This window comes from Roseobacter sp. MH60115 (assembly GCF_015644665.1).
Taxonomy (GTDB): domain Bacteria; phylum Pseudomonadota; class Alphaproteobacteria; order Rhodobacterales; family Rhodobacteraceae; genus Roseobacter.
Genome location: NZ_JADOBQ010000001.1, coordinates 396423 through 453489, shown reverse-complemented (window position 1 = coordinate 453489; position 57067 = coordinate 396423). Strand labels below are relative to the sequence as shown.

Here is a 57067-nt window from a genome sequence, read left to right as displayed (position 1 = left end):
CGTGCTTTCAAGAGAGCAGCGCATCCCAGCAGGAAACCCCAGTTTATAAAGCAGCAACGTGATGATGATTGCGATTGTAATGCCATGCGCTCATGTTCTCGCTATGGGTGAAACCCTGCGATGAAGGATGCGTGTATCGACTTTGCGGCCCCCTATGGGATGACGCAGTGGTGCGACGGTCTGCTCACGGTCGACCCAAGCGGCGCCGTGGCGCTGTGCCAAACCGAAGAGCCGAGCGCACCGCCGGTGTCCTTGCCCCAGATCGTCGACGCATTGAACCAGCGCGGCATTTCAGCGCCGATCCTGTTGCGGGTGCAGCCTTTTCTGGACAGATCACTGAAGCGCCTGCATGCGGCCTTTGCGGCGGCCTTTGCAGAGGTGGGATATCAGGGCGTCTACCGCGGTGTTTTTCCGATCAAGGTCAATCAGCAGGCAGAGGTCATCGGACGCTTGGTAGAGGTCGGGCGGAGCTCTCACTATGGGTTGGAAGTTGGTTCGAAACCGGAACTGATGATCGCCCTGGCACAGTCTCTTTCAGACGAAGGATTGCTGATCTGCAATGGCGCCAAGGACGAAGCGTTCATCCGGCTGGCGCTCCTGTCCCGCAAGGCGGGTTTCAACACGATCATCGTGATCGAGAGCCTGCGCGAGTTCGACATCATTCGCCGCGTGTCCACATCCTTAGGCATCCGGCCTCTGCTGGGAGTGCGCGTCAAGCTCACCGAGCGGGTCGGCGGTAAATGGCAGGCCTCTTCCGGAGACAGGTCTGCCTTTGGCCTTGGTGCGCTGGATCTGGTTACGTTGATGGAGGAGCTGAAAGCCACCGCGTTTCTCGATTGCCTGGTGTTGCAACACACGCACCTTGGCTCGCAGGTGCCGGACATCATCGACATCCGCCGGGCCACCGCGGAAGCCTGCCGGTTCTATGCCGAACTGACGGCCATGGGGGCACCGCTGACGCATATCGATCTGGGCGGGGGCTTGGGTGTGGATTACACCGGCGGGCGGTGTTCGGATGGAAATTCGGTCAACTACACGGTGCAGGAGTATTGCACCAACATTGCCGAAACGCTGCGCTACGCGATGGATGCGGCCGGGCTGGCGCACCCCGTTCTGGTCACGGAAAGCGGCAGATATGTCGTGGCGCATTCCTCCATTTTCATCTTCGATGTGTTGGAAACCACCCTATACGACAGCCCGGACAAGCCGACCGCTCTTGCGGATGATCATCATTTGCTGAGCGATTTGCTGGCGGTTGAAGGCTATATCAACGGCACGCGGATGCAGGAGGCCTTCAACGACGCGGTCTATTACCGCGACGAACTGCGCGCCCTCTTCCGGCGTGGCCAGATTGGTCTGGCACAGATGGCCCGGGCGGAGCAGAGCTTTCTGTATCTGAACGCCTGTTTTAAAAAAGCGACCGAATTGGACGGGCCGCGCGGCAGCGTGCACCCACAGGCCGGGCCTTTCGTCGACTACTATCACGGCAATTTTTCATTGTTCCAATCGCTGCCCGATGTCTGGGCGATTGATCAGCTGCACCCGATGATGCCGATCCAGCGGCTCAACGAGCCACCGGACAGGCAAGCGGTTTTCAGTGATATCACCTGCGACAGCGACGGCAAGATCGACCGCTTTGTTCTGGCAGAAGGCATTGGCGATGCCCTGCCCGTACACAGGCTGCGCGACGATGAAACCTATCATATCGGTGTCTTTTTCATCGGCGCCTATCAGGAAACGCTGGGGGATCTGCACAACCTCTTTGGGGATGCCCCTGTCGTGACGATTTCACTGGATGGCGAAGGTGGTTTCACCATCGAACATGAAACCGAGGGCGACAGCATCGCAGAGGTGCTGTCTTACTTCGAATACGACCCGAGCGCCTGCCTTGATGCCTTCCGCCGGACGGTGGAACAGGCGGTTGCAAAAGGGCGGCTCAGCACCGCAGAGCGCCGGATGATGATTGCGGCCTACAAGGACAGCCTTTCGGGCAACACATATTTTAACCCGGCCAGCCCCATCGCCAGCCAGCCCCCCAGATAAGGACGGAACGAGATGGAGAATGTACTGGTTGTAGGCGCGGGCGGCGTCGGCGCGGTGGCGGTCACGAAAATGGCCATGCACCCGGAGATTTTCAAACAGATCACTCTGGCCAGCCGCACAGTGTCCAAATGCGAGGCCATCGCCGCCGATGTCAAAACCCGCACCGGAGTGACAATCGCAACAGCAGCGCTGGATGCCATGGATGTGGCCGCCACGGTGGCGTTGATCCGGCAGACGGGCGCGGAACTCGTGGTCAACCTCGCCCTGCCCTATCAGGATCTGGCCCTGATGGATGCCTGTCTGGAGGCGGGCGCGCACTATCTGGATACCGCCAACTACGAGCCGCCAGATGATGCGCATTTCGAATACAGCTGGCAGTGGGCCTATCAGGAGCGCTTTCGCGAGAAAGGCCTGACCGCCATCCTGGGATCCGGTTTTGACCCAGGCGTAACGTCGATCTTTGCCACCTGGGTGCGCAAGCACAAGCTGGACGGCATCCGCCTGATCGATATTCTCGACTGCAACGGTGGTGACAACGGCAAGCCCTTTGCCACCAACTTCAACCCCGAGATCAACATCCGCGAGGTCACGGCTCCGGTCCGGCATTGGGAAAACGGGTCCTGGATTGAAAGCCCGGCCATGACGCAGAAGGTCGCTTTCGACTTTCCCGCCGTGGGTGAAAAGAACATGTATCTGATGTATCATGAGGAGTTGGAAAGCCTGACCACGCATTTCCCGGAGATCGAGCGTGCACGGTTCTGGATGACCTTTGGGGATGCCTATATCAACCACGTCACCGTCCTGCAGAATGTCGGCATGACCGGCATCGCCCCCGTGACGCATGACGGGGTTGAAATCATCCCCCTGCAGTTCCTGAAAAGCGTGTTGCCGGACCCCAGCGACCTCGGAGCGCTGACCAAGGGCAAGACCTGTATCGGCGACATCATCACCGGGCCGACCGCCGAGGGCGAAAAGACCTATTACATCTACAATATCTGCGACCACGAAACCTGCTTTGCCGAGGTCGGCAGCCAGGCGGTGGCCTATACGACCGGCGTTCCGGCAATGATCGGCGCGGCGCTGGTGATGAAGGGCCTGTGGCGCGCGCCCGGCGTGTGGAACACCGAACAGCTTGATCCCGATGCTTTCATGGAGATGCTGAATACCGATGGCTTGCCTTGGCAGGTCGTGGAACTTGACGGCCACCCGGATCTGTCGGAGGCGCAAGACGCAGCGTGAAGGACATGACCACGGATATCGAAACACTGGCGCGGGCACACTTCTCCCGGTTCGATCTGAACCGGGTGCCCTCGCCGTGTTTTGTCGTGGACGAGGCCGCGTTGGAGCGTAACCTGACGATCCTGCGGGATGTGGCGGACCAATCCGGCGCCCATGTCTTGCTGGCGCTCAAGGCGTTTTCGATGACCGAAATGGCCCCGCTGGTCGGGAAATACCTGGCAGGAGTCAGCGCGTCGGGACGCTACGAGGCGCGGCTGGGGCGTGAACACTTCACCGGCGAGGTTGCAACCTACAGCGCCGGGTTCAAGGCCGCCGATTTACCCGACATCCTCCGCTTGTCCGATCATCTGATCTTCAACACGCCGGGCCAGTACCGGAAATTCCAGCCGCTGATCGACGCTGCCGCGCAGGACGTCAGCATCGGGCTGCGCATCAACCCCGAGCATTCCGAAGGCTGGACAGATAAATATGACCCTGCCGCCCCTTGCTCGCGGCTGGGCACACCGGTTTCACAACTGACCGACAGTGATCTGGTTGGCGTCGACGGGCTGCACATGCATACGCTCTGCGAACAGGGGTTTGCCCCGCTCAAACGCACCTGGGAGGCGGTGGAACCCGCCATCGCCACCTGGCTGCCGAGGATGAAGTGGCTCAATCTGGGCGGCGGGCATCACATCACGCGGGGCGACTATGACCGCGCCGGTTTGATCGCGCTGATCCGCGAAATCCGCGCTCGGTACGACATCGCGGTCTATCTGGAGCCGGGTGAAGCGGTCGCGCTGCACGCGGGCATTCTGGTCGGCGAAATCCTGGATGTGACCGAAAACAGGATGCCGCTGGCGATCACCGATATCTCGGCCACCTGTCACATGCCGGACGTGCTGGAAGGCCCCTACCGACCGGAGCTTCTGGGCGAGACCGAGACCGGCACGCTCCACCGCATCGGGGGGCCGTCCTGTCTGGCGGGTGATGTCATCGGTGACTACGGCTTTGCCCAGCCCCCGGCCCCCGGCGACCGCATCGCCTTCCTGGATCAGGCGCATTACTCGATGGTCAAGACCAATACCTTCAACGGCGTGCCGCTCCCGACCATCGCGCTGTGGCACTCTGAAACGGATGCCCTAAAAATCCTGCGCCGTCCCAGTTATGGCGATTTCGCGGAGCGTCTGGCGTGAACGGCTTTTTACACGGCGAACTTTCCTGCACCGAGCAGGACCCGGAAACGGCCCGGTTCCGCGTCATCCCAGTACCGCTGGAACGTACCGTTTCTTATGGTGGCGGGACGGCGGGTGGGCCAGATGCCATCCTTGCCGCAAGTGTCGAATTGGAGCGTCTGTTCCAGGGAGCGGAACCCTGCCGCAAAGGCATCGTTACCGAACCGCCACTCAACTGCTTTGAAGCACTGCCCGACGTCATGGAGCAGATCGCCACGCGCACGGAGGCTGCCATAAAAGCCGGTGCCGTGCCCGTCGTTCTGGGGGGAGAACATGCGCTGACCTGTGGGGCGGTCCGCGGCGTGGTGCGCGGGCTGGACCGCCCGGTGGGCATCGTGCAGATCGACGCCCATGCCGATCTGCGCAAAGCCTATCAGGGCGACGTTCATTCCCATGCCTCGGTGATGCAAATCCTCGCGGAAGAGGACGGTTTGCCGTTGGCGCAATTCGGTGTACGCGCGCTGTGCCGCGAAGAGGTGGCGCGGCGCGCACGGTGCGAAGTATTCGCCTGTGATGCCGAAGCGCTGGTAACAGGTGCCGTGCAGGCCGTCGATCTGCCGACCGATTTCCCCGAAGACATTTACGTCAGTTTCGATCTGGACGGTCTTGATCCGTCCATCCTGCCCGCAACCGGAACGCCGGTGCCGGGTGGGCTCGGCTACTATCAATCCCTCAACCTGATCCGCCACGCCCTGACGGGGCGGCGTCTTGTCGGGTTCGATGTCGTGGAACTTGCCCCTGAACCGGGCAGCCGTGTGTCCAACTTCACAGCAGCGCAGATCGTCTATGCGCTGATGTCCTTTACACCCTAAGCCAGGCCTCCGCCCAGCTGTTCATGCCGTCATTGACCCGATTGGGCCACGTGACGGGATCGAAAAACCAGCGGCATCTGCCGCAATCGGAGGCTTGTTCAGATGCGATCCCTTGCGAAGCTTCACTTGCCGCAGACAGCGTACCAGCTGCAACGGCTCCTGTCACAACTGGTGCAACGACCTCCCGTCCCGCAAGAGCCGCATAGGCTGCCGCAGACTGCAGGTATCGAAAAACCCAATAAAACAAACCACAGGTCACACGGGATTAGCCCAACGCAGCAGGCTGAAACCGCAACGCTGAAGGCATTTTTGAACGGCTATATGCGCGAGATCGTCAGCGGCCATGTCACCGCACATGCCAACGACAGGCCACGTGTCGTGGAATTCGATCTGCCGCAGTCCTTTGCGCGACTGAAAGTGGACATCATCTACTGGTCCCTTACGGGTCCGCATGATTTTGGCCCGATGTCTCTTTGCAACGCGCAGGACCGGCGCTGGAGAACGGCGGAGGCCGGCGAGGTCATCCCGATGTTGGTGCGCGATTGCTTTGCCCGCAGCGACACGGATGACGGGCAAAAGCAGCATGAACTGCTGCGCCGCATCCTCAACAGCCACGACCAGATCGCAAAATGCTGCACGCGCGCAGGCACCCCGCCACCCGAATTTCTGGCGGCTGAACAATCCCTGATCTTTGGTCACTGGCTGCACCCGACACCCAAGAGCCGTGAGGGCATGACCGATTGGCAGGCGGCGATCTATGCGCCTGAATTGAATGGAACTTTTCAGCTGCGGTATTTTGCCGTAAATCGCGATATCGCGTACAGCGGGGCCGTAGGGCGTCGGGCCGCGCATGATCTCATCAAGGACATCCCTGGGCTTGATGACGCTGGCTTTTGCATCCAGCCCCATGAATTGCTGCTGCCGATGCATCCGTTGCAGGCGGAGGCGCTCTGCCTGCAACCGGCGGTCCGGGATCTGCTGGCTACTGGCAAACTGCGGGATCTCGGGGCAGCTGGCGCGCGGTTCTCAGCGACCTCGTCGGTCCGCACGGTTTATGCGCCGGACTGCCGCTGGATGTTCAAATTCTCCTTGCCTGTCAAAATCACGAATTCTCAGCGGGTCAACCTGCGTCATGAACTGGAAGCCGGGGGCGTTATGGCGCAACTGCTGGCCAAAACCGGATTTCTGGACCGGCACCCGCAGTTTGGCGTGATAAACGACCCGGGGTTCGTTTCTGTCACCCTGCCCGGGCAGCGGGAAAGCGGGTTCGAGGTCATCATTCGCGAGAACTCTTTCAGCAGCGCGGCACAGCCTGTCGTGACAATCGCGGCCCTCACGGCGGATGCGCCTGCAGGCGATATCTCGATGCTGGCGCGGCTGGTCACGGATGTGGCGGGAAGGCAAAACCTCTCGGAGGCCGAGGCCGCAACCCGGTGGTTCGACGCATACCTGGACTGTGCACTCCACCCGGCACTGGCGCTTTACGACGCCTACGGGATCGCGCTGGAAGCGCATCAGCAAAACAGCCTGCTGGACGTCCATCAAGGGGTTCCGACACGATATTACTTCAGGGACAATCAGGGATACTACATCTCGGACAAGAGCGTCGACCGGCTGGCCCAGCTGGAGCCGCGCGTGACCACGTTGAAATCCATCTGTTTTCCGGAAGCCGAAATCACGGACCGCTTTGGATACTACCTGATCGTCAATCAGGTGTTTTCGATCATCAGCCGTCTCGGTCGCGACGGGTTTCTGCCCGAACACCTGCTGCTGGATCGGCTGCGCGCAGCGCTGCGCCGGGCTGCTGGAACCTGTCGTGGTCCGGCGGCGCGGTTTGCCCACCATCTGCTGACCTCGCCCAGGCTGGCCTCCAAGGCCAATCTCCTGACCCGCATCCATGATGTGGACGAGCTGCGCGCAGAAGGTGAGAAAGCCATCTATATCCGGCTTGAAAACCCGATCCTGCAACAGGAAACGGCACAGGTCAGCGGGCAGCGCAATGTTCCAGCCTGAGCCAACAATCGAAGCGGCACAGGGCATCGCGCATCACCGCGTACTGCGTCAGTTCTGCGAAGCATTGCTCTATGAAAACCACCCTGCGTTGGATGTTCAGAAAAGCGCGCCGGGCCAGTTTGCGTGGCGTATCGGAGACCATGCGTTTCGCGCATCAGGCTGGCGCGGCGCATTTGGCCGCGTTCACCTGACGGATGGGACAATCCACCGTATCGCCCCCCGGGGACCTCGCCCGGCAACCTGCGAAGATCTGCTGCTGGCCCTTGATCTGGACACTGGAGTTCGTGAGGCGCTGCGCGAGGATCTCATCCGCACCGCGCATCTGACCGACCTGACCCGCGATCTGGTGCACCGTCACGGGCCGCGGGTGTCCTTGCCTTACAGCCTGCTGGAAACCGCGATTGACGAAGGCCACCCCTATCATCCCTGCTTCAAGGCGCGCAGCGGGTTTTCCGATGCGGATCATCTGTCATACGGGCCGGAGGCGGGTGCGCGATTTAAACTGCAATGGCTCCTGCTGGACGCAGACATCGTTGACCAAAACCTCCCGTCGTCTGACACGTTCTGGCAAAGAGAACTGGGCGCTGCGCATTGGCAAGCGTTGCAGAACAAAGTCGCGGATACCGCATCGAACCGGGCGACGCGCGCCATACTGCCGGTACATCCCTGGCAACTCAAAACCCTGCACACGCAACCGCTCTATCAGGACTGGTGCCGACAAGGCATCGTGAAAGAACTGGGTGCGCTCGGCGATCACTATGTCGCCAGCCAATCCGTGCGCACGCTGATCAACGCGGATGCGCCGGAACGCGCCCATGTGAAGACGGCGATGGCGATGCGGAATACATCCGCGTTGCGCACGATTGAGCCTCACTCCGTCTGCGTGGCACCTGCGGTTTCGAACTGGCTCGCGGCGGTTTTGGACGGCGACCCGCTTTTTGGGCGGGAGTTGAAGCTGACGCTTTTGAAGGAATACGCGGGCGTGATCGCGGGCCGCGCAACCCCACTGGCGGGTTATCTTGCGGCGATCTGGCGCCAGAGTCCGGAAGGGATCGGCCTGGCTGCCGACGCGGTGCTCCCCTTCAACGCGCTGTCCCTGACCGAGGCCGACGGCCGCCCGCTGATCGATCCATGGGTGCGGTCCTTCGGGTTGGAGAAATGGCTGGACCAGCTTCTTCGGATCACCGTTCTACCGGTGTGGCATCTGATGGTTGCGCATGGGATCGGGTTGGAGGCGCACGGCCAAAACCTGTTGCTGACGCATGAGGGCGGATGGCCTACCGGCCTCGTCGCCCGGGATTTTCACGAAAGCCTGGAATACGTACCCGCGCTGCTGTCCCGTCCCGATCTGGTGCCTGATCTGGGCCTGATCGATCCTGTTTACATCGACGCACCGCCGGACATCTATCATGCGATGGCATCCGCCGAAGCGCTGCGTGAACTGGTGGTGGACACCCTTTTTATCTATAATCTGGCGGAGCTTTCAGCGCTGCTTCAACGGCACTATGGCCTGCCCGAGACCCTGTTCTGGCCGCGCGTCCGCCTGCTGATTGATAGCCATGTTGAGCGCCACGAACTGCAAGAACGCCAAGCGCTCTTTGACCCGTTCCGCCCGCATATCTTCACCGAATCCCTGATGACGCAAAAGCTCATGCCCGCCTCTGGGCTGTGCCGTCATCGGGTCCCCAACGCCCTGCAACCCGCCAAAGGAGACACCCATGTTCGTCCTGAATGAAACACGCATTGATCCCGCGGAGGGTCAGGGGAAGCTGCGCGCGCTCTACCGCGACGCCCACGCTCACCGATACGCCCTGCATCTGCAGGACACCGGCGACGTGCTGCGCCACATTCTGTTCTTGCGGGATGCCAATGCCGGTGTGTTTCCGATCCACCCTGACATACCGGCACAGAAAGCGAGGGAGATGGCGCGGGCGGCGGGATGCGACACCATCGTCACCGCCGAGGGTGTAACCTCCCTGGATGTTGCACCGGACAGTCAGCCCAGAGGCGGCGTGCTGGTCCAGATGAGTTCCGGTACCACAGGCGCGCCCAAGGTGATCACCCGGACATGGCAGCAGATCAGTGTCGAGGTGGCCAGCTATGCCGCGTCCTTCAAACAGGCGCAGGCGATGACGCCGGTGATTGCCTGCCCGGTCACGCATTCCTACGGGCTGATCGCGGGCGTGCTCGTGGCGCTACATCGGGGCCATACGCCAGTGATCATCGACACGATCAATCCGAAATTCATCCTGCGCCGCCTGCGCGAGGTGACGCGGCCCCTGCTCTATACCTCGCCGGCGATGCTGCACACCCTGGCCCTTTTGCTGCCCAAGGGCGAAAACCTGCATGCGGCCATGACATCGGGCACGGTACTATCAGAGCCCTGGTTTGACAGCATCCGGGCCAGCACGACACATCTGTTTCAACAATACGGGTGTTCGGAGACCGGGTGCATTGCGATTAACCCGGACTTACGACAAGCCGCCGACATTGGCTATCCGCTACCGCATCTGACGGTCCGCGCCGGAACTGGTGTCGAAGCCCCTGCCCCGATCGCCGTGCAGGTGGACGGTGCTGAGATCGACACCGGCGATCTGGGCTTTGCGAAAGCAGACGGCATGCTGGTATTTGTCGCCCGTCAGGATGACGTGATTGATGTGGCAGGGTTGAACGTCTATCCGCAGGATGTCGAACAGGCGGCCCTCGCGCAACCCGGCGTGTCCGACGCAGTGGCATTTGGCATCGACGACCCGCTCGCTGGCGGGCGTGTCGCGCTGCTCGTCGCCGGACCGCAGGCTGACCCGGCCACTCTGCGCCAACAGCTTCAAACGCAGCTTGCGCCTTACCAACAGCCCACGCTGATCCAGCATGTCGCGACTTTGCCCAGACAGGCGAATGGCAAAATCAACCGGCGGCACATCGCGCGCAGCCTGAAGGGGGAGGTTGACGCATGAATACGCAGAGCATCCTGCAAGCAGTCGAGAGTGTTTTGCGCGACCAGATGGCAAACCAGCATATGGCGGATTTCAGCCCGCAGGCGCGGCTGAACGAAGACCTTCATCTGGATTCCGTTCAGGTACTAAATCTGTTGCTGCATCTGGAAACGCGGCACGGTTTCTATGTGCCGGAAGAAACCCTTGGCAGGGACAGTTTTGAAACGGTGGAGGGGTTAGCCCTTTTCATCACGGGCGAACCAGCCGCCGCAGAGGCACCGGACGACGCAGAGATCGACATCAAGGTGCATTGCTTTGTCAGTTGCCTCAGCGCGGCAATCAAGGCCAGCGACGGCCTCGATCACCGGCCGTTTTACTTTGGCGTTTGGGATACGGACTTCCATGTCGATGACAAAGCGCGGCTGACCTACCACGCGCCGTCGGTGAAACATGACCATTTCCGCCACTGGTTTCGCAGACTCTACGGCGTGAACGTTATCGGCTGGTATGACCCAGCCAGGACCAAGCAGGACAATCTCGACCGGTTTGAGCAGCTTTTGCACGACAAGCGCGAGACCGAGCATCTCATGGTCATGCTGGATCTCTACCACCTGCCGGAGCGTGAGAACAAATTCAATCAGAACCCGTTCCCCCACTACGTGATGATCGACAGGACGGACAACCCGGACATCTGGTTCATGCACGACCCCGACTACCGGTGGGAAGGCCCGTTGGAACGCCGCGCGATCCTGAAGGCGATTGCCCAACCCAGCGTCGCGGGCGGCTATATCTTTGATCGGGCAGAGGCACGCGCCCCGTCGCGTGACACCCTGCAGGACTACTTTCTGACGGTCTTTGACGGCGGGCATAACCTGCTGACGGATGCGGTGCGCGAGATCGTCCGATGTCATGTTGACCCCTCCACCCCGCTGGCGCTGTCGGATCTCGATCATGCGCTGCGCGAACTGCCGGTGATTGCGATCCGCAAATATGCCTACGAGCATGGCTTTGCGTTTTTCTGGCGGGAATTGGGTCTGCCTGAGCAGGATTTCGAGGACTGGTGCGATCAGATCGAGGCGCTGCATCAGGGTTTCAAGGCTCTGCACTACCGGATCGTGAAGCTCTCCGCGACGCAGGACCCCACGCAGACCACTCAGGTTTTTGCCGATCTCGACGCGCTGGATGCACAGGAATTCAGGATCAAAGCGGGCCTGTGGGCCTGGTTCACCGCGTGGCAGGCGGCGGCTGAGATCAAGCAACCCCCTGCCCTCGCCAAGACAGGAACAGTTTAATGCAAATCTCCCTCTGCACCATCAGTTTCCGCCATCACTTGATCGGCCTCCAGCAAATCGCAGACTGGGCAAGCCAGATCGGCTTTCAGGGCATCGAGATATGGGGCGCCCATGCACGCAACCTGCCGCCCGACAGCGGACAGGATGCGGCGTGGCTGGCGGCATATGGCCTCGATGTGCCGATGATCAGCGACTACCTGCCGCTGGATCGCCCAGATCTGATGGGTGAGAAAACCGCGGATGCCCTGCTGCACGCCGCCCGCTGGCAGACCCGCAACATCCGCACCTTCGCGGGAAAGACCGGCAGCGCCGAGACCGGATCGGATCAGCGCGCCCAAATCACCCAAGCCCTGCGAGGCGCGTGCCAACAGGTCCATGAACACGGATGCACACTGCTGATCGAAACGCACCCGGGCACGCTGGCGGATACGCTTGCCTCCACCTGCCAGTTGATCGAAGACGTGGATCACCCGGCATTGGGCATCAACTTTGACGCGCTGCACGTTTGGGAGGGCGGAGACGATCCAGTTGTGGCCCTGCAGGCGCTGGCCCCCAAAATCGGCAACTATCACTTTAAAAACATCGCGCATCGATCCCTTTTGCCGGTTTTTGCACCCGCCAATATCTATGATGCCGCCGGATCACGCGCGGGCATCGTACCGCTCCTGGAAGGGCAAATGGCCTATGGGCCGCTGATCACGGCCATGGCCGACACCCCCGGCTGCCGGGTCTCGCTGGAATGGTTCGGCGGAGATGTGTTCAACGTGCTGGAAACAGATCTCAAGGCGCTTCGGCAAGGGCAGACCGGGGCGGCCAGACCGGACACGGCACAGCCTCCCGTTTCCTCAAACAGAACGCCGTCGCATCATGTTCCACTTCTTTGAATCGCGCGTCGATCCTTTTGCCCACACGCCGGTGGGGCCTCCGCCCGGCACGGTGGGTGGATTTATCAGATCGCAGCTCAGACCTTATAGGCGCTGGCTCCCGTGGCTCGCTCTTGTCGGGCTGATCGCGGCGCTGACGGAAACCGCTTTGATCTTCTATTCAGGGCGTCTGATCGATCTGATGGCGGCCAGCGGCCCACAGGCGTTCTGGGGCAATCACCATGTGGAAATTCTGCTGGCGCTGGGGTTTATCCTGCTGATCCGGCCCGCCGTTGTCACCCTGAACCATCTTTTGTTGGAGCAGACGCTGTCGTCCAATCTGCAGGAACAGGTTCGCTGGCGCGCACATCATCATCTGCTCCATCAATCGGTCGGGTTTTTCCAGAACGATTTCGCCGGTCGGCTGTCAAGCCGCGTCATGCAGATGGGCCCGGCGGTGCAGGACAGTGTCCACATGAGTTTTGAGGCGCTCTGGTACAGTGTGACCTATGTTCTGGGCGCAATCATCATCCTCAGCCAGATCGACCTGCGGCTGGCCGTACCTTTGGCACTCTGGGTGGTCGGATATGCCGTTTTCGTGTGGCATGTGGCCGGTCGGGTCGGCATCGCCTCTGAACGCTGGGCAGAAGCGCGTTCTCGCACAAGCGGTCGGATTGTGGATGCCTATAGCAACATCGAAACGGTCAAGCTCTTCTCCGGCGGTCAGCAGGAGCAGACCTATGCCCTCTCGGCGCTACGCCGCCTACGGTTGCGGTTTCAAAAGTTCCTGCGGATGATGACAGCCTTGGCCTTCGGCCTGAACGCCATCAACGGTGTGCTGATCGCCATTGTTGTGGGCCCCGCCATCTGGCTCTGGACCCATGGCACCGTCTCGCTGGGAGAGGTTGCCGCCGCGGCGGCCCTGACAATCCGGCTGAACGGGATGAGTGCGTGGATCTTGTGGATCACTGTCCGGCTGTTCGAAAACGGAGGCGTCATCCGCGAAGGTCTGCAATCGATAGCAGCCCCACATCACATTACGGACCGCCCGGACGCCGTCACCCTGCCGCGCCGTGGCGCAGAAATCCGGATCGAGAATCTCAGCCACCATTATGGCAAGGACATGGGTGGCCTGTCGCATATCACACTGTCAATCCCGCAGGGGCAGAGGGTCGGCCTGGTGGGGCGGTCAGGTGCGGGAAAATCCACGCTGGTGAACCTGCTGATGCGATTTCACGAGGTTGAAGAGGGTCGCATTCTGATTGACGGCCACCCGATCAATGCGGTCACGCAAGACAGCGTGCGCGCCCAAATCGGGATGGTCAGTCAGGACACCTCGCTGCTGCATCGATCCGTGCGGGACAACATCCTCTATGGGCGTCCCGAGGCAACAGAGGCTGAAGTCATCCGGGCCGCCAAACAGGCCCGGGCGCATGATTTCATCATGGGACTGCAGGATCACGCCGGACGGCTTGGCTACGACACCCGCGTGGGGGAACGGGGCGTGACCCTTTCCGGCGGGCAACGGCAACGGATCGCCCTTGCTCGAGTCATTCTGAAAGACGCGCCTATCCTGATCCTGGATGAGGCGACCTCTGCTCTGGACAGCGCGGTAGAGGCTCAGGTTCAGGAGGCCTTGCAGGATGTGATGATGGGTAAAACCGTCATCGCGATTGCGCACCGCCTGTCAACCATTGCCCGTATGGACCGTATCATCGTGCTGGATCAGGGGCGGATTGTGCAGGACGGGCCACATGCCGCGCTACTGGAGCAAGGCGGGCTTTATGCAGACCTCTGGCGGCGTCAGTCCGGCGGTCTCATTGGCGTGCAGTCGGCGGTTGGGTGACAATAGAGTGCCTGTTCAGGCGACTAACTTGACAAAAATACTTGGTGATTTTATGCGCTATTGCAGCCCTGTTTGATGCAGGCTCCAGCAAGGCTGTCCGGCACATGACCCGCAGCCCAGCCAACAATCCAGTTTACGGCCCGACTTTTTGCGGTCACCTCGCGGCGCTTTCGGCAACCGAAAGGGCGGGCTGACATCGGATCGGCGGGTTTGCGCGCCGCCAGCGGTTCCGTGCGGCTGATCGGAGTTCGTGATGATAGACCGTTTTCTGCCCGCGTTGATATCCCTACCGATTTGCGTCTCTGGCACAGTGATCGCGGCGCAGGAGGCATCCGACGCCGGCCCTGATATCGGCACGGCACCACCAATCCTGTCGGCACCGGAGGAAACATCTGTGGGAGAGGCAGCACCCCTTCCGTCCTTTGATGCGTCCTCGTCGATTGCCCCGTCAGAGGTCGAAGGCCCGACCACATCCGGCATTCTGGATGCGGCACAGGAGGCGCAACGGTTTCTACAGGATGGCGGCCCTGCCATCTGGGCGATTGCTGCGCTTTCCGTGATCACCGTGACGTTGATCTTGTGGAAAATTTGGCGGCTTGCCCTGATTGGCGCGTGGTCGAAAGGCCGGGCTGGCCAGGCCGTGGCTGCCTTTGAGAACGGCGACGCCGAACAAGCGCGGGCCATCGTGCGCGGGCGTCTCGGCGTGCGGTCAAAAGTGGTGGATGCAACAGTCAGCGCAGTGGCTCAGTTGCCGGAGGACAAGGCGCGCGAAACAGCCGCGCGGATTGCCAAAAACGAACTGGCGGGCGCAGGCACCGGCTTGCGCGCACTGGAACTGATCGCCACCATCGCCCCGTTGCTGGGGCTGCTTGGCACCGTGCTGGGTATGATCGCCGCCTTCCAGGCGTTGCAGGAAGCAGGCAACCGTGCCGATCCCGCCCTATTGGCGGGCGGAATATGGGAAGCCTTGTTGACCACCGCCGCCGGCATGGCCGTCGCGATCCCGGCCTCGGCCGCGCTGACCTGGTTCGAAGCCGTGATAGACCGCATCCGCCGCGATCTGGAGGACGGCATCACCCGGATTTTCGTGGCGCACAGCCCGGCGGCCCTGAAACTGGCTGCGGAATAGCCATGGAGTTTGCCATTCCATCGCGACCACGGCGCAAGCCGAGCCTGACCCCGATGATCGATGTTGTCTTCCTCTTGCTGGTGTTTTTCATGTTGGCGTCGCGCTTTGGCGCGGAGGTCATGGTACCCCTGCCCCTTGCCGCGGGAGGCGGCGACTACACCGGCCCGCCGCGGTTGATCGATCTGGGGCCGCAGGATATCCAGCTCAATGGCATTGCCGCAACCGAAGACACTCTGGTGGCAGCCTTGCGTCCGTTGATGCAGGCGCCGACTGATACAATTATCCTGCGTGGCCGTGACGGAGCCACCCTGCAACGGATCGTTCGGGTGACCGAGATGCTGCGTGCGGCGGGTTTCACCGCCGTTGTGCTGGTCAAATAGAGACATATCGTGGACCTCTCCCCTCCCTTGCGCAAACCACGCACTGAATCAATTGTACCGATGATCAATGTCGTATTTCTGCTGCTGATCTTTTTCCTCATGACGTCGCAGATTGCGCCTCCCGATCCCTTCGAGGTGACCGTACCCACGGCGCGAGACGGGTCTGACGCGCAAGCCAAGGTCGTGCTGTACATCGATGGCACCGGCCGGATGCATGTTGATGGCGCCGAGGATGCTGCCGTTCTGCCCCGTTTGCAGGCGCTGAATGCGGCGGAAACCGAACTCCTGTTGCGCGCAGATGCCACGCTTGAGGCTGCGCGTCTGGCCGAAATACTGATGACACTGGCCCAACTCAATCTGACCCGGGTCGAACTGGCCGTGACCCGACAATGAGAGGTCTGGCGGAAGCCGTGGTTTTTCTGGGGGTGGCGCTCTGCCTGCATGCGGTGATTTTCACGCTGAGGCCTTCATCAGGATCTGAGGCGGGCGGTGTCGGCGGGGAGAGCCTGGTGTCGCTTACGGGCGCAACGCAGCAGATTGCTGCCATGGTCGAGACATGGGAGCAGCCTCCGGAAGCGGCGCAGCAACCAGATACGCTCGAAGCGCCGGTACCCGTCCAAGCCGCGCCGCCCAATATGCCAGAGTTTGATCTGGAAGCTGCGCCGGATAGATCAATCCAACTGCCTATGTCAGACCCGACACCTGAGGCCCGACTGCCGGAGGTCGAGACAACCACGCCCCCGCCACCCCCGCCTGCCGCGATGCCCAAAACGGTCCAGCGCCCGCAAAATCGCCCGGAACGCGCAGAACCATCGGGGAGAGCGCAGGTGACCCAAGCCGGCCGGGCCGCCCAGCGGGCCGCCGGCACCGGCGGTGGACGGCAAGCGGGCCAATCCGCTGTCGCTCAGGCCAGCACGCTCTCCGCCGGGCGAGAGGCAGAATTACAGGCGGTCTGGGGGGCGCAGATCCGATCCCGCATTGAACGGAAAAAGAGTTTTCCGTCCGGCGCGTCCGGATCCGGTCGGGTCGTCGTTTTGATCACTGTCTCGCGATCAGGCAGCATGTTGGGCCATCGGATCCACACGTCATCGGGGTCAAGCGCTTTCGACGCTTCCGCCATGCAGGCCGTCGCGCGGGCAACCCGCCTCCCAGCGGCGCCGCCTGAACTCACAGCCCCGCAATACAGTTTCGCGCTGCCTATTACATTCTCAAGATAAACACGGGCACGAAGAAGTGTCCTGGCCGCAGGGAATTGACCGCCGCACGCTGTCGTCAACCCATGGAGCTATTCGCCGCCAAAGTCAGGTTGCATCCAAGAAGCGTGCAGCATCAGCGCGCAGCGCCTGCTTCACGTCTTCACCAATATCATCCCAATGCTGATCGCGCAGAGCCCCCTCCAATGAGTACAGATAAAAACAAAGCGGTGTCCTCGCTTCGGGATGGCGCTCTTTGATCTCACAATAGGCCGTCACGGCGCCAACCCGCTTCAGATCATTTTTTGTGCGAATACCGACCTGATTGAGCCGTTGCGCAACCGTTGTTCCAATATTTCTCAGCTCTCTTACAGCCAGATCCGGGTGATCCATGTTTGCAGTTCCTGCGTTCATCGCCTCACTTTCTATTGCACTTCTATGGACAGAAATTGTCAGCAATGGACGCAAAGGCTTTCATCTAAAGGCCCCTCTCGATTGCCAAACACCAGTCCAATGCATGATCGGTTGATGAGTGCCATGCCCAAGCGGGCCAATGTTTTCAGGCGGCTATCTGTCAAGAGAACGAACGTGACGCATGGCAAGCACATATTGGAGCAGGCCGACTATGGTGATGTAAGCTGGAAGGACAGGGGCCGAGCGTGACACGACAGAGCCTCGCGGCGACGGGACACAGGTCACGAAAGCCCGATCCGTGAGCAGCAGGAAAACAGTACGTCGCTATTTGAGTCCCTAGTACTTGCAATACCCTCGGAAACGACGCGGCATGCAGCCACCGATGGCCATCGTGAGGCGCGAGGCAGTCTATCCTGGAGGCTGAGAGTGCTGTTCCGCTCATGCGCTTGATCAACCAAGCCAGATTTTGCCGATAGACCGGCGATCTGGATTTCCAGTTGAATCCAAAGGCTGAATCCCCAAGAATTCAATCACAGGTAGAAGATCAACTATATCAAAACACCTCATTGATTGATGAAGGTGATCCGTTTTTTTCAGCCAGCTCCCTTTTCAAAATCAACACTGACAGGGTCGGTTTCCAATCGGCTTTGCCCAACCTCAACGACCGTAGAAACTTACGGCTGCCCAACAGGAGTCTCAAAAACATGCCATCTTCAAGCCAGACGACCGACCCATGGCGGATCAACCGTCAGAGGTCGGAGAACCCCTATGTTCAGAGCATCGACTACGAGGCCTGCCTCGATGATCCCGGCGCGCTGGATGACAGTTTGATGGCGAAGATCGCCGCAGAGTGGCTAGCCATCGATGTCACAGAGCGCAGCGACCATCCGGGGCGGCAGGATCGGCGATCTGTGCTCAGGAGATGTAGGCGTCCGTCACCCCGTTCGACCACGAGGTCGGCCAGGGCCATCCCCGCCTCCGCAACGCTGCGTTTTATCCAGGAAGTGTAACACGGCGATCCGTCGGGAAAGGATCGTTGGCGTTCAAAAATCACACGACAGGAAAGCGGAGCATCTTGGCCGGACACGATGTCTGTAGTCTGGGCCGGATCCACGCTCTGCATTGATTGGATGACCCGATTGTCGGGAATCCAATCCTGTCCGAAGTGATCAATTGAGGATTTGAACGTCACTCGGTCTCCCCCGGCGATCTGAACTCGCGACTCCCGCGTCGCTCAAAAAGGACGAACTGAACATGTGCATGATGTGCCAACTGGGGTACGGCCCCGAGAAAGTGACCTCTTTTGAAAAGATTGGTTTTCAAGAGACTGGACTACAAGCAGACTTGGAGGCGGCAATAGCCGTTCCAGAGCCGGAGACTGATCCCGCAGCGCTCGAAGTAGATACCGAGGAACCTACCACGTCGCGCATCCATACTGGATCCGCAAACACTGCCAGCACTCAGGAAACGGCTTCTACGGACTCAAATGACGGGGCGCTTCAAGCGTCCAGTACCGCGCAATTTGAAACCGACGACACCGACGACCCGTGGTGGGTCAACGATCAGACGCCGGACAATCCTTTTGGGAAGAGTGAGGATTACGAAGCCTATCTCGACTATCTCGGCGCGCTGAACCGTAGCCTGACGCCGGAGATTGCAGCGGAGCCCCTCAGGATCAACGTTCAAGAGTTGAGCAACCACCCTGACTATCAGGAAGCGGCAGTTGGTGCGCTCGAGATGTGGGCCTCGGTCACACCGTTCGAGTTCGAAGTCGTCTATGACACACCATATGATGCCGACACGGATTGGATGCAGATTGTCAGCCCCGAAGTGGGCGAGCAATCCGACGGGAGCGCATTTTCAAGCAACCGGTACATCAGCGTCGGTCAGCGGTTTCACGACACGGAACCCAACCTCACAGACATTGGCGGCTATGTTTTCGACACCTTCATTCACGAATTGGGGCACGAGTTCGGCCTCAACCATCCCGGTCTCTACAACTACAGCGGCCCCGGCGGCGTGCAGATCAACCATCTGAACAACGCCACATGGATCTATGACCGTCAGCAATATAGCGTCATGTCCTATTTCGATGGGATCGATGTCGGCGAAGACACCCGCTGGTCCGCAGCGACCCCGCTGATGGCAGACATCGAAGCGGCCATCCGCACCTATTTTTCGACTGTCGATGAGGCTGGCGTGCGGACCTACGAGACGATCAACCTGAATACGGGTGACGATGTCTATGGCTTCAACAGTTCGAAGTATGGCTACGAACTCACCTCGTCCGGGATGCAGCGCGATATCGGCTTTGTGATCCACGACACCGGGGGCACCGATACCATAGACTTTTCCGGTTCTACCGCGGGCACGATCCTGGATATGCGCGCCGGGCAGTTTTCCAGCGTCAACGGCCACAACAACAATGTGTCCATCTTTGCAGGGCACAATGCCGACGAGACCGAATACTACATCGAGAACGGTATCGGCAGCCAACATGACGACATTCTGATCGGGAATGACGGCAACAATGTTCTGGATGGCCGCAGTGGCGGTGACCGTATGGCGGGCGGCGGTGGCGACGACACCTACTTTGTCGACTCGCTGGATGATGTGGTGCGTGAGGAAGAGGATGGCGGCAATGACACCGTCTTCGTGATGTCAAGAGACCTCGACATTGGCAATATCGAGAACGTCGAAAACATAATCTATGTCGACAGTTCTCTTGTCCAACTCGAAGAAGATACCGTTGAGACACCGTCCATGTCTGGCGACAATATGCTGACCAACATCATCGTTGGGGATGGCACCGACGAGACCATCGACGGGGGCGCAGGAGGCAGCACCATCTTCGGGTTGGGCGGCGATGACATCCTCATCGGTGGCACGGACTCGCTTGCAAGCCGCGACATCAACAACACCATCGACATTGCCGACCTCGAAGACCAGACTGAAAGCGATGACGGCAATGACGCGCTCTACGGTGGCGACGGCAATGACACGCTCTTTGGTGGCCAGGGTGACGATCTGCTCGACGGTGGTGACGGCGACGATATGATGAGCGGCCAGGCCGGCGTCGACGTTTTCCGCGGTGGTGCGGGCAACGACACCGTCGACTACAGCCAGGAGAGCCCCTTCCAGCTGCTGGTCAATCTCGAAACGAACGTCGCAAACGGCGGTACCGCATCTGGCGACACGTTCTACAGCATCGAGAGTCTGATCGGATCCAATGATCGGATCGACCGGTTCATCGGAACCTCTGCGGCCAACCACTTCATCGGTCAGGGTGGCGGCGACGTGTTCAACGGTCGCGACGGCAACGACACATTGGATGGCGGCAATGACGGCGACATCCTGTATGGTGAGGGTGGTGACGACCTCATCATTGGTGGCTCTGGCCAGGACTATCTCGATGGCGGCGAAGGTAACGATACGGTTGTTTACACAGACAGCTCCAGCGGCGTGACCGTGGACCTCGTCAACGGCAGGGCCACGGGTGGGGACGCGGATGGGCCTGTGCAAATCGTTGGGCGCGGCACGACAATCGATCACGACATCCTTGTCGATTTCGAGAACGTCATCGGCTCATTCCATGACGACTGGCTGATTGGCGATGACAACGCCAACGTGCTATCCGGCGGCGCGGGCGACGATCTGCTGACCGGCGGCGGCGGGCCCGATCTGTTGAGCGGTGGCGCTGGCAGCGATACAGCGGACTATTCTGACGCGACCAGCGGTGTCAGGCTCAACCTGAGACGCGACATGTCCGAAGGGGACACCTATGTCTCGATTGAAAACCTCACCGGTTCTGGATTTGACGACCTGATAAGAGGTGACGCGGGCGCCAACGTGCTGACCGGTCAGGGCGGTGACGATACTCTGCGCGGCGGCGGCGGGGATGACACGCTGCTTGGGGATTTCGCCTATCAGGGTGATGCCTTGCCAACGCCGGGATTGGGCACGGGATATGCCACGCTTGGACCGGATGCGACGAACAATTCAATCGCAACAGCCTTCGACATTTCGGACAACTTCTCGCTGGAAGAGGACCCCGACATTTTCGATTCCACAACCGTTCTGCACACCACGGTCGAAGCCACCGGGAATGGCCTGGGCGGTTATTACAGTATCGATCTGGCCGCCGGAACGATCCTATCGATCGATGTTGATGGCATCGCCGATCCAAATGTGCATGACAGCTGGATCCGGTTGCTGAACAGCAGCGGCGACATCGTTGCCGAAAATGACGACGGCGGCGGCGACCCCGGTTCGGCCTCCACGCGGGACTCCAGCACGGTCTATGTCGTTGAAGAAACCGGCACCTACTACATCTTGCAAGGCAGCTGGTCACCCGATGCACCGGGCAATGGCTGGGCTGAGACGGTGCCGGAAGGATCGACTTACACACTGAACGTGTCGGTGGATTTCCCGCCAGCACCCACAGAACCAGGCGAAGCTGGCGCCGACAGGCTGAACGGTGGTGAGGGCAGTGATCTGCTGGACGGAGGGCTTGCGGCTGACACGCTTGTTGGCGGGTTGGGCGAGGATTCTTTCCGGTTCTCGACAGCCCTTGGGGATGGCAACGTGGACCGGATCAGGGACTTTGACGTTGGTGAAGACCTGATCCTGCTGGACAACACCATCTTCGATAACCTTGGCGATGATGGTGCGCTTTCGTTTGGCGCATTTCATCAAAGCACGGCAGGGGTAAGCCGAGATAGCGATGATCGCATCCTGTATGACATCGACGATGGGGCGCTGTTCTATGACGACGACGGCTCTGGTGAGGGCGAAGCGATCCAGTTTGCACAGCTGAGCAGAAATCTCGATCTTTCTGCAGAAGACTTCATTGTCGTCTGACGCGACATGGAAGGGGCGCGTTCAGGGCGCCCCTTTGGTCACCGGTCTATCAGCGCGGCGCGCGCGCCGCGCGGGTAAGGCAACAGGAAAGGACGTAGCGACGTGAAACCCCCGGTCAATCGCCGAACCCTTCTCATTGCGGCAGGATCTGCGGTCGTTGCCGTGTTCGCCAGAGCGGTATCGGCGCAGTCACAGGTTGTGCGTGGCGCGGTCACCTACACAAGCGGAGAGGTTATCCCGAAAGGCCAGATCAACATCCAGATCGCGGAGCCATCCATTCAGGATGGCACCCGACAAGGTACGATGGAAACAAAGGTCAACAGCGACGGCAAATCAGAGACGATATCGTTTACCCTGGCATTGCCTGAGCGTCTGAACACATCACACAAAATGGAGGTAGTTGCACACCTCCAGCGCGACGACGGCTGGCTACTTGCGCGTGGCAGTGCGCCGCTGGCCCTTGGTGATCCCGTTTCCATCACGTTGTACACCGCGATGTATTGAAGCGGCCAAAGGCACCCGTTACTCAGCTACCGCGAACGCATAGAACGTGGTCGCGTTTTCCCATCAGCGTTTTCGATGTTGTTTGTCGTCCATGTCCGCTTGACTTGCTCCATGCTGAATTCTTCTCGACTGCAATGAACTTCCGCTTTCCGATTTCCCTTTCAGTGACAGTTTTTCCCCGATAAAAAAGCTCTCCAAGAAACTCCGGACTGTCGCCGATGTTAAACGACCCTTTATTTGGCCGACGAAGTGCCGCGTCAATGCCCGTATCGACTAATGGAGATTTTGGCTGTTTGATATCTCGTTTGCGTTCCTCAGGCATCCAGGCGCTCAGCTTGGTGACCATCGACCGCCGAATGAGGATGTCGATTTACTGGTCCACCGTCTCTCGCTTTAGCTGGGCGGGTTTGATCAGCTCGGATGTGTTGACTTCCCTGCCGAAGATGCCCTTGAGCCCATCGCGCGTGATCAACTAGTGGTAGGCGATGGCCGCCAGCCCGGCGACATCGTACTCATGCAGGTCGAGATGTTGGTCTCCGACATCGGTTGCCGCCCGGATCGCGGGCGCACAACCTAACCACATGCGCGGCATCCAGCCGCCTGCGACTTGCAACACTTCGACGGATCGTTCTCCCAAGTCGGCAGCGATATCCTCAATGAGGAGATCAACCGAGGCACGCGCTGGCACAGGGTACGGCTTCGATCCGATGCATTATCCGCGCCAGCGAAGCTTGGGAGGCTGACCGTTTCACAGATGGCCGCTTGATCACCAAATTCTGCCCACTCTCCAATTCATGACACAATCCGGAAATTAAAGGCACGGCCAAGGACTGATTTTGCTCAGCTTTTTGGGCCAGGCATCCAAAAGTAATCGGCTCTACGACATTTCAATACCTGTGCTGTGTCCTCCCGAAGCCTTGCCACCGGAGCTTTGTCTTTTTCACTGGGGGGTGTCGCGTATGCACCCACTACCGCTCAGTCGGCCCAAGGAACTAGGTCTCGGACGTCAGCAGTCGCGCGACGTCGCGGCTGGGCGGCATCTGCGGTCCGTGAAAGACCTCGACACCGGCGTTTCGGATCCTGAGCATTTCGGACTTGTCGACAGCGTCAGACCCGTCATTCGTTTCCCGCAGGATGACTGCCTTCACCCGATCAGGAAAGGCCTCAATAACATCTGCATAAATCTTGGCGTCCTTCTGTCCGGTATCGCCCATCAGCAGCGTAGGCAACGTGGGGTTGGCCTCCAGGATCGTTTGAATGCTTGCGCCTTTGTGGCTGCCGTGCCCCGCGGTAATGAATTTGTCCTCAGACAGTCCCAGATCGCGCAGGAACATCGGCCCGCGCGTCAGGTCGTTTCGCGCGAAAATTCTTGTGAGGAACGAGTACAGGTTCCACGGCGAAGAGCTGACGTAGTAGACCGGATTGCGCCCTTCCTCCGAAAGATCCCGCAACAGCCGCACCGCATCGGCATACACACGACGGTTGAGAATATTGCCGGTCATTGAGGTCCACAGGTTACGCGTCAAGGAATATGCACCGGTTTCAAGCACCGTGTCGTCAATGTCCGAAATGATCATGAACTTGGCCTCCGGCGACGGAACAAGGACGAAACATTGCGTTTCATCCTCGAACCCTTCGATCCTCACCGGCAGAGGCACCCAGCCCGTCGCCGATTCGCGGGGCAGGCTCAGCGTGAAATACCCTTCCTCGTCACTGGTTGTTTCGGTCTCTCCGGTGCGGACTGTGACGTCGGCCACCTCATCGGTCAGGAAGAGAGAGATCATTTCGCGCAGGTTGGTCAGCCACGAGGCATCGACTGCCGGATTTTGCTTTCGCAGCGATGTTAGCACCCGCCCCCTTGCAACCAATGCGGTGGGCGTCGCGTAGCCCGCATAGGCCTCGATCACGCGGCTTCGTTTTTGTTGCCGTCGAAACCGATCCAATCCGCGCTCAAGCGAAAGCGCAAACTTGTGGAGGGTGGTCTTCATCATATCACCTCTTCAGCAGACCGATAGTGGCTTCGTGAACACCACTGAATCGGACAAAAATCATTCTTTAACAAATTTTTACTGCGCGACCTGAATGTAGTTTTCCCGCGGGGCACCATGTAAAATGGCATGAATTCCATCAGTCAAACCGATCATCTGTATGTCACAGCCTGATTGCGGCCTGCACATCAGCCAACGCATTGTTTTCACCTTGGTTCCCAAGCGCCTGCAAAATTCGAACAAGGGTTTCTCCCCAAATCGTTGTGCTTGTGTCGAAACAGAGCTCGGTTTGGATTTGATTTGGATGCCATAATTGCCGGCGCTATGAGCGGATGGCGATGGTCAGCCCGCACACTTGCCTAAAACCTACCCCCCGGACCTCCTGAACCTTGGGAGGATCACGCGGCTGCTCCGGTTGGTAGGGCTTCCAATTCGCCGACGCGAGAGACTTTACCGACTGCCAGTTGATCTCACCAAGAGGCGGACAATGGACACCCAAAGTGGGTTGCAGGTCGCGTGAACAGTCACTGCGACCATGAGGTTTCGTCGTCGATCATGTATGCCCCAGGGGTGCGGCAAAGAGGCCTGTCATCCTTGAGGTTCAGCCGGATCACGCAAGCCGGGCGCGCGCGGTTGGGAACATTCGGTCCTGTGGGGCGTTAACGCATATCGGTCATTGATAAGGCAATCATGGAAGTCACGACACTCACCACGGCGCTTGTGGACAAGCTCACCGAATATGCCGATGCGCTTGTCGACGTCGGGCCGCGGCTGGTGGTCGCTGTCGTCGTGGTTCTGGCGACATGGGCCGTTACGTCGCTGGCCAAGGGAATTGTGCGGCGGCTCGGCAAGCGGTTCAGGATGCGCCAGAACCTTGTCGATGTGCTCGCGATGATCGCGGGCGTTGGTCTGTGGCTTGTCGGCATACTGCTGGCGCTCACGATTGTCTTTCCATCCATCACGCCCGGCAAGGCGCTGACAACGCTTGGTCTGGGTTCCGTGGCGATTGGTTTCGCCTTCAAGGACACGTTCGAGAATTTTCTGGCGGGCATCCTGATCCTGCTGCGGGAACCGTTCCGCATCGGTGACCACATCGAATGCGACGACGTCGAGGGGCAGGTGGAAGAGATCACGATCCGCGACAGCCATGTCCGCCAGACGGACGGCCAGCGGGTTGTCGTGCCGAACCACATCCTTTTTCAGAACGCCGTCGTCGTCCGAACCGACCGCGATCTGCGCCGCACGACCATCATGTGCGGGGTTGCCTATGGCGAGGATGTCGATGCCGCGCGCAGCATCATTGAAGATGCGGTGATCAGTGTGGATACCGTGCGCGATGATGTGAAGGATGTGGAGGTCTTTGCGCAGGCCTTCGGCGCATCCTCGATCGACTTCGAAGTCACTTGGTGGACCGGGTCCAGACCCATAGATATCCGCCGCTCTCGCGATCAGGTGATCGCGGCGGTCAAACGGGCGCTGGACGACGCAGGCGTGGAAATCCCCTTCCCCTACCGGACACTGACTTTCAAGGAACCACTGAACGTGAAATCCAGCGCGCTCGACAAAGAAGAGGCCCAGTCATCCTGAGAGGCCGGCGCCTGTAGGAGCTACCAGCGCTTTAATGACGAACCAGGAGGAAACACAGAATGTCGATTGGAACAGGAGACAAGGTCAAGTGGGACTGGGGCAATGGAACCGCCACCGGCACCGTCGACAAGACCTATACCCGCTCGGTGACCCGCAAGATCAAGGGCACGGAGGTCACGCGGAACGGGTCAGATGACGACAAAGCGCTCTACATCAAACAGGAGGACGGGGACGCTGTGCTGAAACTCGCCTCCGAGGTGACCAAGTTCTGATCATGCCAGGCATCGTCTACTATCCGGATGACCGTCCGGGCATCACGCGCCAACGATGGGGCCGAGGGTTCAGGTACCTCGCCCCGGACGGCACGGCGATAGATGATGCAGGCGAACGCAAGCGGCTGGCCTCGCTCGCCGTGCCTCCGGCCTATGATGACGTGTGGATGTGCCCCCTGCCCCACGGCCACCTGCTTGCCACGGGACGGGATGCGAAAAACCGCAAACAGTATCGGTATCACCCGGATTGGGCGGCAGAACGGGCCAGGACCAAGTTTGAGTTGCTGCCCGACTTCGGCCGAACCCTGCCGCGCATCCGGCGCCGGGTGCGGCGTGATCTTACCGAAAACGCCGGTGAAAAGACCTTTGCGCTCGCCAGTGCGGTGGCCTTGATCGACCGGGTCGCGATGCGGGTCGGCAGCGACGAATATGCCCGCGAGAACGGAAGCTATGGTGCTTTGACGCTCAGGCAGCGCCATGTCGCGCTGAACGGAACCTGTATCAATCTCAGCTACACTGCGAAAGGCGGGAAGCGCGTCCGCAAGCAGATGGCGGACCGGACCCTGGCGCGCATCCTGAACAAGATCGGCGATTTGCCCGGTGCCACGCTCCTAAGCTGGGTCGATGACGACGGCGGCCCGCAGACACTCAGCTCGCACGCTCTGAACGACTATATCGCGGCCACCTGTGACATGGACGGGATCACCGCCAAGACGTTTCGCACATGGGCAGGGACATTGGCGGCTTTCGAAGTTGCTCAGGCCGGTCCGACCACGATCAAGGAGATGTCACAGGCCGCGGCAAAGAGGTTGCACAATACACCGACGATTGCCCGCAACAGTTATATTCATCCGAAGGTGATCGATTTGGCGCAACATGAGGCGACCCTGCCAGCGCCAACGGAGATTCCCGACCTGCGGGTGAGCGAGCAACATCTGCTCAGCTGGCTTGAAAGCTAGGGGACCCCGGGCAGCAGACGACAGGGCGTGACACTGGCTCAGATACGGTCGTGCCGTCTATGCTTCTATCTGCGCCCCGCCGAACCCAAGCCACAGGAGAAGAGACATGCCCACAGCCGACCTTCCAAAAGATCCGGATTCGAACGATCTGGCGAATGCGAGAACGGCCTGGGCCGAAGATCGCACGGTGCTTGCCAATGAAAGGACCTTTGCGGGATGGATGCGCACCGGGATGGCATGTGTCGCGCTGGCCCTTGGCCTCAAAGCGGTTTTCAATGGCACGGAGTATCCCCTGCTGGCCAAGGCGATCGCCGAGCTCTTTATCCTGTCCGGCATCCTCATCTTCTGGGCGGCGGCAATCAACTGTCGCAAGACCCAGACGCGCATGTCGGAACATGACGTGGAGACGCAATCCTACAAACGTATGACCCTGCTTGCCACGATCCTGACCTTCGCAGCGGCGTGCACCGGCGTCATTTTGTGGTTTCTCTAGCGGTCAGGGACGCCACGTCGTCCCCTGCCCCGGCTTGTGTCGGACCGGAGACCAACGCGCCTGACGCGCCTGTCGGCCTCCGAATGTCGGGGGCTCTGTCAGATAAGTCCAATTCAGGTCCCGACAGACAGCGGACGATGCCCGGACCAGTCGCTCAACGCAAAGCAAAACCTGAACCATCACATCCTGCCGACATCAGCCCGAGATATGCGGGCCAGCATCATCAGGCCGCTTCCGACAATCGCGCCTCCGGGAAAATGTCGATGTTCTGGGACTTTTCCAGATCGGTGGCTTCTGCAATCAGCTTCTCCCGCGCTTTGCAGGCCATGTCCCAGGATGTGTTCGGATCGGCGCAGGGCAGCGCGAACCACACGTCCTTGCCGAGCGCATCCTGCCCGGCGACCCGGACTTTCGCATCATCGAGATCGCCCAGCTCCTCCGGGTCCAGAGACGCGACCACCCGATCAAAGATCGTGCGCAGCTGATCGACATCCGCCTGATGCGCGCATTTAAGCTTGATGATCCGCAGCATCTCGGGCTCTTGCATCGTCCAGTTCTCAAAGGGCGTCGAGATGAACTCGTCAACCGGCACAACCAGACGCGTTCCGTCCCAGTCACGAAGCTGAACATAGGTGAAGTTGATGCGCTCCACATGGCAGAGATAGTCCTTGTAAACGATGCGGTCGCCAATCCTGGCGGATTGGTTCAAGGCGATCTGCATGGAGGCCATGATGTTGCCCAAGACCTGGCGGGCGGCAAAGCCGAGCACAAGGGTGAGTGCCCCCGCGGTGCCCAGCAATGTCAGACCGAGGTTCTGGAACACGTTGGTTTGCGACAAGAAAACGCCGCCGCCGATCAGCACCACGGCAACGACCAGCGCCCGCCGCGCTGCGGCAACGCGGGTTGCGACGGTACGCATGTGGTGGGCCTGATATTTGGTCAGATCGGTTTCATCGAATTCCGTCAACCGGTCGAGGATGACGTCGATACAGTTGACGGCGAACCAGAGACCCGAGGCCATGAGCCCCAGCCAGGCGGCGGGAGTAACAACCGTGGAAATCTGGCCGGAGAACACGAAGAGGTTGGAGCCAATCGCCAGCGCAATCCCGGTGGCGCTGCCAATGGCGGCAGGGCCGCGGGCGGAGCGCAGGATTTCGCGCGTTAGTGTTCTCTTGGCCCGACGTTTGGCGGCGGTCAGGGCGGTCCAGACAAGTCGGCTGCACAAAAAGGCAAGCAGGACCACAAGCGGCAATCCCAGTATCTCCCACCACATCAGGCCAAAGCGCGTGCTTGTTTTCAGCGCCTCGGGCAGTTGCGCCTCGAACCAGGTCGGGCCGTAGAGCGCAAAGAGCGCATCTGTGTTTTGCACCGTCTGACGGGAGAAAACCCAGACCGGATCGCCGCCGTCAGGACGGATCCGGTTGAGACGAATGCTGGCGGGATAGCGCTTGAGGTCGACGGTCCAGAGCAAAAGCGATTTGCGCGGTTGACCGGCCAGCGGCGCGTCTGCGGCTGCGGTGGCATCCATACCATCAGGCCGGTCCGGCAGGGCGTCCCAGCTGATCACGGCTTTGCGGCTGATGACGGTCTCGAGACGTTCCGCAAGACGCGCACCGATCCGGGCCTGATCGCCCTCCGGCACATCGGATAAATCAAGCAGATGGGCGGCATCAGACCAGTTCTGGTGACGGGCGGCATTGAGGAAGCTTTCAAGGGTTGCCCGCGGCGTGTCGCGATCCACGGTGGCGGAGGACGCGGGCAAACCCGGGTTCAGAGTATCCGCGCAATACCAGCGCTCGCGGTCACAGGTCTCCTCTTCCGCAAGGGAGGCCGTTGCAACGAATAAGGCGATCACCGCCGCCACGACGTACGAAATGAAATTCAGCATTCGGACAAAACGCGCTGCGCACCGGTTTGGTTCCACCGGCTGGCAACGGTACACGTGGGTTACGGGCGGCAGCACCGCCAAGTGTGTTCGCCTGGATGGTGCCATGGCACCGAGAATTCTGTCTCTAAAGTGCAAAAAGGCGCCGCATGTGCGACGCCTCTTTACGATTGGACTGTGGTTATACCGGCGGGCGACCCTTGACCGCACGTGCGATCATTGCGACCACGAACAGGACGAGGAACAGCACAAACAGAATTTGCGCGATACCTGCGGATGCCCCGGCAATCCCGCCAAAGCCCAGAACTGCTGCCACGAGAGCAACAATCAAAAACGTCAAAGCCCATCCAAGCATGACATAACTCCTTTTGTCGATTTAACTTGCGATATTGAGTTAGAAACACCCTGCGCTTCCGGAAGGTTCCGAGGTTTTTCACTCATTTTTGCAGCTTGCGGTGTTGTTCCATGCTCTTGCCGGGTGAAACCATCCCTGGAGCCGCCCGTCGCGGAGCGGAGCTGCATGACATCGCACTGCCCGCCACCCAACCGGCGGGGTCCGCCGGGTGGCCACACATGGAACCACTGGACCTTGAGCGAGGTTACCCCTGTGCGCGCTATCGGCTTACGTCGATACGAACGCCGGATCATTGAATGAAGAGCGGGTGGGGGCCCTCACCCACGGCACCGAGCGCAGAGAGCTACGAACAAAGTGCAGCACACAGGGAGATTTACAATGTCTATCAAGCGAATGATCACGAAACTGGCCTTGGCCTTTGCCGCGAAAAAGGGCGTCGAGGTGTTTCGATCAATGGGCGGTCTGTCCGGTCTGAAATCATCCCTGCAGGGTCTGGGCGAACAGACACGGCAGCCGGGCGGCATGCAAGGCCGCATCGGGGGCGCGACCGATGCACGGACCGGCGGGCTGGGCAGTATTCTCGACAGTCTCGGCATGGCGGGAGCAACCGGCCCGCGCGAAGCCGGCGCGTCGGGACAGATCAGCCCTGCGAACCAGTCGCTGGGCGCTCTCTTCGGTGGTTTGGCAAGTGCGCTCGGCCACCGCTCGGAGGCGGAAACCCCGGCGCGCGAATTCGAAGATCAATTCAATCTGCAGGACGTCGAAGCAGATCAGGATGCCAGGCCGATCCTGCGGGCGATGGTTCAGGTCGCGCGCGCAGACGGTGCGATTGACACGGAGGAACAGCAGACATTGTTGGACATTCTGGATGACGCCTCCCCCGAGGAACGGGCCATTCTGCAGACGGCTTTGCGCGAACCGATCGACCCGCAGGCTGTCGCCGCAGCCACGCCACAGCATGCCCGCAAGGAGACCTATTCGGCCGCGCTGCTGGTCGGGGATCTCGATAATGAGAGCGAGCGGCACTATCTGTCATCCTTTGCGACAGCTCTGGGTCTGTCTTCCCATGAAACGGCTGAATTACATCGCGCGATGGGCAAGGTGGAGCCTGTCGCCTGAAGGCATTTGTCCTGCACCACCCATGAATGCGCGGCGTACCACGCCGCGCATTTTTCATGTCCTACTAGCGGGTTCAGACGAACGCCTGACGATAACGCTTCTCGTCTGGACCATCGATCTTAAGTGATGCGTTCGGTCCTCCTCACGCCCCTGACTGTCGGCGCACCCTGCCCGCGCAACATTCCCTGACACTAGGCCACGCCGCCACCCTTCCAACTGATGCGCGAGACCGCGCCGGTGCTCCGCGCGCCCTTCAATCTATCTTGATACGCCGCAAATCCGCGCCGGTACCCTGAGCCTGGAACATACAAGGAGGGTGGCCCGCATGCACAGTGTTTTTTACCTCATCGGCCTGGTCGTGGTCGTACTCGCGATTCTCAATTTCATCACTTAACCCGCAGGAGGCTCAGATGGCGACGCGCAGTCCCTCATCTCAGACGACGTCAGCAACACAAACGCAACCGGACCAGACCGACACGGTTCAAAAAGCAAAAAAACAGGCCAAGGCGCTCGCCGAGACCGTCTCGGAGGAGGCAGGTACCTACGCCAAAGACGCACAGCAAACGGCGATCTCCCATGCGGAGGCGGCAAAAGACAACGTGGCCGCAGAAGGCAACAACATCGCCAGTGCGCTGCGCACCGCGGCGCAGGAAATGCGCAGCGGGTCGCCTCAGGAACGCACGCTGGGGCAGATCGCCGATGGTATTGCCGATATGTCGGACGCCATCCGCGACAAGGACCTCGGTCAGATCGTCTCAGACCTGAATGATATCTCACGCCGCAATCCGGCGGTCTTTCTCGGCGCGGCAGCCCTTGTCGGCTTTGCCGCAGTACGCTTTGCCAAGGCATCCAAGACCGGTTCGGAAGACCCTGGATACGATGCCGCGCGGTCACACGCGTCGCGTGGGACCACGTCGGTCGGCACGTCATCCGCCGACCCTGGCGCTTCGGCGGCCAATATCGACAAGGGAGGTCTTCTATGAACACGCATTCCGACAAATCAACAACCGGGCTTTTGAACGACGCGATGAGCCGCGTCAGTTCCCTGGTGCGCAACGAGGTCGATCTGGCGCGCGCCGAGATCAATGAAAACATCGCAAACGCCGGTGTCGCCATCGGACTGCTGGCCGGCGCCGTGATCATTGCGCTGACGGCGCTGAATGTGCTGGTGGCAGCAGTTGTCGCAGGGCTCACGGAAGCAGGGCTGCATGGCGGCTGGGCTGCGCTCATCGTGGGCGTGGCGCTTGCTGCTGTCGCCTATGGCATGGCGCACAAGGGCATGACCGATCTTAAACTCAGCAACTTGGCCCCCACCCGGACAGCCAAGAATGTCCAACGCGATGCGGCGGCCGTCAAGGAGGCATACAATGACGACTAAAACCCGAAGCCCCGAAGAAATCGAACGTCAGATCGAGCGCGAACGCGCCGGATTGACGGACACGCTGGAGGATCTGCAGGACAGGTTTTCGGTTGAGGCCGTCACCCGCAAGGTGACCGACCACCTGCGGGAAAACGGAGGCGATATCGGCAGATCGATCTCGCAATCGGTCAAGGACAACCCAATGGCAATCGCGCTGACCGGCGTCGGGCTCGCGTGGCTGATTTTTGGCAGCGGAACTGGCAGCACCGCCGCCCCGGCACGGCGTTGGGAGCGTCGCGAACGGCACTATGGATATGACGACCAGTGGGAACGCGGCGACGTCAGACCGCGTCATATTCCCAGCGGGGAGACCGAGCGCCATGCGCATGATCCGTCCTGGGCGCGGACGATGCCTTACACGGACAGGGATGGCGATGGCGCTCAGTCAGATGCGCAGTCCGGGCATAGTTTGAAAGACAATGTCGCCGATGCCGCGAAATCCACGACCCAAGCGGCATCCTCAAAGCTGCAGGCGGCGCGCGACAGTGTTGGAGGCGCCGTCGGCCAGTTGTCTGACACGGCATCGGACCTGCGGGCCCGTCTAGCGGAGGGCACGGAAGGCTTCAGCGATCAGGCGCGGGATCGTATCATCGCCGCCCGCCAACGGGCCGTCGAGGCGCGGGACGCCGCTGTGCGTCAGGCCCGACGGGGCCGCGACCGGGCGGTTGACCTTTTTGAAGAGCAGCCGTTGATTGCCGGGGCGCTTGCCCTGGCTGCCGGGGCCGCCGTCGCGGCAGCCCTGCCGCGCAGTCGCGTCGAAGATGACTACCTCGGTGAACGCAGCGACGCGGCCATGGCCGAAGCCCAGCGGGTGTTCCGTGAGGAGAAGGAAAAACTCCGCAAGGTGGCGCAGGCAGCAGGTGAAGAGGCCAGAGAAGCAGCCAGCGACATCAAGGCGGAGGCGGATCAGAACGCATCGGGAGAGACCGCCGCGACAACCGCCAAGCAGAAGGCGAAGACGGCGATCAAGCGCGTCGCCGACGCCGCAGAGGCCGAGGCCAAATCTCAGGATCTCGGCACACCCAAGTCGTAAGGTGTTGCCCGGGACAACGCTGCCCCTCAAGAGGCTTGCGTCACGATCATGTCGGCGGGCGTTGACGTCCGCCGCAGTGCCTGCTCGGGTCTGATCCGATCTATTGATCTTCTGGCGCTAGCGTAGCAGCGCCTCGGTGGAAAGCCTGTCCATAATCCGGGCATCGGCGGGAAAGCCACTGCGATCCGCATAATCCCCCGGAAAAGCCACACAATCGATCCCCGCGCCGCGCGCGGCCTTCATGCTGACCGGCGTGTCTTCGATGGCAATACAATCCGACGCGGCAAGGGCAAGCACGTCAAGCGCGTACCGGTAGATGTCCGGTGCCGGTTTGCTCTGATCGACCATGGTTGCGTCGCCAACGAAATCGAAATCCTCCGCAGAGAGATCCCCCGCCAGAGCCGCAAACACCGCATCGACGTTCTGCCGCGACGTGGTTGTGACAAACCCCAGCCTGATGCCCTGTTCCTTGGCGGCAGTGACCACACCCGACACGCCCGGTCGCAGGGAGAGACCGCGCGCGGTGATGGCCGCGTCGAAAATCTCTGTCTTGCGCGCGTGAAGCCTCTCTGCATCGACATCGATACCGCGCTCGCGCGCATAGTCTTCGATCCGCCGCCGCCCGCCCGACTTCGCAAGGCGCGCCTTGTAGCTCTCGCGGTCCCAGTTCCACTCAAGACCTGCTTCGGCAAAAGCCTGGTTGAACGCCTGGCGCTGCAGTTCCGATGTCTCGACAAGGGTTCCGATGGATCCAAAAAGTACTGCTTTGAGGGGCAATTTCACATCTCCAATGGTGGTACCGGCAAAGGACCGCGTACCGGTTTGCGTTGTGGGTCCGATCTAGCAACGATCAGCACGGTCACCATCAATCTAGTGCAACGTCAGCCGGGAACGATTGCTCCAGTCTGACAGTTGAAGACATGTCGGCGCGGCGGACGGCACCGGCGCGATGGCAATCCAGTTTCACGCCAGCAGGAGACCCGAATGACCCACCTGACCTTACCCTCCGTGAGAGAAATCCCGACACACAGCGACACGGTCTATGCCTTTGATGTGACCGGCCATGTGTCGGACGACGATGCAGAGGCACTTGCCAAATACATGAACGATGCCTTCGACCGGCACGACAAGGTCAACATGTTGATCCGGATGAGCGGCTATACCGGCAGCGACAAGGATGCGCTCTTCGACGGGGATGTGCTGGAATCGCGTTGGCGGGCCTTGTTCAAGGTCGACAAATATGCCGTGGTCGGCGCACCGGACGGCGCCAGCCGAATGATCTCCATCATGGACAAGATCCTGCCGGTTGACGCCAAGACTTTCGAGACATCGCAAGAAGATGAGGCCTGGCGTTTTGTCGGCACCGCCGCAGCCGACGACGACATCGCGCAGGGCTGATCCGCCCGACGGATAGAACTCCCCCCATAAAAAATGCGCTCCCCGAAGACCGGGGGAGCGCATCGTTACTCGTTACCAGGGATATGACAGATCCATGCTGTCGGAAGGCGCTCTATCAGCCCTCGTATTCTGGCTGGCTTTCCAGATTTTCCTTGGTGGCGTCGATGTAGACACGCACGTCGCCGCCTTCGGCTGGCCGCAGGATCTTGAGTTCATCCATCGCGACCGCAATGCGATGCTCGCCAATCCCGAGGAAACCACCGATATCCAGAACCGCTTGTTGCAGCTTTCCGTTGTCATCAACGATCAGCTGGTCGATCTCGCCGATGTCCTCATCCTTGGCCCCATAGAGCCGCGCGCCGGTGAGATCCTCGGTGGTCAGCTGATCCGGGGTTGCGACCTCATAGCCATCGCGTTCGACAGCCGGGGGCGCCAGTATCGGGCGGTCGGCTGACGTCACGGTATCGTTGGCCATGGCGACATCGTCCTGCCGCTCATACGCGGGCGCGTCGGTCAGAGCCTCCTTGTTGGTCTTGACCACGAGGAAGAAATCACCCGGATCGTCGTTTTCGTTCACGATCTTGATGCTGCTCATGTCGACAGCGACATCTTTTTCCCCGATGCCGATGAAACCGCCAACACCCAGGATCACCGCCTTGACCTGCCCGTCACGGCTCAGGATCACATCGTTGATCTCACCGATGTCGTCCCAGTTCTGTTCGGCATCGTCCTGCATGACGCTGTCAGCGGTCAGCGCATCGTAATCCGCTTCGGCGGAGTAGATGCGCATGCCGATCAGGTTGGATGCATAGATATCTCCGGTTTGTTCGGATTGATACGTCATCATCGCGCCTGAGTGCGCATCGGCGAACGCCGATGTCGTCAGCATCAAACCCATCGCGGTTGAGATGAGAAGTCTTTTCATGAAGCAGGTCTCCTTCTGAGATCGACAAAAATGCCCGCAGTATGGCGGAGCCACAGGGCGCGGGCCTTCGGTTTTGCAGACAGGGATACGGTGGCAGCACGCCATTCGCCTTCTGTCTGTCGCCTGATCGTATCCAAGGCAGAGAAGGCCGATCTCAATCTATATTGAAACCGCCATGATCTTTACGTGCGCAGCATGAAAATCTGAACCGGGGCATCGTGAAACGGACCCAATTCATGGCGATCCTCTGACTTTGCGCCCTATTGGTGCTAAGCTCAGAGGAAACAGATTTGTCCGCTTCTGTGCGGACTTACGAAAGCGTGCCGTCCCCGGTTACACCAACTGCGGGAGCCGGCTTGGTGGGCTCACAAAGAGGAGGGTGACATGTCGACCCAGAGTAAAAGCTGCCTTGTGGAAAAGCTGTCCTACTACGTGGATCTGGACGACATTGCGGAAAAGCATCTCGCGGCGCTGGAGGAGCACGAGCGCAATTACTACCGGCATCAGGAGGTTTACAGCGAGGGAGACGAACTGCAGTACCTTCACGTCGTCAAGGAGGGCTGGTTCTATTCCTACACCGACATGCCCGATGGTCGGCGACAGATCATCCGGGTTCTTCATCCCGGCGACATCATCGGCTTTCCCGACATCTCGTTCGAGGAGGCGACCTGCAATGTCCGGGCTTCCGAAGATGGCTGCCTGTGCCCCTTTCCCAAGAGCAAGCTCGACGTCATTTTCCGGGAATCGCCCAAGCTGACCGCGCTGATGTTCTCCATCGCCAACCGCGATCATGCCTGCGTCATCGACACGCTGCGCGCCATGGGGCGCATGGATGCCCGCGAACGGCTGTCTTATTTCTTTCTCGACATCATTGCCCGGCTTCGGGTGACCAACAAGGCCATGAGCAACACGATCCGGATGCCGATGAACCAGCATGAAATCGGCGATGCCCTTGGCCTGACACATACCTATGTCAGCAAAACAATCCGGGAAATGGAAGACGCGGGCCTGATTTCCCGGAACGGGGCTACGCTGACGCTGGGCTATGAAGACAAGCTGCGCGACATGGTCGATTTTTCGGACCGGTACGCGACGCTCGACACCTCGTGGTTCCCCTCCTGAACGCCGCACGTCGGGCGCGATCCGCGCCGTCTTCAAGATAGATTGATGCAGCCCTGCCCCGAGAGGGGCTTACTCGTTGGTGATGGGTGCGACCATTTCCGGTCACCATATGAAGGAGCGGCTTATGGACGTCTATTCGGCTGAAGATCTTCTGTCCCGCCGTCTCGGCGACATCCACTCCAGCGCATGCTTTCTGGCGCAGCACATCCCTTTTATGGTCTCGGCTGCTGAAAGCGACGGCTTGCGCAAGCTCCTTAACCTCTATCTCGATGTCGTGCGGGACAACGCCGACCGCACCGAAGAAGCCATGAGGGTCGTTGCCGACCAGTTGAGTGGACGAGACCCGACCGCCGTGCCCGCCATGGTCGATGATCTTTTCGACCTGATCGACCGGATAGACGAACCCGCCCTTGTGGATGTGGCGATTTTGCTCTCCAGCAACGAGATCGGATCTTTCGAGGCCCAGCGGCTGCAGCTGCTTTCCAATTTTGCCGAAACACTGGGGCGTACCGATGCCAGGAACGCTCTCCGGACAAGCAGTGAGTGCCTGGCCTCCATCTGCGTGCAGCTGAACGACATGATCACCGAAAACGGGGAAGACCAGCGCCTTCAGTGAGACCGATCCTCCGGACCTCCCCTGTCACGGCAGGGCCGCCCGCGCAGCCACCGCCCGCCCGGGGCATTTGAAAACCATGAGAACCGAAACCTGAACAGAAAGGAGACATCATGAGTATGAACAGCCTGAAAGAGGTCTATGTCGATCAGTTACAAGACATCTATAGCGCGAACAAACAGGCCGCCGAGATGACAGAGGCGCTCGCCGATGCGGCGACGCATGAAGATCTGCGCAGCCTGCTGCAAAAGGGTGTGGAAGGCATTCGCGACGGCATGGAACAGGTTGCGGCACTTGTGCGGCGTCACGACGCGGATCCGAACGGTGAACACTGCAAGGGCATGGAAGGTCTTGTCAAAGAGGCCAAGGCACATGCGATCGAGGAGGATTTTGGCGACAACGACGCGCGTGATGCGATGATCATCACACAGTATCAGCGCATGGTCCATTACGCGATTGCCGGCTACGGGTGTCTCGCCGCCTTTGCCGGGCGCCTTGATCTGCCGGAGGATAAAGCCGTGTTGCAGACCTGTCTCGACGCCTGCTACAGCGGCGATCGGGAAATGACCGAACTGGCAAGTTCCGAGATCAACAAGGCGGCTGTGTAGCGCGTCCGATTGCAGGCAAAAGCACCGCTCCGGGATCGGGGCGGCGCTCTCAGTTGACAGTTTCACTCACCCTGCGCGGGGCAATGCGGTTGTTCCAGGCAGGCCGCGAGGCTGATCTGGTTTGCCTATGCGAACCCCTTGCTTTAGCCCGAGGGGTGAGCGCTTTCCGTAAATGCGATCGGGAAACTTACGGTGCCTGGGGATAACATGTGCAGGTCTTGCCCATATCTTGATCAAAGGCCGCACCGTCTGACATCTAGACCTCGCCGGTCTCCTTCAGATAGGCCGCGAGGTCTCATGCGTTGCATGTCCCATCCTCCTCGCGACCAGCCCGCCAATAGGTGACAAATCCCCGCTCACGGACCCCAAGATCCCACCGCCCGCTCCGACAGAGGGGGCATGCAACCGCCCGTCGCCTGACCGTGTTCAACCAAGGCAATTGACGGAAAGCCGTCAGGATATCCTTCCTGAATGATACGACGCCATGCGCGCGACTGCCGCCGCGGACGCATTCTGAGATCCTCAGCGGATATGCCCTCATGTGTCATAGGCCATTCCGCCTGCCAAAGGGCGGGCGATTGCGGATCGCTGACGACACCTTTGATCGGAGCAGCGGCGCGGCGTTCACATCAACGTTCGTCCGAACGGCAGCGGCCAATTCATTGGTCAGCGCCGTTCTGACCTCGCTGCGGGTTTGCTTACGCGCACCCTCTTCAAGACAATATGTGAGCGTGCGCCTACGACCTCTCAACCCTTCAGCCGGATCGGCGATGTCGGCGTCAATGCACGCCTGACCGGTGCCGCGCAGGATCAGGTGACTGCACGGCTGTCTTCGGGGGTGATCGAGCAATGCCCGATGGCGATCTGCTGCTGCATGCGTCAACCAAGTGATGAGCGTCCCGAACCGCTAGCGTTCGGGGCTCAGATCGAAGAGATTGTGCTACGTTTGATCCAGGTTTTGCGCTGGGAATAACGAGTTCAACTCGCGTTGAATGGACATCCATAAGAAACCTCGCACCGGAACAATGCATCTTCGCAAGAGCGTCTTGCAGGCGTTTGGGTTCTCAAGGCTGCCGGGCATATCTATTCCGTTCCCACGCGCTTGGACACCCGCGTTTCGAGCGCGCAGGTTCCATTTGGGCAATGCGATGAACAGAGCTTTGCATGCCCTTCCCTAAATGCGCTCGGCCAGATTGAGAGGTAATTTGTATGTACGGCATGGTTAACGAAGGCATTCGCACTTTCATACTGAAGCATCACGACGAAGAGGCTTGGCAGGCCGTTTGCAAAAAAGCTTCCGTGAGCGACCACCAGTTCGACAGCATGACCAGTTATGACGACGCCATAACCTATCGTCTCGCGGGCGCGATTTCGGAACACACCGGCCTTTCCGTCGACAAGGTGATGACCGAGTTCGGATCGTACTGGGTCGACTACGCCGGAGCTTCGGAGTTTGGCAATTTGATGAAGCTTGCGGGAGACAGTTTCCTTGAGCGGTTGAATGGGCTTGACGCCATGCACGCCCGCATTCAGCGTTCCATGCCAAATCTGAAGCCACCCTCCTTCAAAACGGAGGAGGTCGGAGACAGAATGTACCGTTTACACTACTTTTCTCACCGGAAAGGGCTGGATTCCATGGTTCTGGGGCTGCTGCACGGCCTCGCTGACGAAACGGGCGCGAAAATACAGGTCAAGCAGGTGGCCGAGAAATCTGACACGACCGATCACAGCATATTTGAGATTATTCTACTGAGCTAGTGGACCACAGGATCTGCTCTTAACTTACTTAAGACGCGAGCCTTAGGCGCAGACCGACGCGCGACAAGGCTGTCCGGGATCGTTGATCGCCGCATCAGCCCTGCTGGCGCAGCCACTCCATCACAGCCGGGCGCACCGACATTTCACCGCGGTGGCGCGCGTCCGCGATGACCTTGCGCACCTCTTCCAGATTGCTGCGGCGGAGCAGGTTCTTCACCGGACCGATTGAGGCCGGGCGCATCGACAGGCTGCGCAATCCAATCGCTGCGAGACACATGGCCTCAACCGGGCGTCCGGCGTCCTCGCCGCAAAATGACAGCGGCGTGCCCGTCTTGGCACAGCGTTCGACGATGCCTTCAAGGAAACTCAGGAAAGAAACGTTCAACGTGTCATAGCGCCGCCGCACGCGTTCGTTCTCGCGGTCTGCCGCAAAGAAGAACTGTTTCAAATCATTGCCACCGATAGAGAGAAAATCCACCTCCTCAAAAAACTTCACCGGTGCAAAAGCAAGACTGGGTGTTTCCAGCATGGCCCCGATCTCGACGGTTTCCGGCAACACATGGCCGAGACGTTCCTCGGCAGCCAGCGTCTTTTCCATGAGCCTGCGAGCGGCACGGTACTCTTCGAATTGCGCAACGAAGGGGAACATCACGGTCAGCGGACGCCCGTTAGCGGCCCGGATCAGGGCCTGCAGCTGCATCCGCATGATACCCGGTTTGTCGAGCCCCACCCGAATGGCCCGCCAGCCCAGGGCCGGATTGGGCTCGTCATTGGGTTTCATATAGGGCAGAACCTTGTCCGACCCGATGTCGAGCGTGCGGAAAATCACCCGCTTGCCCTGCGCCGCGTCCAGCACCCGTGCGTAAAGAGCGACCAGTTCGGAACGGCGCGGCATCTGGTTGCGCACCAGAAACTGCAGTTCGGTGCGGAAAAGCCCAACACCTTCGGCGCCTGAGTTTGGCAGGGACGGCAGATCTGCCATCAGACCTGCGTTCATGTGCAGCGACAGGACAGCACCGTCCTTGGTTTCCGCAGGCTTGTCGCGGATAGAGGCATAGCGCTCCTGGGCTGCGGCCAGCATCGCGATTTTGTCGCGGAAGGCGCTGACCACGGTGTCATCAGGCCGCAAGTGCACGACGCCCTGCTCCCCATCCACCATGATGTGATCGCCATTCAGCGCCTCGGTCGTGACCCGGTTGGCATGCACCACGAGCGGGATGGCCAGGGCGCGCGCGACAATGGCCGCGTGGCTGCCCACCGATCCTTCTTCGAGCACGATGCCTTTGAGGCTCCGTCCATATTCCAGCAGTTCCGCCGGGCCGATGTTGCGCGCGATCAGAATTGGATCGCTGGGCATTTCGGCCCCGGTATCCGCCCCCTGCCCGGTCAGTATCCGCAGCAACCGGTTGCTGAGGTCATCCAGATCGCTGAGACGTTCGCGCAGGTAATTGTCGGTCACCTGCCCCATGCGGGCGCGGGCCAGCGACTGTTCCTTCTCGACCGCAGCTTCGGCGGAGAGGCCGTTGGAGATATCTTCCTCCATCCGCCGCATCCAGCCTTTGGAGTTGGCGAACATCCGGTAGGCTTCCAGCACCTGCTGCTGATCCTTGTCCTGACTGCCCGCGATCTCCAGCATCTTGTCGACACCAACACGCAATTGCTCGACCGCTTCTTTCAGGCGCTCCAACTCGCGCACGGGATCGTCCGCAATCGGGTTGGTCACCACCACGCGCGGTTCATGCAGCCAGACATGTCCTTCGGCCGCGCCCTCCTGACCAACGGTCCCGCGGAACATCGCCGGTTGCGAGTGGCGCGCAGACATCGCCGCATTGTCGCCGATGAAAGCGCCAAGTTCGGTCATCTCGGCCAGCACCATGGCCACGACCTCCAGCGCATAGACCTCATCCGCCAGAAACTCGCGCGCCGTTCTGGATTGCACCACCAGAACGCCCAGCGCCTCCCCCAGCCGCTGTACCGGCACGCCGAGGAAACTGGAGAATACCTCCTCTCCGGTTTCCGGCATAAAGCGGAACCCCCGGGCCTGAGGCGCATCAGCCGTATTCACCACTTGGCGCCGCCGCGCCACCTGGCCCACAAGGCCCTCGCCCAGTTTCATGCGGGTTTTGTGCACCGCGTCCTGATTGAGCCCCTCCGTGGCGCAGAGCTCCAGCGTATCCTCATCGCGGAACAGATAGATGGAGCACACCTCGCACCCCATACTGTCGGCAATCAGATGGGTGATCTTGTCGAGCCGGGCCTGTCCTTCGACATCGCCCGCCATCGCATCGCGCAGCCGCCCCAGCAGCTTGCGCGATCCGGTTTCCAGACGTTCTGCCACGCGTGCGATCCTCCCACGTCTTCGAGCACCCGTCCGCAGTCAACGCGGATCAGGCGGCTTTTTCCAGCTCGAAGGCATCATGCAGCGCCTGAACGGCGAGTTCCATGTATTTCCTGTCGATCAGCACCGAAATCTTGATCTCCGACGTCGTAATGACCTTGATGTTGATGCCTTCGGCACTCAGCACCTGGAACATTTTCGCGGCAACGCCGGTGTGGGACCGCATGCCGATCCCCACGACGGAAACCTTGGCCACATCCGTGTCGGCGATGACTTCATGAAAGTTGATCACGCCATCGGCTTTGGCGTCCGCCACGGCTTTCTCCGCCCGCGCGACCTGATCGGTCGGGCAGGACCAGGTCATATCCGTGCGCCCTTCCTCGGAGATGTTCTGAACGATCATGTCGACATTCACGCCGCCGTCACTCAGGGCCGTGAAGATACTGGCCGCGATGCCCGGGCGGTCGGCCACGCTGACAAGGGTCATCTTTGCTTCATCGCGTGAAAAGGCCACGCCCGCCACCACATTGCTTTCCATGATATCCTCCTCGTCGCAGACCAGCGTCCCCGCGTTATCCGATTGTTCTTCAAAACTGCTGAGCACGCGCAGCCGTACCTTGTAGCGCATCGCGAGTTCCACAGACCTCGTCTGCAGGACCTTAGCCCCCAGCGACGCGAGTTCCAGCATCTCTTCAAAGGCGATCTTTTCCAGTTTGCGCGCCTTGGGGCTGACCCGCGGGTCGGTGGTGTAGACACCATCCACATCCGTATAGATGTCACAGCGCTCCGCCTCGAAAGCCGCAGCGAAGGCCACGGCTGTCGTATCGGACCCGCCCCGTCCAAGCGTGGTGATCCGCCCCTCGGGGCTCACCCCCTGAAACCCGGCGACAATGGCGACCTTCATGCCCTCGTCGAACTTCGCCATGATATTGTCCGGGGGAATTTCCTCGATACGCGCGGCGGAATGGGCAGAGGTGGTTTTCACCGGCACCTGCCAGCCCTGCCAGCTGCGGGCAGGCACGTCCATTTCCTGCAGGGTCAGCGCCATCAACCCGGCGGTCACGTTTTCGCCGGAAGACACCACCGCATCATATTCGCGCGCATCATAGAGCGGCGATGTCTCGTTCACCCAGCCCACAAGCTCATTGGTCTTGCCCGACATGGCCGACACGATGACGATCACATCGTAGCCCTTGGCCACTTCGACGCCAACGCGCTTGGCCGCGCGCCGGATACGGTCCAGCGTGGCCACGGAGGTGCCACCGAATTTCATCACCAGAACAGGCATGATGCGCCCCTTGCATTAATCGCGGCGGGTTTACGCTGTGGCGCAGGGAACCACAAGCCGTTCAGGGGCTTATTGCACGCAATCGTGTCGCGGGATTTCAGAAGGCGTGGGGACGCCCATCCCAGGTTTCAAAGACACCGGTGCGGGTCACGTCAAGCGCGTCGAAACGGGCAACCAACCCGTTCACGGCTTCATCGACGGTGATTTCCGCTGCAGATGTGCCCATGTCGGTCTGCACCCAGCCCGGGTGATAGATACCCACCGCAATGCCTTCGGGCATCAGGTCACTGGCCAGATTGCGCCCCAGGTTCAGGGCTGCCGCCTTGGAGGATCTGTAGATGTAGCTGCCGCCCGGCGCGCGTTCTGACGATGCCATTTGCGACGAGATGATCGCGATCCGCCCCGCCGTTGACAGACGCAGATTTGGCAGCAGCGACTGTACCGTCAGAAAGACACCGGTCACGTTGACGGCAAAGGTCTGCGCCCATTGTTCGAGCGGGTAGCCATCCTCCAGCATCTGACCCTTGTCCAGATAGACACCGGCGTTACAGACCAACAGGTCGACCGCCTGCCCGTCCAGACGGGCGGCAAGGGCTGCATGGCTTGCCGGATCGGTGACCTCCAACGGGTGCTCTCCGTCCCGCGCCGTGCCGATCACCTGCTCACCGCGCGCGCGATAGGCGGCAGCCAGCCCCGCGCCAATCCCGCGGTTCGCACCGGTGATGACAATGGTCATGATTTCAATTGGCCTTTCGGTTGGGCAAAAACGGCAGCGGTGCCACCGGGATACCATCCTCTATCAGCTTTTTGGCCTCGGCGCCGTTCGCCTCGCCATAGATCGCCCGTTCCGGCGTGGCGCCCAGGTACATCGACCGCGCCTCTTCCGCAAAACGCGGCCCAACGTAATCCGCGTTATCTTCAACATGCCGTCGCAGTTCGGTCAGCGCCTTTTCCTGCTCCGTCTTCGACGTGCGCAAAGGCTTTTCTGGTGCATCCTCTGCCGAGAGCGCAACACGCGGGGCCATCACCGCCTTGTCCACGGTCTCCGATCCGCACACGGCGCAGGCCACATGTCCTGCCGCCTGCAGCTTGTCAAAGGCCGACGCCGACTGAAACCAGCTGTCGAAATCATGCCCCTGATCACATTTCAGCGCATATTGAATCATGGCGCGCAGAATACTCCAAAGCCGTTACCAAGTCTTTATGACATGGGGCAGAGACCACCTGTCGTCAAGAAGATCTGGCCGAGGCACGTGGATCGAAGTCGCGCAGAATGCGCGCCAGTTCGGGTTCGTCCACAAGGCGCGCCGCTTTCTTACGCGACATCCACGCGCGCTCCCGCTGGCCGGCTTCGGGGTAGTCATCGGCCAGCGTTTCGACCTCCACGGCATAGACCATGGCCAGGCAGGGCAGCGCGCCCAGATCCTCTGCATCCTTGCTGTAGGAAAAGATGCCTAGACAGCGCCCGTCGGATGCCCCGCGGACCCCGGCCTCTTCCCAGGCCTCCTGCACGGCGGAGCCTGCGGGGGTGAGGCCATCCATGGGCCACCCCTTTGGCACGATCCAGCGTTTCGAGCCGCGTGAGGTGATCATCAGCACGCGGATCTTGCCTTTCTGAACCCGGTAGCACAATGCTGCAAACTGCGTCCGCACGTCCCGCTTGCCTGCGCCTGACAGCGATATTGGCAGTTGTTTTATCATAGTGAGATCACAAGAACTCTGGAAAAACCGGCGCGGAATGCGTCGCTGAATATCTTCAAATATGCCCGAGGATGGGCGGTTTGCCAACAAATCAAGGCCTGCGCGGCAAAACAGATCGGGCCCTGTGACAATCTTGAATCAGCGCAAATCCCGCGAGGCCATGCGCACGCGCAATCTGGCCACCAATTCCTCAATGGGCACATCCGCGTCTATCGACAGTTTTCGCAGACCGAAATGGACATGGGCCATTTCCTGGTAGTAGGTCGTATAGGCGTAATTTGTCGCGGCCCCGGCCACCGCCCCCAATACCGGCACGGTCTGCGCGGCCAGCTTCTGGCCCAGAACCGTGGCCAGCCTTGGGGCCACACGCGAGATGATACCTTGCAACGCAGGACCGGTCAGCGTCACCCGCGCAGAGAGAAACCCAAGATCGGCACCGTCATCCTCTGCCAAGGGTCCGGCAGCGGCAAACACCTCGATGCAGTCGAATTGCACGCTTTCCGACGATGGATCGAACCCGTGTTCGACGGCGACCCCTTGAATGATCCGCAGCAGAAGGGTTGTGGTCACCGGCAGTTCTGCGAGCGCCGTGGGCAGCCCCCCGACCCCGCCGGCCGCCCCCATGGCCGTGCCCACCACGGTGTTGAGCCAGCCTTTCTGATCCGGCACCACATCGCGGCTGCTGTGCGCCACCTTCATGGCCTGCTCCAGCGCCCGGCGCGTTGCCTCCTGCAGCCCGGACTGGGCCGCGTTGGGCAATCGGTCCAGCAACCCTTCGGCACGCCCGCCGATGATGTTCAATAGATCGACCGCCCCGCCGCTGGCACGTTTGTAGCGCCGCGCCAGCGCATCCAACTGCGCGTCCACATCCACCGGTACGATCTGTGAAATATCATCCATAAAATCTCTCCTCTTTCACAAATGGGGAGAGATGTGCCGTTTTCAATCGGGCCCCGAACCGTCGGACGGGTACCGCTGGACCGTTCCGGCGATGCCCTTCCACGCGCCGGGCACCAGGGGTTGTCCCAACACACGGTCCGGATTGGTGGGGGGCGGCATGACAACACCGCTCAGCTTTTCAAAGCCGAACCGCGCGTAGTAAGGCGCGTCGCCAACCAACATCACCCGCGCCCAACCGTCGCGCGCCGCAAGCGCCAGAGAGCTGCGGATCAACTCACCGGCCAGTCCCTCGCCCTGCCGCGTGGGGTGCACGGCGATCGGACCCAGCAAAAGAGACACCGCCCCTCCGGCCAGAACGGGCCAGTAGCGGATTGCGCCTGCCAGGATACCATCCACATCCCGCGCAACCTGATTGAGGCCTGCCACGGGGGCCACGTCATCGCGCAACCGGTAGGACGACAGCGCCTCGCGTCCGGGCGCAAAACACAGATCGAAAAGCGCTTCGACCTCATGCACATCCTGCGCGGTTTCTACTTTCAGTTCGTACACGGCAGGCGCGTTGCCCCGGCTTGGGTTTCAGGTAGCCCGCCCGTAGCACATGCGTTACACCGGCTGCAAACGATCAGGAGTTTCCGATGTTCTACCGCCCCGCCGATGGCCATGGTCTGCCGCATAACCCCTTCAACGCCATCGTCAGCCCGCGCCCTATTGGCTGGATTTCAACGCGCGATGTGCAGGGGCGCAACAATCTGGCCCCCTACTCCTTTTTCAACGCCGTGGCCTATGTGCCGCCCCAGGTGATGTTCGCCTCCACCAGCAGCAAACCCGACCGGGGCGACACCAAGGATTCCGTGGCGAATATCCGCGAAACCGGCACCTTCTGCGTGAACATCGTCGAATACGGGATGCGTGATGTGATGAATGCCTCCTCCGCCCCGCTGGCAAAGGATCAGGATGAATTCGACGCGGCAGGCATCACCCCGACGGAATGTACCGAGATCGACTGCGCCCGCGTGACCGGTGCGCCTGCCGCGCTCGAATGCCGGATGACCCAGATCATCAAGGTCGAGGGTGAGACCAACTTCGTGGTTTTTGGTGAGGTGGTGGGCGTTCATATCCGCAACGACACCATCGTGGACGGGCGTTTCGACGTCACCAGTTTCCAGCCGCTCAGCCGTCTGGGTTATCACGACTACGCCCGCGTGACGGAGCTTTTTGAGCTGGTGCGCCCCGGCATGTAGGCGCCTGACGCAGTAACAGCAACGCCTTCTCCATCTTGTGCTATGGTGCAACCCATAGATGCATGGCGGCCTGTCCTTCGACCGCCGGTGCAAGAAGTGAGAGGTATTATGACCAATTTCAATCATTCGATTATTCGCGCAGCCGTCTGGAACCTCGCCGGTTACTCCTTGCCAGGGCGTCCCGTGGGGATCTCCGCCCGTTCCAAGAAGGCAGAGAAACAGGCAGAGGGTCTGGCCTTGCTGGATGCCGAATTTGTCACCCTGGTAGAGGTATCACCGGCCAGTTACATCGAAACGCTGGTTCAGAAGCTGAAGACCTACGGCGTCGAGTACAACCACACCCTCCTGCCACAGAAGAGCGGTAACATTCACATCGGGTTTCTGCACAAGCCCGGCATAGAGGTCACCAATCCACGTTTCATCGAAGGCTCGGAAGGCGACTATACAGGCGGGCGCCAGGCTTTTGCCGTCGATATCAAGATCGCCAAGCTCAAAGCCATTGTCATCGGCGTGCATCTGAAATCCGGGCGCAACAAGCCGCAGCAGAAAGTGCGCGACACTCAATGCAAGGTGATCGGTGACTATATCTCACAGATCCACCAGACGCCGGGGTTGAAGCGACGCGCGATCTTCCTGATGGGGGATTTCAACATGATCCCCGGGCAGGACGTGTCGAACTTCCACTTCCTCGGCGGGGATGATGTGATGGACTTCGTGTCCTCCTGGGATCTGCAGGACCGGTTCTCACATATCCTCGAAAAAGGACGCGCCAACCTGCTGGACGGGTTTGCCGTCAGCCGCAATTTCTCCACGGATTACATCAAAGGCAGTTTGCGGCTTTTCCCGATGCACTGGACCATGAACTTGGGGCGCGAAGCCTTCCGCAAAAGCGTCTCCGACCATCTGCCCTTCGTGGCAAACTTCAAAATCTACTGACCCCGTCGCTCCGCAGGAGCAACGATGCAGACAAGTGGGTTTGCAAAGCAAACCTGCGGTCTGCCCGCCCGCGTCTGCCCACCGATGCCCAAGCGGGACGGTGGGCGGGGCGCCTTGGCCGCAGGCCAACAGCGCCGTCAAACGTCAGTGTCCGCCCAACATCCCGGTCCGCACCGAATAGTCCACCGCCAGCGCGTAGTCGGGGTCGTCGTCGCTGTCGACCATCAACTGCCCGGCCTTCTGCAAAAGCTTGTGACAATCCCGGCTCAGATGACGCAGCATCAAGGTCTTGCCCGCTGCTTCATATTTCGCGGCCAAAGCCTCAATGGCCTGCAGCGCCGACTGATCGACCACGCGGCTCTCGGCAAAGTCCACGATCACCGTATCCGGATCATTCGCCACGTCAAAAAGCTCCATGAACCCGTCCGATGACCCAAAGAACAGCGGCCCATTGATCTCATAGACCTTAGCGCCCTTCTCAGTATGCGACTCCCGCGTGGTAGCATAGATACGCCGCGCGTTGTTCCAGGCGTAGGCCAGCGCGCTCACGATCACGCCCACGACAACGGCGACCGCAAGGTCTTCCATCACCGTGACAACCGTCACGAGCAGGATCACGAAAGCATCCGTAAAGGGTACCTTGCGCAGGATCGTCAGGCTGTTCCAGGCAAAGGTCCCGATCACCACCATGAACATCACACCGACCAGGGCCGCCAGTGGAATAAGCTCGATGATGGACGAGCCCACAAGAATGAACAGCAGCAAAAAGACCGCCGCCGCAATCCCCGCAACCCGCGTCCGCCCGCCCGATTTCACGTTGATCATCGACTGACCGATCATCGCACAACCGCCCATGCCGCCAAAGAACCCGGTGACCGTATTGGCCACGCCCTGTGCGATACACTCCTGGCTCGCCCCGCCGCGCTGGTTGGTCATGTCGCCCACAAGGTTCAGCGTCAGCAGGCTCTCGATCAACCCGATGGCCGCCAGGATTACCGCATAGGGCAGGATGATCTCGAAGGTTTCCCAGTTGAGCGGCACCATCGGGATATGCAGGCTCGGCAGGCCACCCTGGATGGAGGCCAGATCGCCCACCCGCGGCACCTCCAGTCCAAAGCCGATCACCACGGCGGCAACAATGCCGATGCCCGCCAGCGGCGCCGGGATTGCCCGCGTGATCCGCGGCATGACCCAGATGATCGCCATGGTCGCCGCCACCAGCGTCAGCATCAGGAACAGCGGCTGACCGCTCAGCCATTCACCGCCCCCCATGCCGTGGCCGGTGTTCTCCATGGTGCCCGGCACCTTGAACTGGCTCATCTGCGCCAGGAAAATAACAATGGCCAAGCCGTTCACAAAGCCCAGCATCACCGGATGCGGCACCAGCCGGATGAACTTGCCCCACTGCATCACGCCCGCAAAGACCTGCAAAAGCCCCATCAGGACAACGGTCGCAAAGAGATATTCGACCCCGTGTTCAGCCACCAGCGCCACCATCACCACGGCCAGCGCGCCGGTCGCCCCCGAAATCATGCCCGGACGACCCCCAATCAACGCCGTGATCAGGCCCACCAGAAACGCCGCATAAAGCCCCACCAGCGGATGCACCCCCGCGACAAAGGCAAAGGCCACCGCTTCGGGCACCAGCGCCAGCGCCACGGTCAGACCGGAGAGCAACTCGATCCGCAGCCGGGCGGGCGAAAACCCATCCTCCGGCATCCAGCGCAGGTCGGTCACGTCCAAATTCTTTGTAAAGCTGCTGAACGTCGTTCGCGCCATGCTCAATATCCTAAATCGTATCTTGTGAAAAACCGAACCGAGCCGGTAGATTTGCGCGCTCCCTAGACGCTTTCGATCCAAATGGAAACCCCACCGACCTGCGCGGTTATGGTAAATATTTCATGAACGCCCGCGTGTCAGCCCTTCACAAACCCCGATGCGCCGCTACTCTGCCCGCAATTAATGCGATTTTAGCACCTGAGCCTTTCATGCCCCTCATCCGCACCCGCGCCGACATTGACGACCTGCTCGATGGCCCTACTCCCGCCGAAGAAAAGCTCCTCGGTGCCTGTCTGGCCGGGAAGCCCTGTTATCTGGGCGATGCGGTTCCCGCAAAAGGCACGCCGAACCCGCAGGTCCACATCCGTGCCAATGTCCTGCGCTATCTCATCACCGGTGGTTGCAAAACGCATCCCATCGCCGATTGGGGCATCGTGCTCTACGGCGCCCATGTCACCGGCGCCTTGGACCTGAACTTCGCAAAAGCACAGGGCGTCACCGGGCTCATCCAGTGCCGTTTTGACAACCCAATTGCGGCGCTTCAGGCGAAATTGCAACTTCTCAATCTGGACGGCAGCGCGTTTCCAGCGCTCAACGCCCAAGGCGCAAAGCTAAAGGGCGACATTTTCCTGCGCAAAGTCACCGCCGAGACAACTGTCCGTGTAACCGGCGCCACCATCGGCGGGCAGCTTGAGTGCGACGACGCCATATTCAACGCAACCTTCGGTGACGCCTTCAACGCCCAAGGCGCGCAGGTAACGGGGAGCGTCTTCCTGCGCAGCATAACCGCAGAGGCAACCGTCAGGGTCAACAGCGCCACCATCGGCGGGCAGCTTGACTGCGACGGCGCCACATTCAACGCGACCTCGGAACACGCGCTCTACGCCCAAGGCGCGCAGGTGATGGAGGGTTTCCTCTTTCGCGGTGTCAGAACAGGCCAGGGCGTGATCGATTTAAACGCGGCACAGGTGGGCACCCTGGCGGATGATCCGCACAGTTGGCCACCAAAAGACCAACTCATTCTGGACGGATTTATCTATTCGCGCATGGAGAATGCAGAGTTTCCGCGGCTCTCTGACCGGCTCGACTGGCTCGCCAAGGGCAGCACCTGGGGCCATGAGTTCTACCCCCAGCCCTATACCCAGCTGGCCAAGGTCTACCGCGAGATGGGGCAGGACGGCGATGCGCGCGATATCCTCGCCGAGCGGGAGCGGCGTTTGCTGCGGCACCGCTTTTTCAGTGCAGTTAATCTCAATAACGGGACACCAGAAGACGGTGTGCCCCTCCGGCAGATCAATTTCCACGTCATCCTGTGGTCCTTTCTGGCACGCATGGTGGTGGGATATGGCTATCACCCGTTTCGCAGCGTGATGATCCTGTTTGCCTTGATCGCGCTCAGCGCCGTTTTTGCCGACCGGGCGTGGCAGACAGGCGGCATCACCCCGAATTCCGCGCATGTTCTGGTGTCACCGGGGTGGCTTGCGCATCACGCTGTTGAGGGGGCGCCCGCCCATGTCTGGATCGGTGAAGTCATACCGACCGGATGGTCCCCCGACCCGGAGACACCGGAGCAGAAATGGCCCGACGTGGCGCCGGGCCGCGACTGGGAGACGTTCAATGCGCTGGCCTATGGTGCGGACATTGCCATTCCGATCATCGCGTTCGGCCAGACCGATGCCTGGGCGCCATCGGTCTCGCGCGGGGCTTGGGGAACGTTTCTGTGGTGGTGGCGTTGGGTCGCGCCACCACGGGCTGGATTGTAACAGGTCTTGCGGCCGCCGCCGTGACCGGCATCATCCGGCGGGACTGACGCACGTGCTGCTCACGAAAAATCAACCTGCCCACCCCATTGATCTCACCGCCTATTCCCGCCACGATCCAAGCCGGACACAGAACGGAGCATACCATGACCGCACCCAAGATCGCCGTGATTGGCGGCTCTGGCATCTACGACATCGATGGGCTGGAGGATGCCAGCTGGACCCGCGTGGAAACCCCCTGGGGTACCCCGTCGGACGCGATTCTCACGGGCAGGCTGGACGGGACCGAGATGGCCTTCCTCCCCCGCCACGGGCGTGGCCATGTGCACAGCCCGACAACCGTGCCCTACCGCGCGAACATCGACGCGCTGAAACGGTTGGGCTGCACGGATGTGATTTCAATCTCGGCCTGTGGCTCGTTCCGAGAAGAGATGGCGCCGGGTGACTTTGTCCTTGTCGATCAATTCATTGACCGCACGTTCGCGCGTGAGAAATCCTTCTTCGGCACGGGCTGCGTGGCCCATGTCTCCGTCGCCCACCCGACCTGTCCGCGCCTGACGGATGCCTGCGACATCGCCGCGAAAGACGCGGGCATTACGGTGCACAAAGGTGGCACCTACCTCGCCATGGAGGGGCCGCAATTCTCGACACTTGCCGAATCCAAGATGTATCGCGAGAGCTGGGGCGCGGATGTGATTGGCATGACCAATATGCCCGAGGCGAAACTCGCCCGTGAGGCCGAGCTTTGCTATGCCTCTGTCGCGATGATCACCGACTACGACAGCTGGCACCCCGATCACGGCGAGGTGGACGTGACCCAGATCATCGCCACGCTGATGGGCAACGCGGACAAGGGCCGCGAGTTGGTGCGCCGCCTGCCCGCATTGCTCAGGTCCGAGCGCGCGCCCTGCCCACACGGATGCGACCGCGCATTGGAATACGCGATTTTGACCGCGCCCGAGGTCCGCGATCCGGCCCTGATGGCGAAACTGGATGCGGTTGCCGGTCGCCTTTTGTGATCCGGTGGCTCTGTGCAGTACTGCTCTGGCTTGGTGCCTCTGCGGGGGCGCAAGACTACATTTCCGTGCCGGATGCACCGCTGAGTGATGACGCCTTTTACAATCTGGTCAGCTGTGCCGCCGCCCCTGGCGGTCCATGTGCCAAAAGCCGCGTGCGGTGGCCGGAAGAAAAAGCCAGTGACCTCAGCCTGGGCATCATCGCCATCCATCAAAATTACCCGCGCCTTCTGCGCACGCCGATCCGCCGCGCGCTTTTCCAAGCAATCACCGAAGTCAACGCCGCCAGCACCGGGCTGCACCTGCGCCGGGCCGCCCCGGACGAGACACCGGACATCGCGATCTATCTGGTGGATCAGAAGATCGGCAGCACAATCCGGAGCTTTCCGGAGCCCGAGTTGAACGGCAACGAAATGCCCGCCGCGATGTTCTGGGTCTGGTGGAACGGCAAGAATGAGATCCAGCGGGCCGTCATCCTCTTTGCCCGCGATGCAAGGTGGGAGGAAGTGCAGTCCATCATGCTCGAAGAGGTCGTCCAGTCCACCGGCTTGATGACTGACATCGCCAGCCCTTGGTACACATCTCGTTCCATTTTCGCAGAATTCTCCGACAACACTGTCACCCGGCTGCAACCGCAAGACATCATGGCGCTGCGCCGACACTACCCACCTCAATGACGCCCCCCCGACCATGACGCTTGACGTGGCGTGGCTCAAACCACTTTAACTGGCGGGGTGTCATCGCGAAAACCAAGGAAACACAATGCCTCTTGATCTCTGGCTGACATTTGTCGCCGCCTCCACCGCCTTGCTGCTGATCCCCGGCCCGACCGTCCTGCTGGTTCTGAGCTACGCCCTGTCCAAAGGCCGCTCGGTCGCCGTCGCCTCTGCGGCAGGTGTTGCCATGGGCGATCTGATCGCCATGAGCGCTTCGCTCGCGGGACTGGGGGCGCTGGTCCTGGCCTCGGCCACGCTCTTCACCCTGCTGAAATGGGTCGGGGCTGTGTATCTGGTCTGGCTCGGGATCAAGCTGATCCGCTCCGCCCCCAGCGCGGGCCTGGCGCCGGCCACCCTCGAGATCAACGCAAAGGGTGTTTTTGGCCACACCGCCGCCGTCACCGCGCTCAACCCGAAATCCATCGCCTTCTTCATCGCCTTCGTCCCGCAGTTCCTACGCCCGGAGGCCCCATTACTCCCGCAGTTTGCGCTCCTGATTACCACTTTCGTAACGCTCGCCGCGGTAAACGCACTGGCCTATGCGCTGCTGGCAGACCGGCTGCGCCGCGTCATCGGTCGCCCCTCGGTTCTGACCTGGATCACCCGTGCGGGCGGCACAACACTGATCGGCATGGGCGTGCTGACCGCCACGCTCCGTCGCGCAGCCTGAGGAAGAGCACCATGAAAACGGTACAGGACTACATTCGCACCATCGTCGACTTCCCGCACGAAGGGATCATGTTTCGTGACGTCACCACGCTCTTTGCCGACCCGCGCGGCTTTCGCATGGCCATCGACCAGATGCTGCACCCCTACGCGGGGCTTGAGATCGACAAGGTCGTCGGCTTGGAAGCGCGCGGTTTCATCCTCGGCGGGGCCATCGCGCACCAGCTGTCGGTCGGCTTCGTGCCGATCCGCAAAAAGGGCAAACTGCCCGGCACCACGATCAGTCAGGATTACAAACTGGAATACGGCGAGGCGATTGTCGAAATCCACGACGACGCGATCACGGCAGGGGAGAAAGTGCTCGTAGTCGATGACCTGCTGGCGACCGGCGGCACCGCAGAGGCCGGGATCAAGCTGCTGGAGCGGTTGGGTGGCGAAATCGTCTCCTGCGCCTTCATCATCGACCTGCCGGAACTCGGGGGGCGCAAGAAGCTTGAAGCCATGGGCATGGATGTCCATGCCCTCTGTGCGTTCGACGGCCTCTAAGCCCGCGCCAAAAACCAAATCCTGGAAGAATTTGAAAAACATCGTGCGGCGCGGCAGCGCCTCACTTCTTGAGGACCGCGCCGGGGTTCATGATGCCCAAAGGATCGAGCGCGGCCTTGATCGCCCGCATCGCAGAGAGTTTGGCCGGGTCGCCATAACGCTCCAGATCCTCCACTTTCAGTCGCCCAATGCCATGCTCGGCGCTGACCGACCCGCCAAGCCGATGCGCAAGATCGTGCACGACCCGCTGCAATTCGGCGCGCTGATTGGCATGATCCGACGCCTTCTGCCCCGGCAGGGGAAAGATGTTGTAGTGCAGGTTGCCGTCTCCCACGTGGCCAAAGCAGTTGATGCGGAAGGTGCCTACCCCTCCGATCACCTCCCTGCCTTCGGCAATGAATTCCGGAATGGCGCCGAGGGGGACCGACACATCGCTGGATATGATCGCCCCTACGCGCTTGTTGGCCTCCGGGATGTGTTCGCGTACGGACCAGAACGCGTCCGACTGCTGCGCGCTCTGCGCAATCACCCCGTCCAGAGCCACCCCCTCTGACGCGGCCACCTCGAACAGATCCGCCAACGCCGCCTGAGGGTCCAGACCGGCGACCACCCCCACCTCAATCAGTACCGACCACTCGGGCCGCGCAGCAAAAGGCTGGCGCACCTCGGGCAGGGTTTCCGCCAGAAACGCCAGGCCCTGACCGTTGATCAATTCAAAGCCACTCACCAATTCGCCCAATTGCGATCGGGCCAGTGCCAGAAGGGACAAAGCCGCCGCCGGTGACGGCACGACAAAGATGGCCGTTCCCATAGCCGCCGGGCGTGGGCTCAGCTTCAACGCTGCCGCCGTAATCACACCCAGCGTGCCTTCCGACCCGATCAACAGGTTGCGCAGATCGTAGCCGGTGTTGTCCTTGCGCAACCGCTTCAACCCGTGCCAGATTTGCCCGTCGGGCAGCACCGCTTCCAACCCCAGACAGAGATCGCGGGCATTCCCATAGCGCAGCACCGCGGTGCCCCCGGCATTGGTCGCAAGGTTTCCGCCGATCCGCGCCGATCCTTCGGAAGCAAGCGACAGCGGAAACAGCCGCCCCGCCTCTTCCGCCGCAGCCTGCACATCGGCCAGCACCGCACCGGCATCGCAGATCAGCACGTTTTCCTCCGGATAAACCGCGCGAATTTCCGTCATCCGCTCCAAGGACAGAATAAGCGGCAACGGCCCGTCCGGCGATATCTGCCCGCCCACAAGCCCGGTGCCCCCCGCATAGGCCACAATGCCCACACGCGCATCGGCAGCCAACCGCACAATCGCCGCCACCTCTTGGGTTGAGCGCGGCAGGGCAACAAGCGTTTCGCGCCCATGGTAGCGACCCCTTGGCTCCTCCAGATGCCGCGGCTCGGTTGTTTTGATCACTCCGTCCGGCAACTGCTGGCGCAGGCGTGTCTCGAAGGCGGAATCGGCAGAGTTCAAATCCATGCCCCTTGATCCCCCGCGCAAGATCGCGATGCAAGGGGGCTCAGGGTGTGCTGAGAAGGGCCGGACGTAAAACCATCACCGTGGGCCGCCCCGGCAACCGGTCCAGCGAGATGTCAAGCGCGGGGCCACCAACCTCCACCACCGCAAATTCATCCGACATGCCGGTCAGGAATTCGTCCAGCGCATACAGCGAAAACCAATGCATCGGGATCACCACAGAAGACTTCAGCCGCTTCAGCACCCGGATCATCGTGGGCAGATCCAGCGTATACCCACCGTCCACCGGCGCCATCACCACATCCAGCCGCCCGAGGGCCGCATATTGCGCCGCATCCGGTTCGTGATGCAGATGCCCCAGATGCCCAACACATAAGCCGGCCAGTTCAAAGACGAAGATCGAATTGCCCTTCTCCTCGACCCCGGAAAACTGCGA

General features: G+C 60.6%; 54 protein-coding genes and 1 pseudogene (1 of these 55 running past the window's edge). 37 read left to right on the top strand and 18 right to left on the bottom strand.

The window, feature by feature from the left end; all coding sequences use genetic code 11:
- Positions 1 to 120 precede the first annotated feature (120 nt).
- The 14 genes from speA to ISX84_RS02050 all read left to right on the top strand — a co-directional run bounded on the left by speA (position 121) and on the right by ISX84_RS02050 (position 16981).
- Entirely contained in the window at positions 121 to 2043 is a 1923-nt protein-coding gene (gene speA, locus ISX84_RS02115; RefSeq protein WP_195818667.1) for a biosynthetic arginine decarboxylase, read from the top strand.
- Positions 2044 to 2055: 12 nt separating this feature from the next.
- Complete coding sequence (locus tag ISX84_RS02110; protein ID WP_195818666.1) at positions 2056 to 3282, top strand: saccharopine dehydrogenase family protein; 1227 nt, start codon at positions 2056 to 2058, stop codon at positions 3280 to 3282.
- A 5-nt stretch (positions 3283 to 3287) separates the two neighbouring features.
- On the top strand, positions 3288 to 4457 hold the full coding sequence (locus ISX84_RS02105) for a carboxynorspermidine decarboxylase (protein WP_195819340.1): 1170 nt from the start codon (positions 3288 to 3290) through the stop codon (positions 4455 to 4457).
- Entirely contained in the window at positions 4454 to 5308 is an 855-nt protein-coding gene (gene speB, locus ISX84_RS02100; RefSeq protein ID WP_195818665.1) for an agmatinase, read from the top strand. The genes ISX84_RS02105 and speB overlap by 4 nt, the downstream gene beginning before the upstream one ends.
- 309 nt (positions 5309 to 5617) lie before the next feature.
- Positions 5618 to 7321 (top strand): IucA/IucC family protein, encoded by a 1704-nt coding sequence (locus tag ISX84_RS02095; protein WP_195818664.1) that lies wholly within the window; start codon positions 5618 to 5620, stop codon positions 7319 to 7321.
- The gene (locus ISX84_RS02090) at positions 7308 to 9056 is read left to right on the top strand and encodes an IucA/IucC family protein (protein ID WP_195818663.1); all 1749 of its coding nucleotides are present in this window, start codon (positions 7308 to 7310) and stop codon (positions 9054 to 9056) included. Before ISX84_RS02095 ends, ISX84_RS02090 begins: the two co-directional genes overlap by 14 nt.
- Positions 9040 to 10275 carry an AMP-binding protein gene (locus ISX84_RS02085; protein WP_195818662.1) on the top strand — a complete coding sequence of 412 codons (1236 nt, stop codon included), beginning with the start codon at positions 9040 to 9042 and terminating at the stop codon, positions 10273 to 10275. Before ISX84_RS02090 ends, ISX84_RS02085 begins: the two co-directional genes overlap by 17 nt.
- A complete protein-coding gene (locus ISX84_RS02080) occupies positions 10272 to 11546 on the top strand; it encodes a DUF6005 family protein (RefSeq protein ID WP_195818661.1) in 1275 nt (424 codons plus the stop codon). Before ISX84_RS02085 ends, ISX84_RS02080 begins: the two co-directional genes overlap by 4 nt.
- Complete coding sequence (locus tag ISX84_RS02075) at positions 11546 to 12430, top strand: sugar phosphate isomerase/epimerase family protein (RefSeq protein ID WP_195818660.1); 885 nt, start codon at positions 11546 to 11548, stop codon at positions 12428 to 12430. Before ISX84_RS02080 ends, ISX84_RS02075 begins: the two co-directional genes overlap by 1 nt.
- Positions 12414 to 14255, top strand: coding sequence for an ABC transporter ATP-binding protein (locus ISX84_RS02070; protein ID WP_195818659.1), 1842 nt, complete (start codon positions 12414 to 12416; stop codon positions 14253 to 14255). The genes ISX84_RS02075 and ISX84_RS02070 overlap by 17 nt, the downstream gene beginning before the upstream one ends.
- 253 nt (positions 14256 to 14508) lie before the next feature.
- Complete coding sequence (locus tag ISX84_RS02065; RefSeq protein WP_195818658.1) at positions 14509 to 15384, top strand: MotA/TolQ/ExbB proton channel family protein; 876 nt, start codon at positions 14509 to 14511, stop codon at positions 15382 to 15384.
- Between the two features lie 2 nt (positions 15385 to 15386).
- The gene (locus ISX84_RS02060; RefSeq protein ID WP_195818657.1) at positions 15387 to 15764 is read left to right on the top strand and encodes an ExbD/TolR family protein; all 378 of its coding nucleotides are present in this window, start codon (positions 15387 to 15389) and stop codon (positions 15762 to 15764) included.
- A 9-nt stretch (positions 15765 to 15773) separates the two neighbouring features.
- Positions 15774 to 16157 (top strand): ExbD/TolR family protein, encoded by a 384-nt coding sequence (locus ISX84_RS02055; RefSeq protein ID WP_195818656.1) that lies wholly within the window; start codon positions 15774 to 15776, stop codon positions 16155 to 16157.
- Positions 16154 to 16981, top strand: coding sequence for an energy transducer TonB (locus tag ISX84_RS02050; RefSeq protein ID WP_195818655.1), 828 nt, complete (start codon positions 16154 to 16156; stop codon positions 16979 to 16981). The genes ISX84_RS02055 and ISX84_RS02050 overlap by 4 nt, the downstream gene beginning before the upstream one ends.
- Positions 16982 to 17065: 84 nt before the next feature.
- Here the strand turns inward: ISX84_RS02050 and ISX84_RS02045 are convergent, their stop codons facing one another.
- Positions 17066 to 17350 carry a TfoX/Sxy family protein gene (locus ISX84_RS02045; RefSeq protein ID WP_195818654.1) on the bottom strand — a complete coding sequence of 95 codons (285 nt, stop codon included), beginning with the start codon at positions 17348 to 17350 and terminating at the stop codon, positions 17066 to 17068.
- A 725-nt stretch (positions 17351 to 18075) separates the two neighbouring features.
- On the opposite strand from ISX84_RS02045, the gene ISX84_RS02040 reads away from it, so the two are divergent.
- The 3 genes from ISX84_RS02040 (at position 18076) to ISX84_RS02030 (ending at position 22735) form a co-directional block, all read left to right on the top strand.
- The gene (locus tag ISX84_RS02040) at positions 18076 to 18381 is read left to right on the top strand and encodes a hypothetical protein (RefSeq protein ID WP_195818653.1); all 306 of its coding nucleotides are present in this window, start codon (positions 18076 to 18078) and stop codon (positions 18379 to 18381) included.
- A 334-nt stretch (positions 18382 to 18715) separates the two neighbouring features.
- On the top strand, positions 18716 to 22231 hold the full coding sequence (locus ISX84_RS23425) for a M10 family metallopeptidase C-terminal domain-containing protein (RefSeq protein WP_326838685.1): 3516 nt from the start codon (positions 18716 to 18718) through the stop codon (positions 22229 to 22231).
- A gap of 102 nt (positions 22232 to 22333) precedes the next feature.
- Positions 22334 to 22735 (top strand): hypothetical protein, encoded by a 402-nt coding sequence (locus ISX84_RS02030; protein ID WP_195818652.1) that lies wholly within the window; start codon positions 22334 to 22336, stop codon positions 22733 to 22735.
- 22 nt (positions 22736 to 22757) lie between these two features.
- Here ISX84_RS02030 and ISX84_RS02025 read toward each other — a convergent pair whose 3' ends face one another.
- The 3 genes and pseudogenes from ISX84_RS02025 to ISX84_RS02015 all read right to left on the bottom strand — a co-directional run bounded on the left by ISX84_RS02025 (position 22758) and on the right by ISX84_RS02015 (position 24723).
- Positions 22758 to 23057, bottom strand: a complete 300-nt coding sequence (locus ISX84_RS02025) for a hypothetical protein (RefSeq protein ID WP_195818651.1) — start codon at positions 23055 to 23057, stop codon at positions 22758 to 22760.
- 153 nt (positions 23058 to 23210) lie between these two features.
- Positions 23211 to 23474, bottom strand: a pseudogene (locus ISX84_RS02020) (SMC-Scp complex subunit ScpB); the annotation flags it as partial.
- Positions 23475 to 23727: 253 nt separating this feature from the next.
- Positions 23728 to 24723, bottom strand: coding sequence for an App1 family protein (locus ISX84_RS02015; RefSeq protein WP_195818650.1), 996 nt, complete (start codon positions 24721 to 24723; stop codon positions 23728 to 23730).
- Positions 24724 to 25413: 690 nt separating this feature from the next.
- Here ISX84_RS02015 and ISX84_RS02010 point away from each other — a divergent pair.
- The 4 genes from ISX84_RS02010 to ISX84_RS01995 all read left to right on the top strand — a co-directional run bounded on the left by ISX84_RS02010 (position 25414) and on the right by ISX84_RS01995 (position 28034).
- The gene (locus ISX84_RS02010) at positions 25414 to 26310 is read left to right on the top strand and encodes a mechanosensitive ion channel family protein (protein ID WP_195818649.1); all 897 of its coding nucleotides are present in this window, start codon (positions 25414 to 25416) and stop codon (positions 26308 to 26310) included.
- Between the two features lie 59 nt (positions 26311 to 26369).
- Positions 26370 to 26582, top strand: coding sequence for a DUF2945 domain-containing protein (locus tag ISX84_RS02005; RefSeq protein ID WP_195818648.1), 213 nt, complete (start codon positions 26370 to 26372; stop codon positions 26580 to 26582).
- Between the two features lie 2 nt (positions 26583 to 26584).
- The gene (locus tag ISX84_RS02000) at positions 26585 to 27541 is read left to right on the top strand and encodes a DNA topoisomerase IB (protein ID WP_195818647.1); all 957 of its coding nucleotides are present in this window, start codon (positions 26585 to 26587) and stop codon (positions 27539 to 27541) included.
- Positions 27542 to 27647: 106 nt separating this feature from the next.
- The gene (locus tag ISX84_RS01995) at positions 27648 to 28034 is read left to right on the top strand and encodes a YidH family protein (protein ID WP_195818646.1); all 387 of its coding nucleotides are present in this window, start codon (positions 27648 to 27650) and stop codon (positions 28032 to 28034) included.
- 223 nt (positions 28035 to 28257) lie between these two features.
- Here ISX84_RS01995 and ISX84_RS01990 read toward each other — a convergent pair whose 3' ends face one another.
- A complete protein-coding gene (locus ISX84_RS01990) occupies positions 28258 to 29922 on the bottom strand; it encodes a mechanosensitive ion channel family protein (protein ID WP_195818645.1) in 1665 nt (554 codons plus the stop codon).
- A 178-nt stretch (positions 29923 to 30100) separates the two neighbouring features.
- Positions 30101 to 30274, bottom strand: coding sequence for a DUF1328 domain-containing protein (locus ISX84_RS01985; RefSeq protein WP_195818644.1), 174 nt, complete (start codon positions 30272 to 30274; stop codon positions 30101 to 30103).
- Between the two features lie 378 nt (positions 30275 to 30652).
- Between ISX84_RS01985 and ISX84_RS01980 the strand changes: the two genes are divergently transcribed.
- From ISX84_RS01980 to ISX84_RS01965, 4 genes are all read left to right on the top strand, one after another.
- Complete coding sequence (locus tag ISX84_RS01980) at positions 30653 to 31393, top strand: DUF533 domain-containing protein (RefSeq protein WP_195818643.1); 741 nt, start codon at positions 30653 to 30655, stop codon at positions 31391 to 31393.
- A 410-nt stretch (positions 31394 to 31803) separates the two neighbouring features.
- Complete coding sequence (locus ISX84_RS01975) at positions 31804 to 32376, top strand: hypothetical protein (RefSeq protein ID WP_195818642.1); 573 nt, start codon at positions 31804 to 31806, stop codon at positions 32374 to 32376.
- Positions 32373 to 32771: a phage holin family protein gene (locus ISX84_RS01970; protein ID WP_195818641.1), complete on the top strand. Its 399-nt coding sequence runs from the start codon at positions 32373 to 32375 to the stop codon at positions 32769 to 32771. The genes ISX84_RS01975 and ISX84_RS01970 overlap by 4 nt, the downstream gene beginning before the upstream one ends.
- Complete coding sequence (locus ISX84_RS01965; protein ID WP_195818640.1) at positions 32761 to 33846, top strand: DUF3618 domain-containing protein; 1086 nt, start codon at positions 32761 to 32763, stop codon at positions 33844 to 33846. Before ISX84_RS01970 ends, ISX84_RS01965 begins: the two co-directional genes overlap by 11 nt.
- A 117-nt stretch (positions 33847 to 33963) precedes the next feature.
- Here the strand turns inward: ISX84_RS01965 and ISX84_RS01960 are convergent, their stop codons facing one another.
- Positions 33964 to 34623: an HAD family hydrolase gene (locus ISX84_RS01960; protein WP_195818639.1), complete on the bottom strand. Its 660-nt coding sequence runs from the start codon at positions 34621 to 34623 to the stop codon at positions 33964 to 33966.
- Positions 34624 to 34830: 207 nt separating this feature from the next.
- On the opposite strand from ISX84_RS01960, the gene ISX84_RS01955 reads away from it, so the two are divergent.
- Positions 34831 to 35244 carry an STAS/SEC14 domain-containing protein gene (locus ISX84_RS01955; protein WP_195818638.1) on the top strand — a complete coding sequence of 138 codons (414 nt, stop codon included), beginning with the start codon at positions 34831 to 34833 and terminating at the stop codon, positions 35242 to 35244.
- 115 nt (positions 35245 to 35359) lie between these two features.
- Here the strand turns inward: ISX84_RS01955 and ISX84_RS01950 are convergent, their stop codons facing one another.
- Positions 35360 to 36169 (bottom strand): PRC-barrel domain-containing protein, encoded by an 810-nt coding sequence (locus ISX84_RS01950; RefSeq protein ID WP_195818637.1) that lies wholly within the window; start codon positions 36167 to 36169, stop codon positions 35360 to 35362.
- Between the two features lie 384 nt (positions 36170 to 36553).
- Between ISX84_RS01950 and ISX84_RS01945 the strand changes: the two genes are divergently transcribed.
- The 4 genes from ISX84_RS01945 (at position 36554) to ISX84_RS01930 (ending at position 40270) form a co-directional block, all read left to right on the top strand.
- Entirely contained in the window at positions 36554 to 37291 is a 738-nt protein-coding gene (locus ISX84_RS01945; RefSeq protein WP_195818636.1) for a Crp/Fnr family transcriptional regulator, read from the top strand.
- 124 nt (positions 37292 to 37415) lie between these two features.
- Positions 37416 to 37907, top strand: a complete 492-nt coding sequence (locus ISX84_RS01940; protein WP_195818635.1) for a DUF892 family protein — start codon at positions 37416 to 37418, stop codon at positions 37905 to 37907.
- Between the two features lie 110 nt (positions 37908 to 38017).
- Complete coding sequence (locus ISX84_RS01935) at positions 38018 to 38512, top strand: ferritin-like domain-containing protein (protein ID WP_195818634.1); 495 nt, start codon at positions 38018 to 38020, stop codon at positions 38510 to 38512.
- Between the two features lie 1209 nt (positions 38513 to 39721).
- Positions 39722 to 40270 (top strand): heme NO-binding domain-containing protein, encoded by a 549-nt coding sequence (locus tag ISX84_RS01930; RefSeq protein WP_195818633.1) that lies wholly within the window; start codon positions 39722 to 39724, stop codon positions 40268 to 40270.
- 94 nt (positions 40271 to 40364) lie between these two features.
- Here ISX84_RS01930 and ptsP read toward each other — a convergent pair whose 3' ends face one another.
- From ptsP to ISX84_RS01895, 7 genes are all read right to left on the bottom strand, one after another.
- Complete coding sequence (gene ptsP / locus ISX84_RS01925; RefSeq protein WP_229884109.1) at positions 40365 to 42551, bottom strand: phosphoenolpyruvate--protein phosphotransferase; 2187 nt, start codon at positions 42549 to 42551, stop codon at positions 40365 to 40367.
- A gap of 106 nt (positions 42552 to 42657) precedes the next feature.
- The gene (locus ISX84_RS01920) at positions 42658 to 43896 is read right to left on the bottom strand and encodes an aspartate kinase (protein ID WP_195818631.1); all 1239 of its coding nucleotides are present in this window, start codon (positions 43894 to 43896) and stop codon (positions 42658 to 42660) included.
- Between the two features lie 97 nt (positions 43897 to 43993).
- Complete coding sequence (locus ISX84_RS01915; RefSeq protein WP_195818630.1) at positions 43994 to 44632, bottom strand: SDR family oxidoreductase; 639 nt, start codon at positions 44630 to 44632, stop codon at positions 43994 to 43996.
- Positions 44633 to 44636: 4 nt separating this feature from the next.
- Positions 44637 to 45062 carry a DUF1178 family protein gene (locus tag ISX84_RS01910; protein ID WP_195818629.1) on the bottom strand — a complete coding sequence of 142 codons (426 nt, stop codon included), beginning with the start codon at positions 45060 to 45062 and terminating at the stop codon, positions 44637 to 44639.
- A gap of 64 nt (positions 45063 to 45126) precedes the next feature.
- Positions 45127 to 45597 (bottom strand): NUDIX hydrolase, encoded by a 471-nt coding sequence (locus ISX84_RS01905; RefSeq protein WP_195818628.1) that lies wholly within the window; start codon positions 45595 to 45597, stop codon positions 45127 to 45129.
- Between the two features lie 138 nt (positions 45598 to 45735).
- Positions 45736 to 46497: an EcsC family protein gene (locus ISX84_RS01900; protein WP_195818627.1), complete on the bottom strand. Its 762-nt coding sequence runs from the start codon at positions 46495 to 46497 to the stop codon at positions 45736 to 45738.
- A 42-nt stretch (positions 46498 to 46539) separates the two neighbouring features.
- Entirely contained in the window at positions 46540 to 47046 is a 507-nt protein-coding gene (locus ISX84_RS01895) for a GNAT family N-acetyltransferase (protein WP_195818626.1), read from the bottom strand.
- Positions 47047 to 47132: 86 nt separating this feature from the next.
- Here ISX84_RS01895 and ISX84_RS01890 point away from each other — a divergent pair, with 86 nt between their 5' ends.
- Both ISX84_RS01890 and ISX84_RS01885 read left to right on the top strand, forming a co-directional pair.
- Positions 47133 to 47738 (top strand): flavin reductase family protein, encoded by a 606-nt coding sequence (locus ISX84_RS01890; protein ID WP_195818625.1) that lies wholly within the window; start codon positions 47133 to 47135, stop codon positions 47736 to 47738.
- A gap of 108 nt (positions 47739 to 47846) precedes the next feature.
- Complete coding sequence (locus tag ISX84_RS01885; protein WP_195818624.1) at positions 47847 to 48674, top strand: endonuclease/exonuclease/phosphatase family protein; 828 nt, start codon at positions 47847 to 47849, stop codon at positions 48672 to 48674.
- Between the two features lie 144 nt (positions 48675 to 48818).
- Here ISX84_RS01885 and ISX84_RS01880 read toward each other — a convergent pair whose 3' ends face one another.
- Complete coding sequence (locus ISX84_RS01880) at positions 48819 to 50453, bottom strand: SulP family inorganic anion transporter (RefSeq protein ID WP_195818623.1); 1635 nt, start codon at positions 50451 to 50453, stop codon at positions 48819 to 48821.
- A gap of 209 nt (positions 50454 to 50662) precedes the next feature.
- Between ISX84_RS01880 and ISX84_RS01875 the strand changes: the two genes are divergently transcribed.
- From ISX84_RS01875 to ISX84_RS01855, 5 genes are all read left to right on the top strand, one after another.
- Positions 50663 to 52216, top strand: coding sequence for a hypothetical protein (locus ISX84_RS01875; protein WP_195818622.1), 1554 nt, complete (start codon positions 50663 to 50665; stop codon positions 52214 to 52216).
- A gap of 143 nt (positions 52217 to 52359) precedes the next feature.
- A complete protein-coding gene (locus tag ISX84_RS01870; protein WP_195818621.1) occupies positions 52360 to 53232 on the top strand; it encodes an S-methyl-5'-thioadenosine phosphorylase in 873 nt (290 codons plus the stop codon).
- Positions 53229 to 53906 carry a DUF2927 domain-containing protein gene (locus tag ISX84_RS01865; RefSeq protein WP_195818620.1) on the top strand — a complete coding sequence of 226 codons (678 nt, stop codon included), beginning with the start codon at positions 53229 to 53231 and terminating at the stop codon, positions 53904 to 53906. The genes ISX84_RS01870 and ISX84_RS01865 overlap by 4 nt, the downstream gene beginning before the upstream one ends.
- Positions 53907 to 53991: 85 nt before the next feature.
- Positions 53992 to 54615, top strand: coding sequence for a LysE family translocator (locus tag ISX84_RS01860; RefSeq protein WP_195818619.1), 624 nt, complete (start codon positions 53992 to 53994; stop codon positions 54613 to 54615).
- A gap of 11 nt (positions 54616 to 54626) precedes the next feature.
- The gene (locus tag ISX84_RS01855; RefSeq protein ID WP_195818618.1) at positions 54627 to 55157 is read left to right on the top strand and encodes an adenine phosphoribosyltransferase; all 531 of its coding nucleotides are present in this window, start codon (positions 54627 to 54629) and stop codon (positions 55155 to 55157) included.
- A gap of 61 nt (positions 55158 to 55218) precedes the next feature.
- Here the strand turns inward: ISX84_RS01855 and ISX84_RS01850 are convergent, their stop codons facing one another.
- Both ISX84_RS01850 and ISX84_RS01845 read right to left on the bottom strand, forming a co-directional pair.
- Positions 55219 to 56634, bottom strand: a complete 1416-nt coding sequence (locus ISX84_RS01850; protein WP_195818617.1) for an FAD-binding oxidoreductase — start codon at positions 56632 to 56634, stop codon at positions 55219 to 55221.
- A 40-nt stretch (positions 56635 to 56674) separates the two neighbouring features.
- On the bottom strand, positions 56675 to 57067 hold the 3' portion of the coding sequence (locus ISX84_RS01845; RefSeq protein ID WP_195818616.1) for an MBL fold metallo-hydrolase. It continues 420 nt past the right edge of the window; 393 of the gene's 813 nt are visible here — the last part of the coding sequence; its start codon lies beyond the right edge, outside the window — the gene reads right to left on this strand; the stop codon is at positions 56675 to 56677.

What these genes read in the sequence shown, in the direction of transcription:
- ISX84_RS02050 (WP_195818655.1), top strand. Translation starts at nt 16,154, where the DNA reads ATGAGAGGTCTGGCGGAAGCCGTGGTTTTTCTGGGGGTGGCGCTCTGC.
- ISX84_RS01860 (WP_195818619.1), top strand. Translation starts at nt 53,992, where the DNA reads ATGCCTCTTGATCTCTGGCTGACATTTGTCGCCGCCTCCACCGCCTTG.
- ISX84_RS01885 (WP_195818624.1), top strand. Translation starts at nt 47,847, where the DNA reads ATGACCAATTTCAATCATTCGATTATTCGCGCAGCCGTCTGGAACCTC.
- ISX84_RS02090 (WP_195818663.1), top strand. Translation starts at nt 7,308, where the DNA reads ATGTTCCAGCCTGAGCCAACAATCGAAGCGGCACAGGGCATCGCGCAT.
- ISX84_RS01975 (WP_195818642.1), top strand. Translation starts at nt 31,804, where the DNA reads ATGGCGACGCGCAGTCCCTCATCTCAGACGACGTCAGCAACACAAACG.
- ISX84_RS01890 (WP_195818625.1), top strand. Translation starts at nt 47,133, where the DNA reads ATGTTCTACCGCCCCGCCGATGGCCATGGTCTGCCGCATAACCCCTTC.
- ISX84_RS01905 (WP_195818628.1), bottom strand. Translation starts at nt 45,597, where the DNA reads ATGATAAAACAACTGCCAATATCGCTGTCAGGCGCAGGCAAGCGGGAC.
- ISX84_RS02075 (WP_195818660.1), top strand. Translation starts at nt 11,546, where the DNA reads ATGCAAATCTCCCTCTGCACCATCAGTTTCCGCCATCACTTGATCGGC.
- ISX84_RS01915 (WP_195818630.1), bottom strand. Translation starts at nt 44,632, where the DNA reads ATGACCATTGTCATCACCGGTGCGAACCGCGGGATTGGCGCGGGGCTG.
- ISX84_RS01980 (WP_195818643.1), top strand. Translation starts at nt 30,653, where the DNA reads ATGTCTATCAAGCGAATGATCACGAAACTGGCCTTGGCCTTTGCCGCG.
- ISX84_RS01875 (WP_195818622.1), top strand. Translation starts at nt 50,663, where the DNA reads ATGCCCCTCATCCGCACCCGCGCCGACATTGACGACCTGCTCGATGGC.
- ISX84_RS01940 (WP_195818635.1), top strand. Translation starts at nt 37,416, where the DNA reads ATGGACGTCTATTCGGCTGAAGATCTTCTGTCCCGCCGTCTCGGCGAC.
- ISX84_RS01900 (WP_195818627.1), bottom strand. Translation starts at nt 46,497, where the DNA reads ATGGATGATATTTCACAGATCGTACCGGTGGATGTGGACGCGCAGTTG.
- ISX84_RS01950 (WP_195818637.1), bottom strand. Translation starts at nt 36,169, where the DNA reads ATGAAAAGACTTCTCATCTCAACCGCGATGGGTTTGATGCTGACGACA.
- ISX84_RS01990 (WP_195818645.1), bottom strand. Translation starts at nt 29,922, where the DNA reads ATGCTGAATTTCATTTCGTACGTCGTGGCGGCGGTGATCGCCTTATTC.
- ISX84_RS01970 (WP_195818641.1), top strand. Translation starts at nt 32,373, where the DNA reads ATGAACACGCATTCCGACAAATCAACAACCGGGCTTTTGAACGACGCG.
- ISX84_RS01965 (WP_195818640.1), top strand. Translation starts at nt 32,761, where the DNA reads ATGACGACTAAAACCCGAAGCCCCGAAGAAATCGAACGTCAGATCGAG.
- ISX84_RS01920 (WP_195818631.1), bottom strand. Translation starts at nt 43,896, where the DNA reads ATGCCTGTTCTGGTGATGAAATTCGGTGGCACCTCCGTGGCCACGCTG.
- ISX84_RS01910 (WP_195818629.1), bottom strand. Translation starts at nt 45,062, where the DNA reads ATGATTCAATATGCGCTGAAATGTGATCAGGGGCATGATTTCGACAGC.
- ISX84_RS02045 (WP_195818654.1), bottom strand. Translation starts at nt 17,350, where the DNA reads ATGGATCACCCGGATCTGGCTGTAAGAGAGCTGAGAAATATTGGAACA.
- ISX84_RS02040 (WP_195818653.1), top strand. Translation starts at nt 18,076, where the DNA reads ATGCCATCTTCAAGCCAGACGACCGACCCATGGCGGATCAACCGTCAG.
- ISX84_RS01955 (WP_195818638.1), top strand. Translation starts at nt 34,831, where the DNA reads ATGACCCACCTGACCTTACCCTCCGTGAGAGAAATCCCGACACACAGC.
- ISX84_RS01995 (WP_195818646.1), top strand. Translation starts at nt 27,648, where the DNA reads ATGCCCACAGCCGACCTTCCAAAAGATCCGGATTCGAACGATCTGGCG.
- ISX84_RS02085 (WP_195818662.1), top strand. Translation starts at nt 9,040, where the DNA reads ATGTTCGTCCTGAATGAAACACGCATTGATCCCGCGGAGGGTCAGGGG.
- ISX84_RS02065 (WP_195818658.1), top strand. Translation starts at nt 14,509, where the DNA reads ATGATAGACCGTTTTCTGCCCGCGTTGATATCCCTACCGATTTGCGTC.
- ISX84_RS01850 (WP_195818617.1), bottom strand. Translation starts at nt 56,634, where the DNA reads ATGGATTTGAACTCTGCCGATTCCGCCTTCGAGACACGCCTGCGCCAG.
- ISX84_RS01945 (WP_195818636.1), top strand. Translation starts at nt 36,554, where the DNA reads ATGTCGACCCAGAGTAAAAGCTGCCTTGTGGAAAAGCTGTCCTACTAC.
- ISX84_RS02060 (WP_195818657.1), top strand. Translation starts at nt 15,387, where the DNA reads ATGGAGTTTGCCATTCCATCGCGACCACGGCGCAAGCCGAGCCTGACC.
- ISX84_RS01930 (WP_195818633.1), top strand. Translation starts at nt 39,722, where the DNA reads ATGTACGGCATGGTTAACGAAGGCATTCGCACTTTCATACTGAAGCAT.
- ISX84_RS02080 (WP_195818661.1), top strand. Translation starts at nt 10,272, where the DNA reads ATGAATACGCAGAGCATCCTGCAAGCAGTCGAGAGTGTTTTGCGCGAC.
- ISX84_RS01855 (WP_195818618.1), top strand. Translation starts at nt 54,627, where the DNA reads ATGAAAACGGTACAGGACTACATTCGCACCATCGTCGACTTCCCGCAC.
- ISX84_RS02000 (WP_195818647.1), top strand. Translation starts at nt 26,585, where the DNA reads ATGCCAGGCATCGTCTACTATCCGGATGACCGTCCGGGCATCACGCGC.
- ISX84_RS02005 (WP_195818648.1), top strand. Translation starts at nt 26,370, where the DNA reads ATGTCGATTGGAACAGGAGACAAGGTCAAGTGGGACTGGGGCAATGGA.
- ISX84_RS01985 (WP_195818644.1), bottom strand. Translation starts at nt 30,274, where the DNA reads ATGCTTGGATGGGCTTTGACGTTTTTGATTGTTGCTCTCGTGGCAGCA.
- ISX84_RS02025 (WP_195818651.1), bottom strand. Translation starts at nt 23,057, where the DNA reads ATGCCTGAGGAACGCAAACGAGATATCAAACAGCCAAAATCTCCATTA.
- ISX84_RS02010 (WP_195818649.1), top strand. Translation starts at nt 25,414, where the DNA reads ATGGAAGTCACGACACTCACCACGGCGCTTGTGGACAAGCTCACCGAA.
- ISX84_RS02110 (WP_195818666.1), top strand. Translation starts at nt 2,056, where the DNA reads ATGGAGAATGTACTGGTTGTAGGCGCGGGCGGCGTCGGCGCGGTGGCG.
- ISX84_RS01880 (WP_195818623.1), bottom strand. Translation starts at nt 50,453, where the DNA reads ATGGCGCGAACGACGTTCAGCAGCTTTACAAAGAATTTGGACGTGACC.
- ISX84_RS02105 (WP_195819340.1), top strand. Translation starts at nt 3,288, where the DNA reads ATGACCACGGATATCGAAACACTGGCGCGGGCACACTTCTCCCGGTTC.
- ISX84_RS02015 (WP_195818650.1), bottom strand. Translation starts at nt 24,723, where the DNA reads ATGAAGACCACCCTCCACAAGTTTGCGCTTTCGCTTGAGCGCGGATTG.
- speA (WP_195818667.1), top strand. Translation starts at nt 121, where the DNA reads ATGAAGGATGCGTGTATCGACTTTGCGGCCCCCTATGGGATGACGCAG.
- ptsP (WP_229884109.1), bottom strand. Translation starts at nt 42,551, where the DNA reads ATGGCGGGCGATGTCGAAGGACAGGCCCGGCTCGACAAGATCACCCAT.
- ISX84_RS01870 (WP_195818621.1), top strand. Translation starts at nt 52,360, where the DNA reads ATGACCGCACCCAAGATCGCCGTGATTGGCGGCTCTGGCATCTACGAC.
- ISX84_RS02070 (WP_195818659.1), top strand. Translation starts at nt 12,414, where the DNA reads ATGTTCCACTTCTTTGAATCGCGCGTCGATCCTTTTGCCCACACGCCG.
- ISX84_RS01935 (WP_195818634.1), top strand. Translation starts at nt 38,018, where the DNA reads ATGAGTATGAACAGCCTGAAAGAGGTCTATGTCGATCAGTTACAAGAC.